The following is a 57,671-nucleotide window of genomic DNA, read 5'->3' on the forward strand; positions in this document are numbered from 1 at the left end:
TGGGTCAGCTCGGTGGAGGAAGCCATCGGCAGCGTCAGGTTGGCCGGCGAGTACTCAAGGACATCGATCTGCCCGAATCGCTGCTTGACCGCCGCGAGGCCGGAGACGATCGACGGCCGGTCCAGGACGTCGGCCGCGAAGGCCGCCGCTTCGACGCCTTGGCCGGTCAGTTCGGCCACGACCGCCTCCAGGTTGGCCGGGGTACGCGACAGCAGCGCGACCTGGTGGCCTTGGCTGCCGAAGGTCTGGGCGATGGCGAGCCCCATTCCGGGACCGGCACCCATGATGGCGATGGTCGGCATGACTTCTCCTTCGATGACAACAGCGTTGTGGACAGCGGGTTCGGTCGGGGCCGAGTGCCGCTGGGAGTTGATGAGGCGCAAGAGGAGCAGGCGGGGCACCGCGTACCACTGGCCGATGTCAGTCGCTGATTCGCAGCTCCTGCCGCGCGTATCGCAGGTCCTCGGTCTGAGCGAGGATGAACTGCGCGAGATCGGCCCGGGCGATGCGCGAGCCGACCCGGTCCCCGGATCCGGTCCTGGTGCGCACCTTGACCCTGCCCGATCCCGGCTGGTCGTTGGGTGCGGTGACGACCACGATGGCCCAGTCCGAATCCGAGCCACGAACGGCCTCACCCACCTGAACCGTCTCGTTGACCATGGAGCGGGTAGCGGGCAGCAGCCCGAACAGGGCGAAGCTCGCGCTGCGCAACGCCCGCAGCAGGGGATTGCGGGGAATCACGATGCTCGGCCCCCAGTTGTAGACGAGCCTGAGGGCCCGGTGTGCGCGCATCGCGGCCAGGATAGTGCCCGTTCCCGACGCGAGAGGCACCTCCCGTGGCCCGCCGAGGATCTTGGGGCTGAGGGAGGCGAGGACGGCGTCAGCGCCGCGGGCGGCGTCGGCGACGACCACCTCGTTGGTCAACTCGCCCTGCGCGACCCGCAGCCGGTCGTGGCGCAGGGCGAGCTTCGCCGGATTGCGCATCAATGCCACCATATCGGGCCAGACCGCGAGCGCCTGCTCGACCAGATGCACGCCGGTGTGGCCGCTCGCGCCGAAGATGGCCAGTTTCATCAAATCTCCCCAAGCCTGGTCCGCGCCGAGTCGCGACACAGCGTGACAAAATGAGGCCGCCCTCATGTTGAGCTTAGCACGAAAGTCGAGGTACCCCTCAAATTGATAGACTGTGGGGTATGCCCCCTGACCGTGCACCAGCCGCGACCCCGGTCTCCGCGCCCGCCCGCCCGCTGCGCCGCGATGCCCAGCGCAATCGCGAGTCGCTACTGGCCGCCGCCCGGGCCACGTTCGCCGAGCAGGGGATGCAGGCGTCGCTGGAGCAGGTCGCCAAGCGTGCAGGGGTGGCCATCGGCACCCTCTACAACCACTTCCCCGCCCGGCTGGACCTGGTGCAAGAGGTATTCGCCGGCAAACTCGCGACCTGGATCGCCGCAGCCGAACAAGCCCTGAGCATGGACGACGCGTGGGAAGGGCTCCGCCTGTTCCTGGAAACCATGTGCGAACTGCAGGCCCGCGACCGCGGCTTCAACGACTTCGCCTCGATCCGGCTGCCAGAGGATGCCTGCCTGGCCGGCCAGCAGACCCGCGTCCACGACCTCGGTGTACGCATCGTCGAACGGGCGCGAGAACAGGGCCGCCTACGAGCCGACCTGGTACCCGAGGACCTCGCCTTCGTCATCTGGTCCCACAGCCGGATCATCGAGGCGACCGACGGGATCGCCCCGCACGCCTGGCGCCGCCACCTGTACCTGATGCTCGACGGGTTCCGCGCTGAGCGCGCCCGCCCGCTCCCCGAACCGCCCCTGACTCCCGGACAGCTCTACCGCGCCATGCTGCGCCTCGGCGGCGGCGACAACAGCACCGACTGACTGCCCGGGACGCCGAGCTGGCGTGTCCCCGTGCAGCTACGCCGCCGGCATGTCCCCTGTCCGGCAACTACATCGCCGGCGACGCCGCTGACCAGCAGCCCGAACGGCTCCACCGACGGTGCCGGTTCCGCGTCGACCATGGCGAACTCCGCTGTGGCCGGCAGGTAGCCGGCAAGGACCACCTGCTGCCCGCCGGTCGTCGAGCGTAGCCGTACGGCGGTCGCGTCAGAATCCGAGTGCTTACCGCCGTGTGTATCACGGCATCGACGACCACATGGCCAAGGTGCGGCAACAGCACACCCAGGCCGGCCGCCGCGTTGATCAGAGTCCACAGCCAGCCAAACGATCACGACCAACTGCTAGTGCCTTGACCACGAACGTTCACGGTGTTGGTTGACACGCCGTCCGGCCTGCTGGTCGGGCGGCGTCGTGGGGGTCAGGCTGTGGCGGTGGCAGATCCTGTACGCGTGCGGCGGCTGAGTGACCTGGAGGGTCAGCAGCTGCTCAGAATCACCCGCCGGGGCACCGGTTCACCGATCCGACTGCGGCGAGCGATGGTCGTGCTCGCGTCCGCTGGTGGGAACACGGTGCCGGCGATCGCCCGTCTCGTGCAAGCCGATGAGGACACGATCCGGCAGGTCGTCCACCGGTTCAACGAGATGGGGATGGCCAGCCTGGACCCTCAGTGGGCGGGTGGCCGTCCCCGCCAGATCAGTCCTGACGAAGAGCAGTTCATCGTCGAGACGGCCAACACCCGCCCCGAGAAGCTGGGGCGACCGTTCACCCGTTGGAGCATCCGCAAGCTCGCCGATCACCTGCGCGTCCACTCCGCTCGACGGGTCCGGATCGAGCGGGAACGGCTGCGGCAGATCCTGCACCGACACCGGATCACCTTCCAACGGACCAAGACGTGGAAGGAGTCCATCGATCCGCACCGGGACGCCAAACTGGCCCGGATCGAGTACGTGAGTACCTGTTTCCCGCAGCGGGTGTTCGCGTTCGACGAGTTCGGGCCCCTGGTGATCCGTCCGCAGGCCGGCGCAGGTTGGGCACCGGCGGGGCACCCGCACCGGTTGCCCGCGAACTACCACAAGCTGCACGGCGTCCGGCAGTTCCACGGCTGCTACTCAGTCGGTGACGACCAGCTCTGGGGTGTCGTCCGGCGGCGAAAGAGCGCCGGCAACACCCTGGCGGCGCTCAAGTCGATCCGGGCCTCTCGACCCGACGGGGCACCGATCTACGTGATCCTGGACAACCTGTCCGCGCACAAAGGGCTCAAGATCCGCAGGTGGGCCGCCCGGAGCAAGGTCGAACTCTGCTTCACCCCGACCTACGCCTCCTGGGCCAACCCGATCGAAGCCCAGTTCGGGCCGCTACGCACCTTCGTCATCGCCGGCTCGAACCACCCCAACCACACCGTCCTGGCGCGTCGGCTACAGACCTACCTGCGGTGGCGCAACGCCAACGCCCGCCACCCCGACGTTCTCGCCGCCCAACGCCGCGAACGCGCCCGAATCCGCAGCGAACGACAACGACGATGGGGCCAACCCACCACCCACGCAGCCTGACCCCAACACCCTGAACGTTCGTGGTCACGGCACTAGCGGGTGGGGTTGGCCGGTGAGGGCGACCAGGGCGGTGGCGACGGCGTGGAGGTCGGCTTTGATGTAGGTGGTGGTGGCGGGTCCGCGGCTGTCGGTGTGGCCGGCGTAGGCGCGGGCTATCCCGTAGCCGAAGCGCCGTTCGACCCAGGTGAGGGTGGTGTGGCGTAGCCAGTGGGTGGAGATGCCCTGCGCGGCGACCCACGGGAGCTGACGCCCGATGCGTTTCCACAGCAGGTCGTAGCGGCGGTAGCTGGCGGGTTGGCCGTTGCGGTAGCGCAGGAGCTTGTCGGTGGGCGCGACGGCGCCGCGGGCGTTGGCGTGATCGAGGAGGCGTTCGGCGAGCATCGGGGTGATGGGTTGCCACCGTTGGGTGCCGCCCTTTTCGGTGAGCCGGATCAGGGCGTGGTCGGTATCGAGGTCGATCAGGCGCAGCGCCAAGGCACCTCCGCGGCGGCAGGCGGTTTCGGTGTGCAGGCGCAGCAGCAGGGCGTCGAGGATGATGTCGTTGCCGCCGCTGCGGGCGGCGCGGTTGATCTCCTCCAGTTCTATCGGGGTGAGGGCGCGGCGGGTGTTGGGCAGCCGGCGGGGCTTGCGCACCCGGTGGGCGGGGCTGTCTACGGCCGTGATGTAGCCGTCGGCGATAGCCCGGGTGTAGAAGGCGCGGGCGGCGGCGACGAAATGCTCGCCGGCGTGCCGACCGTGACGGGAGTTGCGGCGGGAGCGGGCGCCGGCGGTGGCCTGGCGCATGAGGGCTTCGATGTCGCTTGCGGTGACCGTATCGAGGCGGCGGTCGCCGAGGGTCGCGGCCATGCGGTTCCAGTAGCTTCGGTAGCCGCGCCGGGTGCCGGGGCTCGCCGCCGCTTCGACGCGGGGCAGGTATTCGGCGATTGTCGGCACCGCGCGGCTGGTGGTGTCGGTGAGGTCGGCGGCGGTGAGGCCGAGATGGTCGAGCCGCGCTCGGGCGATGGTGATGCGGTCGGGGTCAGCGCTCATCGAGTGCTCCGAGGATGTGGGCGTGCAGGTCGGCCAGGAGCGTGGTGATGGTGTTTGAGGGGTGCACGACGATCAGGTCTCGGCCGCGGAAGGCGGCCAGGAGCACCGGTTGACCGGGAGTGATGCCGCACAGGTGGCGGGCGGCGGCCGGCAGGGGAAGCTCTTCACGGGCGCCCACGACGTGCTCCCCGTCAACGGCAGGGGCGATGAGCAGCGCGGCGTGCACGACGTCGACGCGCAGGGCGAGGCCAGGCGTCCAACCCAGGGCGCGCAGCAGCGGGCGGGCGGTCACCCGACCCGCGGAATCGGGGCGGGCGACGTCGAACAACACCCCGCCGGAGGTCTGGTCAGCGGGCGGCGGCAGGGTCGGCATGGGTGCCGGCTGCGGCGGCGCGACCGGCAGTGGGGTGGGCACGAGCGCCTCGACGAGCTGCTCGTCGTGCCAGCGGGGAGGGAGCGGTCGGCGGCTCACGGCCGTTCCCGCCAATGTGGCCGCGCCAGTGTCAGCGCAGGCGGGGGCGTCCCCCGAGGTTCGTCATGAGCATGGATGCTGCTGGTGGTGATCCGCTGCCCCGCCGTTGCCGGTCGATCTTGCGCGAATCTCCACGAAAACTGGTGTCCGAGGGGGGATGAGCCCCCACGCGAAGCATCCCTGCACACGGTAGGTGTGCATGCAGCAAAGGCTACCGGTCGTATACCCCATGACGGAACCCCTCGGTTCCAGCACGCGCTTCCGCGATGCGGAGGATCCCGAGGTCACACAGCCTGGTCGGCGCGGCCACTAAAGGACGTCTCGTAACTCGGTGAAGGCTTTGCCCGGCACCGGTGCTGGGTCACCCCGTGAGGATGATGTTGTGGAAAGGTCTTCATGCGGGCCAGGGCGTGTTCGACCTGGGCGCGGACGGTGCGGTGTTGCCTGTTCAGCTCCTTCTGCCAATCGGGTAGCTCGCTGCCGTCGGCGGGCTTGCGGTACGGGATGATCACCTCCGGGTTGCCGCGGTAGGCGCCGTCGGCCATGACCGGCCTTCCGGTCAGTTTCTGGTTGATGCCGGAGGTGCGGTAGACGATGGTGTCGTTGCGGTTGCCGGGTTGTGGATCGCCGAGAGCCACGACGAGGCGGGTGTGGGCGTCGATAGCGACCTGCAGGTTCGTGCTGTAGCGGTAGTTCTTGCTCGGGGCGGCCAGACGGTGGTCCCGGGTCGGGACGAGGGTGCCGTCGACGATGGTGATCTGCTCGACCCGACGCCGCCGCCCCGGAGTGAGAGCGAGCAGAGGGCCGAGGGTGTCGATGACCCGGTGCGCGGCGGAGTGCGACACCCCGAACAGCGGACCGATCTGCCGCATCGTCAGGTTCGTGCGCCAGTATGCGGCCACCAGCAACACCCGGTCGGCGAGGTCGAGAGACCACTGCCGGCCCGGCCGACCATCAGCGATCGCATCACCACCACGCTCGGCGACCAACCTGACCAGTCTGCGGAACTGGGCGGGCTGCAGCCCCGTGAACGGGAAGATCCACTCCTGGCGGGCCGCTGAGATTACCTGCACCCCAACATGATCCACCATGGACCGAACGCCGAGTTACGAGACGTCCTTTAGGGCCGCTTCGCGCAGCAGAGCGACAAGGACTAACCCCACGGAAGGCAGGGACCGGAGCCTGCACAACAAGAGGTTCGCCACTGCGACATGCACCCGCGGCCGGCGTGACCAGGGACGCGCTCGGACGCAGCAACGGGCCGTCGGACAGGACCGGACGTGAGGGATGCTCGTCGCACGAGCACCCACCGAGCACCCAACCGACCACAAGGGACGGAAAAGCGAAGGGGCCTGACTGCCATTTCGGCAGGTCAGACCCCTTATAATCTTGTGCGCCCGAAGGGACTCGAACCCCTAACCTTCTGATCCGTAGCCGCCGGAGGCGAGAGGTTCCCGGGTGGCACCTCGGGCGAACCGGTTCAGACCAGGTCACGGTGTTCAGGCGCGCAGGTAGGCGAGGACGGCGAGCACGCGACGGTGCCCGTCGGTGGCGACCGGGAGTTCGAGTTTGTTGAAGATGCCGCCGATGTGCTTGTTCACCGCGGCATCGCTGACGCGCAGCTTCGCCCCGATGTAGGCGTTCGAGCGGCCCTCCGCCATGAGGGCCAGAACCTCCTGCTCACGGGGGCTGAGCCGCTCAAGCGGATCCTGCCGGCGGCGGATGAGCTGGCGGACCACGGCCGGGTCGACCACCGTCTCGCCGGCCGCCACCTGGTCCACCGCACTCATGAAGTCGGCGACCGCGCCGACCCGGTCCTTGAGCAGGTACCCCACCCCGGCCCCGTCGCCGGAGTCGAGCAGTTTGGCGGCGTACGACTGCTCCACGTATTGGCTGAGCACCAGCACCGGCAGGCCGGGCAAGGCATCGCGGAGCGCCACAGCAGCACGCAATCCGTCATCGGAGTGGTGCGGCGGCATCCGCACGTCGGTGATCAACAGGTCGGGTTGGTCCGCGTGCACCGCCTCCACCACGGCATCGGCGTCAGCGACCGCCGCGATGGTCTCGTGACCGAAACGGCTCAGTATGCCGACGAGGCCTTCCCGCAGCAGAGACGAGTCCTCGGCGACGACTATACGAAGGGGCACGGTATCTCCACGTGGATGATGGTGGGGCCGCCAGGCGGGCTGGAGACGCGCATGCGGCCGTCGAGGACGCCGACCCGGTCGGCGAGACCGGTCATTCCGGTTCCGCCACCCTGGTAGGCGCCACCGACGCCGTTGTCGGTGATCTGTAGGGTCAGCACGTCGGCATGGTGCCGCCCGGTGATCCGGGCCTTGGTCGCGCCGCTGTGCTTGGCGATGTTAGTCATCGCCTCGGTGACCACGTAGTACGCGGCCAGCTCGACGGATTGCGGCAGCCGGGCCGGCAGCTGCACGTCGACGGTCACCGGAATCGTGAACCGGCTGGTATTTTCCTCGATCGCGGCGACCAGGCCGTTGTCCGCGAGCACCTGCGGGTTGAGCCCGTGCACCAGGTCGCGCAGCTCCGCCAGGGCAATCGACAGCTGCTCCTGCGCCTCGCCGATCCGCCGGTGCAACGGGGAGTCCGGCTCGGTGTCCAGCTGCATCACCCCGAGCCGCATGCTGAGCGACACGAGCCGTTGCTGGGCGCCGTCATGCAGATCGCGCTCGATGCGGGCACGTTCCGCCTCGAACGCGCCGACCAGCCGGGCCCGGGACCGACTCACCTCGGTGAGCTGCTCACCGAGCTCCTGGTCGCGCGGCGACAGGATGATCCGGGTGAGCGCGGCGCGCGCGCCGGCCCACGCGGTGATGGAGTACGGCCACGCCGACAGCAGCAGTACACCGATGATCGCCCACGGCCACACCGCCGGATCCTGAACCGCGGCCTGGATGCAGATCCACGGCAGCGCGAACGCGAACGCCAGCACCACAAGGTCCAGCCAGCACAGGGCGGTGGTGGAGATGACGGTGAAAGCGAGCTCGCGCCACGTCGCCGGCTCGGTCAGCCGGGTCCGCAGCCAGGCTCGGAAACCGGGGGCGGCCGGCGCCTGGTGAGGGTCGTCGGTGCGGTCCATGTCCACCAGCCGCATCCGCCAGCGCTCCAGGCGGGCCACGGCGAGGCCGGACAGGGCGGTCGCGAGCAACAGCACCAGCCCGACCAGGATGACGAGAGAGATCACGCCGGCCGCGATCAACACGGCCAGGATCCCGAGAGTCACCGCACCGAGCAGGACACCGGAGATCAGGTACGCGAGAGCGCGCCACGGCCAGGAGGTGAACAGGAATCCGAATGGGCGCTGGGCCATCGCTTGCCACGCTGTCCGGGTTTGCACTCCACGACCGTAGGACATCCCGCATGGGCCGCACAGTAGAGCGGACTCTACCTGCAGAACTACAGTCCGGGTCAATGTGCGGGAGCCGGTCGGTGGGGTCTGATGATTGGCATGACGACGACGCATATGACCTCCGTTACGACGGCGGTTGAACTCAACTCCGTCCGCAAGGTCTACGGATCCGGCAACCAGGCCGTGACTGCGCTCGACGACGTCTCCATCGCCTTCCCCCGTGGCACCTTCACTGCTGTCATGGGCCCCTCCGGCTCGGGCAAGTCCACGCTGCTGCAGTGCGCGGCGGGGCTCGACCAGCCGACCTCCGGGCAGATCCTGGTAGCCGGGCAAGACGTCGGCGCGATGGACGAGAATCGCCGCACGATCCTGCGCCGCGACCACATCGGCTTCGTCTTCCAGGCCTTCAACCTGGTCGCCTCGCTGACGGCCGCGCAGAACGTGGAGCTGCCGATGCGTTTCGCCGGCAAGCGGCCCGACCCGGCCGCGGTGCGCGCCGCGCTGACCCAGGTCGGCCTCGGCGAGCGCACCGGGCACAAGCCCAGCCAGCTCTCCGGGGGGCAGCAGCAGCGGGTGGCCCTGGCCCGCGCGCTGATCACCCGCCCCGACGTGCTCTTTGCCGACGAGCCGACCGGCGCTCTCGACACCACCACCTCCGGTGAGGTGCTGACCCTGCTCCGCACGCTCGTCGACAACGAACAGCAGACCACGATCATGGTGACCCACGATCCGGTCGCCGCCTCGTACGCCGATGTCGTGGTCTTCCTCAAGGACGGGCGGATCGCCGATCGGGTGACGCTGCGCCGGGGCGACCCGGCCAACCCCCAGCTCATCGCCGCCCATATGACCCGGCTGGAGAACTGATCATGCTCGCACTCGCCAACATCCGCGAACGCTGGCGCTCCTTCGTCGCCGCCTTCCTCGCGGTCGCCTTCGGTGTCGCCCTCATCGGCGTCACACTAATCGTCTACGACTCGGCACGCCCGCAGGTCCAGTCACGCTATGGGGCGGCGCCGGTGCTGGTCATCCCCCACCAGGCCGCGAACGAGAGCGGCACCCCCAAGGATCCGATCCCGTGGAGCGAAACGGACGCGGCGGCCCTCGCCGGCAGGCTCGGCGGGATCGCTGGAGTCCACGGAACCGTGATCGACCGGTCCTTCTACTCCCAGGCGTTCCGCAACGGACAGCCGGTCCACGACGACGCGGCCGAGGACGCCGGGCACGGCTGGTCCAGCACTCTGCTAGCACCGTACAAGCTGGTGGCCGGCACCGCGCCGCAGACTGCCGACCAGGTCGCGGTGGACGCGTCACTGAACGTCGAGCCCGGCGACAAACTCCAGGTCAACCTGGCCTCCGGGCTGCGAGAGCTGACCGTGTCGGGCACGGTCGACGGGCCCGGCTTCTTCTACACAGACACGGCCGCCGCGCAGCTCGATCCGGGTGTGCGGGCGATCGCCCCGCTGCTGGACGACCCAGGTAGGGCCGGCGTCGTGGCGAACCAGGCCGGCACCGTGACCGGCGACGCGGGCACGGTCCTCACCGGTGACGCCCGGTCCGCGCTGGAGCCGCAGTTCGTGGCGCACAAGCGCTTCCTCGGCACCCAACTGATCGCGGCGATGGCCCTCCTCGGCCTGTTCGTGACGGTGTTCGTGGTGGCCGCCACCCTGGCGCTGGCGACCGCTCAGCGGCGGCGTGAGATCGGCCTGCTGCGCACCATCGGCGCCCAGCCCAAGCAGATCCGCCGGATGATCCTCGGCGAGGCGGCCGGGGTCGGCCTGGCCGGCTCGCTGGCCGGCTCGGTGCTGGCGGTGGCGGCCGCGCCGCTGATGAAGGCGATCCTGGTGAGCCTGGACGTGACCGCTCCCGGCTTCGCGATCTCGGTGTCCGCCTGGCCGCTGCTGACCGCGACGCTGATCGGCGTCGGGGTGGCCGTGGTCGGTTCCTGGGCGGCGAGCCGACTGGCCGCGAAGGTGGCTCCGCTTGAGGCGCTCCTGGACGCCCAGTCCGAGAAGCGCGCGATGACGCCGGCCCGGTGGCTCACCGGAGCCGGGACGCTGGGCCTCGGCGCGCTGCTGGCGGTGATGACCGCGGTCTCCGGTGCGGACGACCGGATCAACATGGCGATGGGCGCGGCGATGTGCTTCATCGTGGCGGCGGCGCTGCTCGCTCCGGTCCTCATCGGCCCGGTGGTCCGGCTGGTCACCGCGCCGCTGACCCGGCGGTCCGCCTCGGCCGGCCCGATGTTGATCCGTTCCGAGCTGCTCAACGCGACCCGCCGGGCGGCCTCGACGGCGGCGCCGATCATCGCGGCAGTCGGGTTCGCGGTGCTGATCAGCGGCATGGTGGAGACGATGCGGATGGCGTACCCGGCCGGGGAGACGAAGAAGCTGGCCGGCCAGGTCCTGATAGCACCGGAAGGCACACCGGGTCTGAGCGACCAGGTGGTGACGCAGAACCCGGTGGGCAAGGCGGCACTGCCGACCCGGATCTTCCTGGACCGTCCGGGCAAGGGCCCGACCGTGATCGACGGGCTCGGCTCACGGGACCCCCTCTGGGACAAGCCGGGCGAGGCCGTGCTGGGTGAGAGCACCGCGAAGATGTTCGGCGTTACCGCCGGCCAGACGGTCACCGTCCGCTTCGTCGACGGCCTGAGCGAGACGGTCAAGGTCTCCCGGGTGCTTCCGGACGATCCGGGTCGCGGCGCCTTCGTGATGTCCCGGGCGCTGGTCCGGCAGCACGACCGCGCGGCGCTCACCGACACCATCTTCATCCCGCAGGCCGACGCTCCGCAGACGGTGGCCGCCGGAGCCGCGCTGCACGACGCGCAGAGCTACGCCCTGGCCGACTACAACACCGACGCCCGCCTCACCACCAGCCTCGCGATGATGCTGATCGTGGTGGCGGTCGGCTACAGCGGCCTGGCGGTGGCGAACAACATGGCGATGGCGGCGTACGGACGCAAGGACGACTTCGCGGTGATGAAGTCGGCCGGTGGCACCATGCGGCAGCTGATGAGGTTCGTGGTCGGCGAGACCACGCTGATCTCCGGGATCGGCATCGCGCTGGGCCTGCTGGTGACGCTCCCGCCGCTGGCCGGCATGGCCTCAGGCCTGTCCCAGGTGACCGGCACGGACGTCACGATCCAGCTCAGCGGAGGCGTGGTCACCGCCGCGATCATCGGCTCGCTGATCATGGCGATCGGCGCGAGCGTCGCGGTCACGTGGCGAGTGCTCCGGCCCCGGGTGGCGGCCGGCTGAGCCGGGATGGGGTCCCGTGGCCAGACCCCCATCCCGAGGAGCCCGAGGACGGCGGACCCCCGCCGCTGTCCTCGGGCTCCGTCGTGTCCACCCATCCGCCTAGACGGATCGACGCTTATAGAAAGCAGGTAGCCCCCGGCGATTCGCTACGGCTTCCACCTATCCGATGGGAGGCGATCAGCATGGTCGTCCGGGGGAGCCAGACGTCCGCGCGATGGCTGCGGCCGTGCAACGACGTCGTGTACCCGACCAGCCACCTCGTATGCCTGCCGCACGCGGGAGGCACCGCTCAGGCGTACCGCAGCTGGCCGGGCCGGCTGCCGGCCGACGTGGCGGTGCACTCCGTCCAGTACCCGGGCCGGCAGGACCGGCTGCGTGAGCCAGCCGCCGAGGCGCTGACCGATCTGGTCGGCCCGATCGCCGACGAGCTGACCGCGCTGCTCGGCTCGCCGTTGACCCTGTTCGGGCACAGCATGGGCGCGATCGTCGCCTACGAGGTGACGCTGGAGCTCCAGCGGCGCCACGGCGCGGTCGTCGACCTGCTGGCCGTCTCCGGCTCCCGGGCCCCAGACCAGCGCGAGCCGGGTGACAAGCACAAGCTCACCGACGCCGCGCTGATCGCGGAGATCAGCCGGGTGAACAGCACGTTCGGTGATCTGCTGGCCGCCCCGGAACTGCTCGAGCTGGTGCTGCCCACGATCCGCGCCGACTACCAGCTGATCGGCGGCTACGACCGTACGGCGGTGGTGCCGGTGCGAGCGCCGATGCTGGCCATGGGTGGTGACGCCGACCCGGACGTCAGCCGCGCCGACCTGCTGCAGTGGTCCCGGTTCAGCAGCGCCGGCTTCGACTCGGCCGTCTTCCCGGGCGGCCACTTCTATCTCGTCGCCGACGAGGCGAGCGTCCTGCGCCGGCTGGCCTGCTCTCTGCCGTCCGGCGCCACCCGCCGGCACCAACGGGTCGCCGTCCAACAGCCGTCGAACAGCTAGGGGTCCGTAACCATGCCCGAATCCCGTACAGTCTCCGCAGTCTTCCGCCAGATAGTCGAGCGCAGGAGCGACCGTCACGCCGTCGCCTACGTCGGCGACCCGTTGGACGACGCCACCATCCGCTGGTGGACTTACGCCGATGTGGATCGCCAGGCCCGGAGCATCGCCGGCTGGCTGACCCAGCAGGCCCCGCCCGGCTCCCGCGTGCTGCTGCTCTACCCGGCCGGTGGTGACTTCGTCACGGCCCTGCTCGGCTGCTTCTACGCCGGCATGGTGGCGGTGCCCTCGTCGATGCCCGGCCGGTACATGCACGACCAGCGCCGGGTGCTCAACATCGCCCGGGACGCCCAGATATCCGGCGTGCTCACCGTCGACGCTGAGCTGGACTCGGTGCGTTCCTGGGCCGAGCAGACCGACCTGGACGCGGCGATCCTGGCCACCGACACGTCCGAGCTGTTCCCGCTCGCGGCGGAGGCGATCCATCCGGTACGGCCGGACAGCGTGGCCGTCCTGCAGTACACCTCCGGGTCCACGTCGGACCCAAAGGGCGTGGTCATCACCCACGAGAACCTGCTGCTCAACGCGGCTTCGGTGCACGAGGGCCTGAACACCGACGAGACCAGTCGGTTCGGCGGCTGGATCCCGAACTACCACGACATGGGCCTGATGGGGCACATCCTGCCGCCCCTTGTGGTCGGCGGTCAGGTCGTGCTGATGAGCCCGGCGACGTTCCTGCGCCGGCCGGTCACCTGGCTGCAGCTGGTCGACCGGTTCGACCTGAAGCTCTCGGCCGGCCCCAGCTTCGCGTACGAGCTGTGCCTCAACCGGGTCACCGACGAGGAGATCGCCGAGCTTGACCTGTCCGGCTGGCAGAACGCCGCCAACGGCTCCGAGCCGGTCAACCCGACGGTGCTGCGCGCCTTCACCGAGCGGTTCGCGGCCGCCGGTTTCCGCGCGGAGAACTTCTCGCCCTGCTACGGCATGGCCGAGGCGACCCTGGTGGTGTCGGCGTTCGCCACCGGCGACCCGGTGGTGCGGCGCTGCGACGCGGCCGCCCTGGCCGAGAACCGGATCGTGCCGGCCGCCGTCGACGGCGAGCACCGCGACCTGGTCAGCTGCGGTGCGCCGGTCGGCATCGACCTGCGGATCGTGGACCCGGCGACCGGAGTGGAACTGCCCGAGGGCCGGGTCGGCGAGATCTGGCTGAACGGTCCCAGCGTCGCGCAGGGCTACTGGCAGAATCCGGCCGCCACCGCGGCGGCCTTCGGCCATCGGGTCGGCGACACCGACGACTTCCTGCGCACCGGCGACCTGGGCACGTTGCTCGACGGCGAGGTCTATGTCACCGGCCGGATCAAAGACATGATCATCGTACGGGGCCGCAACATCTACCCGCACGACGTGGAGCAGGAGCTGCGTCTGCACCACCCGGAGTTGCGCGACCGGGTCGGCGCGGTCTTCACCGTCCCGGCCGGGGACGGCAGCCCCGACGGCCGGCTCATCGTCACGCACGAGGTGCAGAAGTTGCCCGCAGGCCGGGACGCGGCCGACCTGATCGCCGGCATCCGCCAGACGGTGTCCCGGGAGTTCGGCGTCCGGGCGTACGCGGTGCTGCTGATGCGCCGCGGCGCGGTCCGGCGCACCACCAGCGGCAAAATCCAGCGCTCCGCGATGCGCGCACTCTTCCAGACCGGCGAGCTGCAGCCCCTGCACGCCGACGGCTACTCGGCCGAGCGCACCCTGGCCACGATCGGCGGCCTGCGGTGACGCTGGAGAGCCTGGGCCTGGACGAGGTCTCGGCGTTCCCGATCGCCGCCTGCGCCGCGTTGGACGAGGCGGGACTGCCGGCGCACTACGTGCCGGTCCCGCTCGGCGGCCGGCTGGACGGCCTCAGCACCCTGATCGCCCGGTTGCGCGAGACGGCCGCGACCGACCTGACGGTGGCGGTGGCGCACGGCAAGACGTTCCTCGGGGCGGTCTCGGTGTGGCTGGCCGGTGACCCCGCCCAGGCCACCCGGCTGGCCCGGCACGTGCTGGCCGGCGAGGCGGTGGCGTGGGGGCTGACCGAGGAGGGCACCGGCAGCGATCTACTGGCCGGGACGGTGTCGGCCACCCGCACTGCGGAGGGCTGGCGCCTGGACGGCCGGAAGTGGCCGATCAACAACGCCACCCGCGGCCGCTTCATGTGCGTGCTCGCCCGTACCTCCGAGGCCGGCGGCCCGCGCGGCTTCAGTCTCTTCCTGGTCGACAAGCGCGTCATGCCGCCCGGCGCCACCGCACCGATAGCGAAGGTGTCGACCCACGGCATCCGCGGCGCCGACATCAGCGGGCTGGAGTTCACCGCCGCCCCGCTGCCGGCCGACGCTCTGGTGGGCCCGGTCGGGGGCGGCCTGGAGACGGTACTCAAGGCGTTGCAGTGGACCCGGACCGCGTGCAGCGCGCTGTCGCTGGGCGCGGCCGACCACGGCCTTGCCCTGGCCCGGCGCTACCTGTCCGAACGGCGGCTCTACGACCGGCGGCTCGGCGACCTGCCACACGCCCGCGCCGGCGCCGGGGAGGGGGTGGCCCGGCTGTTTCTGGCCGAGGTGGTCGCCACCACCACGGCCCGGGCCGCGCAGGCCGCGCCGGGCGAGCTGAGCGTGCTGGCCGCCATCGCGAAGGCGTTCGTGCCGAGCGTCGTCCACGAGCAGTTGCGGCAGCTCGGCGACCTGCTCGGGGCCCGTGGGTTCCTGATCGGCGTCGAGGGCTACGGCGAGTTCGCCAAACTCGAGCGCGACCACCAGATCGTCGGCATCTTCGACGGCAGCACCTGGGTCAACCGCCGTGCGCTGGTCACCAGCCTGCCGGCGGTGAGCCGGATCCTGGAGCGCGGCGCCGGTCCCGTCGGGCCGCCCGGATGGCTGGACCTGGACACGCCGCTGCCCGCCCTGGACCCGTCGGTGCTGCGACTGACACCGGCCGACGAGTCGATCGTGCGGGCGCTGCCCGGGGTGGTCGCCGGCCTGGAGCGGGACGGCAGCCTGCCGCCGGATGTGCTGGCGGAAGCGCATCGGCTGGTGGCGGCGGCCCGGGCGGTCCAGGACGAACTGCGGACGATCCGGCCCAGCGCCGGGTTGCCGCCGACCGCTGTGATGCGCCTGGCCGAGCGGTACGAGTGGTGCTTCGCGGGCGCCGCCGCGGTGAGCCTGTGGGCGGCCAACCCGCAGCGGCACGCCCTGCCGTGGTGGCAGTCGGGCCTGTGGCTACAGGGTGTCCTGTCGCTGGTGCTCGCGCAGCTCACCGGAGCCCCGGTGGACTATTTCGACCTGCTGGCGGATAGGTTGCTCAGCCCGGACGGGGCGGCGCCCACGCTGCTGACCCGAGGATCGGGGGTGGTCTGATGGCCGCGGACGTCTTCTTGGCTCCGGACATCGACGAGCGGATCGGCGCGCTGGAGAACCTGCTCGGGGATCCGCGCGATCCGGCCAACCCGGTCGGGCACGCGGCGATCCTGGGCGCCGACGAGCGGGCCGAGCTGCTGCCCGCCGGCGAGGAATTGCTCGACGAGTTCGGGCTCAAGGCCGAGATGGTGCCGGCCGAGCTGGGCGGACGCTTCACCCGAGCGGACGACCTGGTGGAGTTGATGCGCTCGCTCTACCGGCGCGATCCGTGCCTGGGCCTGGGCTATGCCTCCAGCACCCTGCTGGGCGCGGTGAACGTGTGGACGGCGGGCTCGGCCGGGCAGCGGGCCGACTTGGCCGAGCTGCTGCTGGCCAACGGGCGGGTGGCAGCGGCATACCACGAGCTGGCGCACGGCAACGACATCGGCGCAATGGAGTTCTCGGCGCTGCCCGGGCCGGCGGGCGGGCTGCTGCTCAACGGGCGCAAGGAGGTCGTGTCGAACCTGCGGCGCGCGGACGCGGTGGTGTTCTTCGCCCGCACCGATCCCGGACCGGGGCGGCGCAGCCACTCGCAGGTCTACGTGCGCAAGTCCGATCTGGATCCGCGCCGCTACACGTATCTGCCCCGCTTCCGCTCGGTCGGGATGCGCGGGGTGGATCTGGGCGGCATCGAGATCCGGGACTGCCCGATCGACGCCGGCTCGGTACTCGGGCCGCCCGGCCGGGGCATGGAGGTGACCACCCGCGCCTACCAGCTGACCCGGACCGCGCTGCCGGCGATGTGCACCGCGCTGCTGGACACCGGTCTGCGCACCGCGCTCGACCACGTCCGATCGCGCACCCTTTACGGTCGCACCGCCGACACCATCCCGATGGTGCGCACCACCCTGGTCAACGCTTTCGTGGATCAGCTGGTCTGCGAGGCGCTGGCGCTGGCGGCGACCCGGGCGCTGCACCTGGCCCCACGGGCCGGCAGCGTCTACGCCCCGGCGGTCAAGTATCTGCTCTCCGGCCTGCTGCTGGACGCCATGCAGCAGCTGGTGCTGGTGATGGGCTCGGAGTTCTATCGGCGCGACGGCGTGAACGCGATCTTCGAGAAGATTGCGCGGGATCTCAAGCCGGTCGGGTTCGGGCACGTCGCCCGGGCGGCCTGCCTGACCAGCCTCATCCCGCAGCTGCCGTTGCTGGCCCGGCGGGGCTGGTGGGCCGCCGAGCCGGCCCCGGACGGCCTGTTCGCCCCGATCGCGGATCTGCCGCCGCTGGACTTCGCCGGGCTGACGATCACTTCCGGCGGCCACGACCCGCTCGCCGGGTCACTGGCCACCGCGTCCGACCGGCTCGGCCCGGACGCGCCGGCCACGCTGCGCCGGCTGGTCGAGCGGCAGGCCGGTGAGCTGGCGACGCTGACCGCACAGTGCGCGGCCCTCGCGCCCGCGGACCTGAGCATCGTCGCGACCGCACGGACCCGGCAGCTGGCGGCCGCGTACGTGACGGCGCTGGCCGCCTCGGCCTGCATCGAGCTTCATCTGCGGCACCGCGCCACCAGCGGTTTCCTCGGTGGCTCCGACTGGCTGGTCGCAGCGCTCACCCGGCTCTCCGCCGCACATTTGCCGGTCACCCGGGACGTGCCCGTCGAGGTGGAGGACGCGCTCCTGACCGAGCTGCGGCGACGGCACGACCAGGGCGCCGGCTTCGGGATCTCGGCCCGTCAACTGCGCTGACAGGTCATCGCACTCACTGTGAAGGGAAATCTCTGATGGACAGCATCACCGGAACGACCTCGGTCGACGGCGCCGTCGCCACGCTGCGCGACTGGCTGCTGGAGCGGGTCGCGGCGTATCTGCCCGACGTCGAGGAGCCGATCAGCCCGCGTAACCCGCTCGGCGAGTACGGCCTCGACTCGATCGTCGTGCTAGCCCTGGCCGCCGACATCGAGGACCATCTCGCGATCAGCCTGGACCCGACCGCTTTGTGGGACTACTCCACGGTCGACCAGCTCACCGTCTTTCTGCTGGACGAGTGCGTCCGGCAGAAGTCACAGATATAAGGGGGAATCATGCGTTCTTTCAAGATCACGGCGGGTCTGCTCGCCGTAGCGGTGGCGCTCGTGGCGCCGCTCCCGGCCGAGGCGGCCGCTCCCGTCCGGGCGGCGACCATCGACTGGCCGATCCAGGAGATGGAACGGCTCGACCCGCTGGAGGGGGTCTGGAACTGCACCGGACTCAACTACTCCCGCCCGGGGGCCACGCCGATCGCCGCGACCGGTTCGGCCGCCGTCAAGTTCTCGCAGGGACAGCGCTGGCTGCAATGGGACGTGACGACCACGCTGGCCAACGGCTACGTCGGCACCGAGTTCGCCGTCTGGGGCTGGGACGCGGTCACCAAGACCTACTCCCTCGACACGTACGGCGAGGGGTACCGGGCGATCCTGCGCAGCCCGGGCTGGCAGGGCAACACGATCATGGCGTACGGCATCACCACCACAGCGTCAGCGGACATCGTCAAGTCACGCGTGTCGATGACCATCGAGGGGTCGGAGGCGGTGAGCCTGCAGCGTGAGTACGAGGTGAACGGCGCGTTCTACGTGGCCGTGCAGCAGAGCTGCCGACGCAGCTCGTAGGGCGCAACGACTTTGGGGCGCCCCGATTGCGGGGCGCCCCAAAGTCGTCTGCGGGTCCGGTCAGAACACGAGGACCAGGTTGTCGTGGCGCAGCAGCCGATCGTCGCAGTGCCACTCGATCGCCCGAGACAACACGGTGCGTTCGACGTCGGCGCCCAGCCGGACCAGGTCCGCGGTGTCGTGCCGATGCGAGGCCCGCACCACGTCCTGCTCGATGATCGGGCCCTCGTCGAGATCCTCGGTGACGTAGTGAGCGGTCGCGCCGATCAGCTTGACGCCCCGCTGCCGGGCCCGTTCGTACGGCCCGGCCCCGGCGAACGCCGGCAGGAACGAGTGATGAATGTTGATCACCGGCACCCGTACCTTCTCCAGGAACGCACCGGAGAGGATCTGCATGTACCGGGCCAGGACGATCACGTCGCACTCACCAGCGAGCACGTCGGCGAGCGCCCCCTCGGCCTGCGCCTTGCCGCCGGGCGGCACCGGCACATGGTGGAAGGTCAGGCCGAACGACTCCACGGTGTCCCGCAGGTCGGGGTGGTTCGAGGCGACCAGGACCAGTTCGCCGGCCAGTTCACCGCGGCGCCAGCGCCACAGCAGATCCAGCAGGCAGTGATCGGTCCGGGAGACCAGGACCGCGATCCGCTTGGGCCGACCGGCGTCGGCGAAGTGCCAGGCCATGTCGTACGGCGTGGCGACCTCCGCGGCGAACTCCCCGACCAGGGCCGGCCGGTCCACGGCGTCGACCGCGAGCTCCATCCGCAGGTGGAACGTGCCTCCCTCCGGGCTGGTCGTGTACTGGTCGGCCTGGCGGACGCTCGCACCACGGTCGTGCAGGAACTGCGTGACCGCGCGGATGATGCCCGGACGGTCCGGGCACGAGACGAGCAGGCGCAGCTTGTCGACGGGCATGGTTCCTCCAACACAGGCTCGGATCACCCGAATGTCGCGCAGTGATCTATGCCGGAACTCTGTGTCGGCGCCCTCAGCTCAACCAGCGCAGCTCCTGTGCGCGAACCCCGCCCTGGAAACGGCTCTGCGCCCCGAGCGCGTCCATCAACTCGCGGATGAGCCGGCTCAACGTACGTGGGGAGACGCCCAGGTTGCGGGCGATCTTCTCGTCCTTGAGACCGGTGGCCAGCATCTGCAGCAGCGCGGCGTGCTGCGGCGCGAGCTGGTCGAGCGGTGGGCGGGGCAGCTCATCGTCGTGCGGCAGCGCGGTGCCCGGATTCCACGCCAGGTCGTACAGGTGGGCGATCGGTTGCACGATGGCCCCGCCCCGCAGCGCCAGCACTGGTGACTCTTCCTGATCACCAACTGCGGCTAGCAGCGCCAGCGTGTTGTCGCAGATGATCATCCGCGTTGGTACGACCGGACTGGTGCGTACGTCGGCGCCGATGTTGCGCAGCGAGTTCAAATACTGCCGGGCATAACCGACCCGCAGGTACTGCTCCTGATAGAGCGCGCGCATACGGATGCCCCGGCGCAACATGATCTCGTCACGTTGGAGACCGCTCCGCAACACCTCCTCGGGCGGCGGCGGGCCGGGGTGCACGGAGATCACCTCGTTGACCGCACGGTCGGTGATCTCGGTCAGTAGGCCCCGGATCCGTCCGCTGTCACGGACAAGTTCGACCCGGATGTCGTCGGACGGAACGATGTCTATCGGCAGGAACCCCTGAACCAGGGTGGCCACTGCGGCCTGGGTCTCCGCAACCCGCTGGGCGGCCACGTCCAAGGTGTCCATCTCGTCGCTGAGTAGTCGGCGTAGCGCCGCGTCCGGGGTGAGCAGGGCGTCGGACTGCTGGATCCCCTCGCCATCCAGTAGCCGCAACGCCGACAGCACCTCCACGGCACGTTCCCGCTTGGCGCCGTTGAGATCGAGAGCCTCGGCGGCGTTGTTCACGTCCGAACACCCGGCACGAAACATGTGTTCGTAGAGTCTTAATGCCAGATCGACATCAGGCTTATCGAAAGCAGGCATACGCACTTCCCCCGTGCTAGTCCACCACGCGGCATGGTCGCACGATTGTCAGACCAGGACGAGGCCAGCCCAGGAGTGATCCGAATCACTTTTCAGGGCGGAAAGACGGTATCAACCTACCCCCATAGGCCTGGTACCGCCGCTTCGGCCGTCCCGGGCCGGCCGGGACGCGTAACGCACCCGGGCCGCCAGACACCCGGCCAGCACCTCGCCTGCTACCTGGCTCCGACCGGCCACCGGGACCCGGCGCACCGCATCGGCGGCCAAGCCGAACCGGTCGGCCTCGGCCACCGCCGACTGGGTGTACAGCAGATGGACGTCGACGGGAAGGCTCTGATAAACGAGCCGGGCCCAGGCCCGCGAGCCGTCGCCGGCGGCGGCCGGCGCCTCCAACGCCGAATGCGCCAGCGGGCAGCCCAGCTCCAGGGCGAGCAGCGCGGCGAAGATCAGCGACTCGGTGCCCCAGGCGAGCACCACGTCGATCTTCGGTTCGACGGCGCGGGCGCGCAACGCACCACACGCCGCGGCGACGGCCGCGCGGGTCAGCTCCCCGCTGACCACGACGTCGGCCCGGTGACCGAGCCGCTCCAGCTCGACACGCAGGGGATCGAAGTCGGCAGTCGCCGCACTGAAGACGCACGTGAGTATGCGCATCGGCGCACACCTCCTAATCGCAACCGATCCCGAGACCGCCCAGTGTCCGGAGCGCCGTGCGTCATCGGCGCTCGATCGCGTCAGGTTGGCAGCTTGCTGCCAGGTTGGCGACCGTCGGCATGCCCACCGGCCGGGCGATGCCGCAGCCCGCCGCACCACCAGTAACCAACAGTGAGACAGTGGCGACTCTCCGCCACTGCGAGTTGCCGCCTTTACCAAGCCTTCCAATAGCCCCGCTACATCGACATCCTGGTTTACAGAGCCGGACGGATCAACGGCCGAAACTCTCCCCATGAAAGGTCGATGTCATGCTGTCTGCCCTCATTCTCACCCTCACTACCACCGCCATCAACGTCTTCCCGGCGGCCGACATCACGATCTGGTGGCCGTGACGATGCACGTCAAAACCGTCACGGCTCGACAGATTCAACCAGTGCTGGGCGGCGCGGCGCACCACCTCACGCTGCTGGCTCCGGCCGCCGCGCTGACCGACGGCTGCCCGGACGTGGCGGCCGCGACCGCGGCCGTCCGGCGCGGCGTACGGGTCCGGGTGCATGTCGGCTCCGACCGTTGCGGCCTGTGCCCGGCGATGGCCGACCTGGCGGTGCTGCCGACCGTCACGGTCCCGTGCCGGATGGCGGTGATCGACGGAAAGATCCTGGTCGCAGCGCAGAATGGCTGGGACTACACGGCCGGTGGGGCGGTGCTAGCGAGCCCCGGACTGGCCTCGATGATCGAGCGGTCGATGTGGCGCGACGCGGTACCGCGGGCCGGCGAGGCGCACCGGTTGCCGTACGCCGAGCAGGCCGTGCTTAGTCAGCTCGCCCTCGGCCTGACGGACGACCTGGCGGCACGCAGCCTGGGTGTCGCGATTCGGTCCTATCGGCGCACCGTCGCGGCCCTGATGCAACGGTTCTCCGCCGACAGCAGATTCCAGGCCGGCTATCGCGCCGCCAAGGCGAATCTGCTTTGAACAGCTCGGTCCAGCTATACGGACTATCGGGGGAACGACAATGGAATTTTCAATTCTGGGTCCGGTGACGGCGCGCAAATGCGGTGCGGAGATTCCGCTGTCGGGATCGAAGATAAACACCGTGCTCTGTGCGCTGCTCGTGGCCCGGGGCAGAGCCCTGTCCTACACACAGCTCAGTGAGTACCTGTGGGGTTGGACGCCACCAGCGACGATGAGCGCGCAGATATACTCCTACGTCTACAAGCTCCGCAAACAGCTGGGCGACGAGGTGAGGCTGGAACGCCAGCACGCCGGGTACACACTCGACACGCTCGATGCGGAGCTCGACGTGGTGGCCTTCGACCGCCGGGTGGAGCAGGGCCGCCGCGCCCTCGCCGTACGCGATTACGGGACCGCCGCCGAGCAGCTGCGCGCCGCCCTGGCACTGTGGCGCGGACCCGCGCTGACCAATGTCACCGAGCACCTGGCCGAGGTCGAGCGGCCGCCGCTCGAGGAGGCCTGGGCCAACGCCACCGAGCAGCGCATCGAGGCGGACCTCGCGCTGCGTCAGGACACCGGGCTGACCCCGGAGCTGACCAGCCTGGTCGGCAAGTACCCGCTGCGCGAGCAGTTCCGTGCGCAGCTGGTACTGGCGCTGTGTCGCAGCGGTCGGCGTGCCGACGCCCTGCTCGCCTTCCACGAGGGCCGCCGGGTGCTCGCCGACCATCTCGGCGTGGATCCGGGACCGATGCTCGTCCGGGCCTATCAGGAGGCGCTGCACGACGAGGAGCCCGAGTACCCGCCGAAGCCGGGCGTCGTCGTCGCCCGGGAGCGCCGACGGCGGGCCAACTCCCCACTGCTACCACCCGACATCGGGCACTTCACCGGACGCCGCGCCGAGCTGGCCACGGTCCGCGGCGCCTGGGCCGCGACCGGCGGTCCCTGGGCCCGAACGGCACCGAGCCGTCTGCTGATCACGGGCGCGGTCGGCACGGGCAAGACCGCCCTGGCCATACGCATCGGGCACACCTCGGCCGAGCAGTTCCCGGACGGGGTTCTCTACGCTCCGCTGACCGAGTGGGACGGCACACCCCGGCCGGTCGCCGACATCCTCACCCAGCTACTGCACGGCATGGGCGAGGAACCGGCCCCCGGCACCGACGTGCGCGACCTCCTGCGTGACTACCGGATCGCGGGGCACGACCGTCGCATACTGGTGATCCTCGACGACGTCGTCGACGAGCGACGCCTGGACGACCTCATTCCAACCAGTCCCATGGCGGCCGCCATGGTCACCAGCCGTCAGTATCTCACCGGCTTCCCGCACCGGCACGTCATGGCACTGGACCCGCTGTCGGAGCGCGACGGGGTGAAGCTGCTGGCCGCGATCGCCGGCGAGTACCGGGTCTACAAGGAGCTCGCCGCCGCGCGGACGGTGGTGCGGCTATGCGACGGTCTGCCGCTGGCCCTGCACATCGCCGGCGCCCGGCTCGCATCCCATCCGCTGTGGACGGTTGAGCAACTGGCCACCCGCCTCGCCGATCCGGCCCGGCGGCTCGACGAGCTCTGCCACGCCCGGCAGACCGTACGCGGCCGGTTGATGACCGTGATGCAGCGGCTGCCCGCACCGGCCCGTGCACTGCTGCCGGCACTGGTCAGCGCGGATCCTGCGGGGTTCACCGCACGGTCCGTAACGTCGGCGGCCACGGCGTTGACCGAGACGGCCGACCGGCTGGAGGAACTGGCCGATCTGCACCTGGTCGCCCCGGCCGCAGTGGACGACGCCGGATTCACCAGGTTCCGGCTGACCGGGCTGAACCGCTTGCTCGCCGCCGAGCTGGCGGCCGGGGAGGACAGAAGTTGAGACACCGGAGGTGGGGGCGGATGGTCCGCCCCCCTTCCGGTGCGCGCGTGACGTCAGTCGGACATCGCCACCAGCGTGCGCCGGTCACCGGTGAACGACCGGCGACCGTGCCCGACCAGCACGTTGTCGATGAGCATCAGGTCGCCGGCCTGCCACGGGACGTCGACCGCGTTCTCCAGGCCACGGTCGCGGATCTGCTCGACGTACCGTCCGGGGATCGGGCTGCCGTCGGCGAACGTGACGTACTGCGGCAGCTCGTCGAGCGGCAGGATGTCGTAGAGCTCGGCCGCCGTCTGGTCGCCCAGCCCGGCCGGATGCCACTGGTCGGCCTGGTTGAACCAGACCTCCGCGCCGGTCACCGAGTGCCGGGTCGTGGCCGGGCGCACCTGGGTGACCCGCAGGCCCTCCGACCGCCACTCGAACTCGGCCTCCGCGTCGGTCAGGAACTTCTCCACCGCGGCCCGGTCGTCGGTCTCGAACGTGTCCTGCCAGCTCTTGCCGAGCCCGTAGCCGTCGTGCAGGTTCTGCACGTAGCGCACCCCGCCGGCGAACGCCTCGCGGACCTCGACGTCGAGCGAGGCCAACCAGAGCTCGCCGTCGACGATCGGCGTCCCGCCGCCGGTGAGCGCCGCGATCTGGCTGTAGAACGCCAGCCGGGCCGGCCAGCGCCGGGCATAGCAGAGCTCGTTGTGCTGGGAGATGGTGAACTCGGCCGGATACTCGGTCGAGGTGTAGACGTTGCCGCGCACCCGGGCACGCGGCGAGTTGCCGTGCACGTAGGGCAGGCGATTGGGCAGCAACCGGTCGAGCACGCCGTCGAGCTCCCCCGGCGTCACCCCGAAGTCGCGGAAGACCAGCGCCTTCTTCTCCACCAGCAGGGTCGACAGACCGTCGGGGCCGAGCTCGTCGAGCCATCCGGCGAGCCGGCGGACACCCGTGTCGGTCGCCCGGATCTCGTACGGCGTCCACGCGGTGGCGATGTCCGTCATGAATTCATCCTTCGTCCCGGCCGCGCCACCCGGCACGGCGCCGACGGGCGCGCCGGTCGGCGCGTCCGTTCCCGGGCCCGCGGCCTCAGGCGGTGACGCGGGCGTTGAGCTTGCCGAGCAGTTCGATGCCGGCCAGAACGGCGTCCGGGCGGACACCGAAGTCGATCAGGCAACCGATCTCGTCGATGCCGAGGCCGGCCACCCGGTCGATCAGCTCGGCGGCGTGGTCCACGCCGCCGAACAAGCCGCCGGTGGAGAAGTAGCGGTCGAAGGCGCGCGCCGAGAGGTACTCGATGTCGGCGGCGTTCAGGTCGGCCAGGTTCACGTCCTTACCGAGGAACGACTTCGCGGTCAGGTTCGCCGAGCTCTTCAGGTAGTTGGTGAACGGGGCCCGGACCACCTCGCGGACCTGGTCGAGGTCGTCGCCGAGCAGGGTGTGCAGCATCAGCACCACGTGCCCGGACCACCCGTGCCGCTCGGTGGCGACCCGGCGGTACTCGGCGATTTTCCCGGCCAGTTCACCGAGGTTTTGCCCGAGCAGATGGGTCAGCAGGCCGGCCCGCATCTCCCCGGCCGCCCGGAACGTCTCGACGCCGCCACCGGAGGTGACCCAGATCGGCAGCTCCGGCTGGACGGCCGGCGGGTACGGCCGCACCTCGACGGCCCGCCCCATACCGTCCACCCCGGTCGCCGTGCCGCCGCGCCACAACCGCCGTACCTCCTCGGCGGTCTGCCTCAACACGGTGCGACGGTTCTCGTAGTTACCCGGCGCGAGCGCGAAGTCGACGGCGTTCCACCCGGAGGCGAAGGCGATGCCGACCCGGCCGCCGGAGAGGTTGTCGACGACCGACCACTCCTCGGCGATGCGCAGGGGGTTGTGCAGGGGCGCGACGACGCTGCCGGCCCGGATGCCGATCCGGTCGGTGATCGTGGCGATGGCCGCGCCGAGCACCGACGGGTTCGGATAGGCGCCGCCGAACGGGTCGAAGTGCCGTTCCGGGGTCCACACCGCGGTGAGGCCGGCCCGGTCGGCGAGCTTGGCGCCCTCGATGAGCAGCTCGTAGCGGCCGCGCGCGCCGGGGGCGGTGCTGTCGTTGGCGAAGTAGAACAGGCTCAGATCCATGGTGGTCCCGTCAGGTCGTGGTTACGAGGTCGCCCGGCACCGGCTCCGGGGCCGGCAGCCGGGTCCGCCGGATCGCCGGGACGGTGAGCGCAGCCGCCGTAACGACGGCCATCCCGGCCGCCGCGATGAGCAGCCCGGTCGCGCCACCGGTCACGTCCAGCAGGTATCCGGCGCCGATCGCGCCGAGCCCGGCGGCGGCAGCTGCGGTGAATCCCGCGGTGGCCCCGACCCGCCCCTGCAGCTCGGCCGGAGTCGCGGTCATCTGGTAGATCGCCGAGGCGACGTTGAAGACGGCGCCGACGAAGCTCATCGCGGCGAACAGCACGCCCAGGCCCACCGGCGTGACGATGAACGCGCTACCCGCCATCAGGGCGCCCCAGGCCGCGAACCCGCCGATCACCACGGCCGGCAGCGGCAGCCGGCTCAGCCACCAGCGCGCGGTGAGCGCCCCGGCCACGCCGCCGCAGCCGCTGATGCCGAAGAGCAGACCGACCGCCGATGCCGGATGGCCCTGCTCCTGGACCAGGACGACCATCAGGGACAGCGAGACGAGCTGGAAGAACACGCCGCTGAGGGACACCAGGACGACGGCGGCGCGCAGGAAGGCGTGGCCTCGCAGCCAGGCGAGGCCGTCGAGCACGTCCCGGCCGACGTGCCGGTCACCGGCGACGGGCGCCGGACGGGTGTCGGCCCGCATCAGCCAGACGTTGGCGAATGCCACCAGGGCACCGACGGCGGCCAGCAGGAACGGGCTCCACCGGGTCCAGGTGAACAGCAGCGTGCCGAGCGGCGCGCCGACCAGCCCGGCCACCCGGCCCCGGGCCTCGTTCTGGCCCATCGCCGAGCCGAGCTGGGACGCCGGCACCACCTGACGCACGGTCACCCGCTCGGCGAGCCCGGAGAAGATCGCCAGGCTGGTGTCGACGAAGACCGCGGCGAGCAGCACGGTGAGGGTGAGCGTGCCGGTCAGCAGGGTGGCGGCCACCGCGCCGAGTGCCAGCGCCCGGCACCCGGCACAGAAGACCATCACCCGGCGGCGGTCCCACCGGTCCACAAGAGCTCCGGCCGGCAACTGGAAGACGACGCTCGGCAGGATAGCCGCCGCGGTCGCGAAACCGGCCGCCGCCGCCGACCCTCCGGAGATCCAGAGCGCCAGCAGGGGATAACAGACCGCGCTCATCCGGGAGCCGAGGAACGAGACCCAGTGGCCCGTCCAGAGCAGGACGAAGTCGCGGTTGCGGTGCAGCGGCACGATCTCGCGGGCAGTCATCACCGGCGCCTCTCTTTCGGTGCCTCGGCTCAGGCGGCGTCGCCGGCCATCTCGCGCACCAGGCTGAGCGGGCGCATGTCGGTCCAGTTCTGCTCGACGTATTCCAGGCACGCGGCGCGGGTGTCCTCGCCGTACACCCGCTCCCAACCGGCCGGCACCTCGGCGAAAGCCGGCCACAGCGAGTGCTGCCCCTCGTCGTTGACCAGGACCAGGTACGGCGCCTCGTCGTTCTCGAACGGGTTCGGCATGGTTGCTCCTCACATCGGATCGGTGTCGTCCGGTGACGACGAGTTCGACTCTCCGGCAGTGGTCTATCCGTTTCCTATGCCGTCGCGCCGAGGCGTTTGGCCAGCACACGGCCGATCTCGCTGACCGCCGCAGGCGTGGTGAACAGCTGCTCGTGCGTGGCGTCGACGGGATGCTCGGTGATCTGGCCACCGATGTGGGCCGCCCACGATGACGCGTCCTCGCGGACCTTGCCGCCCGGCGCCGAGGCGACGAAGAGCAGATCTCCGCCGTACGGATCGGGCTGGTGCGCCCGCATGATCAGCACGTTGCCGACGAAGGTCTCGATCATCCGCAGCAGCTGATCGTCCGGAAGATCGGCGATCGACGGGTTCTCGCCGCGCAGGAAGGTCAGGTAGGCGTCGACCGGCACGTCGTCGCCCTCGTGGGTGAACCCGGTCGCGCGCATCTGGTCGGCAATCACCTGCTGCCGGGTCGGCGGCACGGCGCCCGGTGGTTGCGGGTGCGCGTCCACCACGGCCAGCAGGTCGACCTCGGCGCCCGAGCGTTCCAGCAGCACCGCGACGGCCTGCGCCACGTGGCCGCCGAAGGACCAGCCCAGCAGCCGGTACGGGCCCTCCGGCCGCACCTCGCGGATCAGCCGCACGTAGCGTTCGGCCATCTCCCGCAGGGTGTCCGGCCGGTCGTCGCCGGTGAGGCCCTCGGCCTGCAGGGCGTAGACCGGCTGCTCCGGACTGAGGTGGCTGAGCAGCCCGGCGTAACACCAGCCGGCCCCGGAAGCCGGATGCACGCAGAATAGCGGTGGCTCGCCGCCCCGGGCCCGCAGCGGCAGCAGCGGCCCGAACGCCGGCCCACCGGCGTCGCCGGAGCCGAGCCGCGCGGCCAGAGCGGCCGGGGTCGGCGCCTCGAACAGCGTCCGGACGCCGATCTCGGCGCCGAGTACCGCCCGGATCCGGGCCACCAGGCCGGCCGCGAGCATCGAATGTCCGCCGACGGCGAAGAAATCGTCGTCCACGCCGACCGCCGGCACCCTGAGCACCTCGGCGAACAGGCCGCAGAGCAGCTCCTCCTGCGGGGTTCGCGGCGCCCGGCCGACCCGGGCGGTGTGAACCGGGGCCGGCAACGCACGCCGGTCCAGTTTGCCGGTGCCGGTCAGCGGCAGCGCGGCCAGCGGCACGACGGCGGACGGGATCATGTAGTCCGGCAGCCGCCGGGCCAGCGCAGCACACAGGGCGACCGAATCCGGCTCGTCACCCACCACGTAGGCGACGATCCGCCGGTCACCGGGCACGTCCTCGCGGACCAGCACCGCGGCCCGGCTCACCCCGGCCTGCTCGGTGAGGGCCTGCTCCACCTCGCCCAGCTCCACCCGGAAGCCGCGGATCTTGACCTGATCGTCGGCCCGGCCGAGGAAGACCAGATCACCGCCACCGGTCCACATCGCCAGGTCACCGGTCCGGTACATCCGCTCCCCCGGCGTACCGGACGGGTCAGCGACGAAACGCTGGGCGGTCAGCCCCGGATGGGCGTGGTAGCCCCGGGCCAGGCCGGCACCGGCGATGTAGAGCTCGCCGGGAACACCGGGCGCGACCGGGCGCAGCCGCTCGTCGAGCAGCCGCAGGTGGGCGTTGTCGACGGCACGGCCGATCCCGGCCGTCTCCGGCCAGCCGGCCACCGCGGCGGGCAGGGTGGTGGCGGTGACCACGTGGGTCTCGGCCGGCCCGTAATGGTTGTGCAGTCGGGCGTGCGGGTGGTCGGCGAAGAACCGGCGTACGTGCGGGCGCAGTGTCAGCGCCTCCCCGGCCTGGGCGACCGCGGTCAGTGCGGGCAGCCGGATCCCCTCCTGACCGGCCGCATCGAGGACGGCGTCGATCACGAGGTTCGGCGCCAGCAGGTGCTCGATCCCGGTGGCGGCGAGCCAGGCGGCCAGCCGTGGCGGGTCGCTGCGGATGTCGGCCGGGCACGGGACCAGGGTGTAGCCGTGCAGCAGGGCGCCCAGCAACTCCTGCACCGAGACGTCGAACCCGACCGCGGAGAACTGGGCGATCCGGCGGGTGCCGGTGGCCGGCAACGCGCGCTCGTGCCAGGCGAGCAGGCTGCGCATCGCCAGCTGGGTCATCACCACGCCCTTGGGGCGGCCGGTGGAACCGGAGGTGTAGATGACGTAGGCCGGATGCAGTGGACCGGCGACCGGCCAGACGTCCGGTTCCGGCGCGCCGCCGGGCGCGGTCACGTCGACGACCGGGCCGTCCCAGTCGAAGCCGCCCGCGCAGACCAGCACGGCCGGGGCCGTGTCGGCGAGCATCAGCGCGATCCGCCCGGCCGGCAGGGCCAGATCGACCGGCAGGTACGCAGCGCCGCACTTGAGGACCGCGACCAGGGCCACGGCCAGGTCAGCGGAGCGGGGCAGGGCCACCGCCACGTACCGCTCCGGGCCGGCGCCCTCGGCCAGCAGCCGCCGGGCCAGCCGGGTCGCCCAAGCGTCCAGCTCCCGGTAGGTGACCGGGACGTCGCCATCCAGCACCGCGACCGCGTCCGGGGTGCTCGCCACCACGGCGGCGAACCGGTCGGCCAGGCCCGCGCCGTCGTCCGGGAACACCGCGCCGACGCCGAAACCGGCCGGCACGGCGCCGAGGCTCAGCTCGGCCACCGGCTGGTCCGGGCTCTGCAGGACGGTCGCGAGCAGCTCGGTGAGCCGGACGGTTAGGCGCTCGGCGGTGTCCCGGTCGAACGCGTCCACGCCGAAGAGCAGGCGACCGGAGACCCCGGCCGGTGCGCCGGCTTCGTCCCGGCGGGCGTACAGGGCGAACGAGAGGTCCATCCGGGTCATGCCGGTCTCCGGCCGCTCCTCGGCCAGCCGTACGCCACCGGCCTCGGACACCGCGCGTACGCCCAGGCTCTGGTCCTGCCAGAGCAGCTCCACCTGGAACAGCGGGTGCCGGGCCATCGACCGGGCCGGGTTGACCACCTCGACCAGTCGCTCGAACGGCAGCTCCTGGTGTTCGAAGGCGGCCAGGTCGCTCTCCCGGACCCGGCGGACCACCTCGGCGAAAGTGGGTTCACCGGACAGGTCGGTGCGCAGCACCAGGGTGTTGACGAAGAAGCCGACCAGCCGGTCCAGCGCGTCGTCGGTACGCCCGGCGACCGGCGTGCCGATCGGGACGTCGTCGCCGGCGCCGAGCCGGTGCAGCAGCACCGCGAGCGCGGCCTGCACCACCATGAACGGAGTGGCGTGCCGGGCGGCGGCGAACGCGGCCAGGCCGGCGTGCACGTCGGCGCCGAGCTCGAACCGGACGGTCTCCCCACGGTTGGTCGGCTGGGCCGGTCGGGGCCGGCGGCCGGGCAGCGCCACCTCGTCGGGCAGCCCGGCCAGGGCGTCCTGCCAATACGCGAGTTGCGCGCTGATCAGGCTGTCCGGGTCGTCCTCGGAGCCGAGCAGGGCGCGCTGCCACAGGGTGTAGTCGGCGTACTGGACCCGCAGCGGCGCCCAGTCCGGCGCCGAGCCGCTACGCCGGGCGTCGTAGGCGGCCATCAGGTCCCGGCCCAGCACCGGCAGCGACCAGCCGTCGGCCGCGATGTGGTGCAGCACCAGCAGCACCACGTGCTCGTCCCCGCCGGGCTCGAAGAGCCAGGCCCGGATCGGGATCTCGGCGGACAGGTCGAAGGCGTACCGGGCGGCCTCGGACAGGTCGTCGCCGGCGACCACGGTCAGCTCCGGCCGGGCTTCCGGCAGAACCACCTGGTACGCGCCGTCGTCGTCGGTCGCGACCACGGTGCGCAGCGCCTCGTGGCGGGCGACCACGTCGGCCAGCGCGTCCCGCAGGGCGTCCACGTCGAGCGCGCCGGTCAGCCGCAAAGCGGTCGGGATGTTGTACGTCGGGTTCGGCCCGTCCAGCTCGTGCAGGAACCACAGCCGCTGCTGGGCGTAGGAGAGCGGCACCCGGGCCGGACGCGCTCCGGCGACCAGCGGGGTGCGGCTCCGCCCGGCGCCGTCCAGCCTGGCGCCGAGCCGGGCCGGCGTCGGGTGATCGAAGAGGTCGCGGATGCCCACCTCCGCGCCGAGCACGCCGCGGATCCGGCTGACCAGCGTGGTGGCCAGCAGGGAGTGGCCGCCGCAGCCGAAGAAGTCGTCGTCCAGGTGGACCACCGGCCGGTGCAGCAGCTCGGCGAAGAGGCCGCAGAGGATCTCCTCCCGCGGGGTGCGCGGCTCGCGGCCGGCGTCGTCGAGCCGGTACTCCGGCACCGGCAGTCCACGCTTGTCGACCTTGCCGTTGGGGGTGAGCGGGATCTTCGGCAGCGGCACGAGCATCGACGGGAACATGTAGTCGGGCAGGGCCAGGGCGGCGTGCGCGCGGACCGCGGCCAGGTCGATCCCGGGCTCGGCGGCCAGGTAGGCGACGAGCCGCCGGTCCCCGGGCCGGTCCTCGCGGATCAGCACGACCGCCCGCGCCACCTCGGGGTGGCCGGCCAGCACGGTCTCGATCTCGCCGAGCTCGATCCGGAAGCCGCGCAGCTTCACCTGGTCGTCGACCCGGCCCAGGTAGTCCAAGGCGCCGTCGGCACGCCGGCGGACCAGGTCGCCGGTGCGGTACATCCGCTGTCCCGGCCCGGCGAACGGGTCGGCGACGAAGCGTTGCGTGGTCAGGCCGGGCCGGCCGTGGTAGCCGCGGGCCACGCCGGCGCCGCCGACGTAGAGTTCGCCGGGCACTCCGGCCGGGACCGGGCGCAGGCCCGCGTCGAGCACGTACGCGGTGGTGTTGGCGACCGCCGGGCCGATGTCCGGCACGGTCTCCCCGTCGACCCAGGCCATCGTCGAATAGATGGCGGCCTCGGTCGGGCCGTAGCCGTTCGACAGCGACTCCGCGGTGGCCATCACGGTGGCGGCCAGGTCGATCGCCAGGGCTTCGCCACCGACCAGCAGGCGCAGACCGGCGAACGCCTCCGGGTCCTGTTCGGCCAGGGCCCGGAACAGGCTGGGCGTGGCCTGCACCATCAGGGTGCCGGCACGAGCCCGCTCGGCTCGCATCCGGGCGCCCAGGGCGATCTGGTCGCGGACCACGTCCACCGGGGCGATCACCAGCGTCGCGCCGGTGATCATCGGCAGGAAGAACTCGAGGCTGGCGATGTCGAAGCCGATCGTGGTGACGGCCAGCAGGCGGTCGCCGTGGGTGAGGCCGAACCGGCTCCGCACGGCGACGAGGGTGTTCTGGAAACCACCGCGGGTCACCACCACGCCCTTGGGACGGCCGGTCGATCCCGAGGTGTAGATCATGTAGCCGGCCGCGGTGGCCGGGGCGGCGACCCGTACCGGCTCGGATTGTCCCTGGGCCAGGTCGATCTCGTCCAGGAACAGCCGGCCGACCGCGGTGCCGGCGTCCGGGTCGGTGCCGTGGGTGGTGAGCAGCAGCGCCGGGGCCGCGTCGGTGAGCATGTAGTCGATCCGGTCGGCCGGATACGCCGGGTCGATCGGCACGTACGCGGCGCCGGCCTTCACGATCGCCAGGAGCGCGACCGCGAGGACGGCAGTGCGGGGCAACGTGACCGCGACGAACGACTCGGTCGTCACCCCGCGCGCCACCAGCAGCGCGGCGAGCCGGTCGGACCGGGCGTCGAGCTCGGCGTAGGTCAGCGGGCCGCCGTCACCATCCACGGCGACGGCGTCCGGCACGGCCGCCGCGGTGCTCGCCGCCCAGTCCGCCAGCCCGTCCGGGGGCACCGGCAAGTGCTCCCCGGCCCGGGTGAGTGCGCGCTCTTCGGTGGGGGTGGCGAGCGCGAACCGGCTCACCGGGCGGTCCGGGGCGGCGGTGACCGCCGTGAGCACCCGGACGAACCAGTCGGCCAGGCGGGTGGCCGTGGCCGTGTCGAACAGGTCGGTGCTGTACTCCAGGTGACCGGCCAGGCCGGCCGGGGTGTGCCCGGCCGGACGGGGCTTCTCGGCCAGCGAGAATCGCAGGTCGACCATGACCGAGCCGGTGGCGACCGGCTCCGCGGCGACGGTCAGGCCGGGCAGCTCCCGTACGCCGCCCATCTTCTCCACCTGATCGACGGTGTTGAGCGCGAGCATGGTCTGGAACAGCGGATGCCGGACCATCGAGCGGGGCGGGTTGAGCACCTCGACGAGCCGCTCGAACGGCACGTCCTGGTGGGCGAAGGCGGCCAGGTCGGTCTCCCGCACCCGGCCCAGCAGCTCGGTGAAGCTCGGATCGCCGGACAGGTCGGTCCGCAGCACCAGGGTGTTGACGAAGAAGCCGACCAGCCGGTCCAGCACGTCGTCGGTACGCCCGGCGACCGGCGTGCCGATCGGGACGTCGTCGCCGGCGCCGAGCCGGTGCAGCAGCACCGCGAGCGCGGCCTGCACCACCATGAAGACGCTGACCCGGGCCTGCGCCGCGAGTTCGACGATCCGCTGGTGGGCTGCGGCCGGGATCTCCAGCGGCACCTGGCCCCCGCGGTAGCTGGCGGTCACCGGGCGGGACCGGTCGGCCGGCAGGGTCAGCTCGTCCGGCAGCCCGGCCAGCGCCTCGGTCCAGTAGGCGATCTGACGGGCCAGCGCACTGTCCGGGTCGGACTCGTCGCCGAGCTCCGCGCGCTGCCAGAGGGTGTAGTCGGCGTACTGCACCGGCAGGGGCGCCCAGTCCGGCACCCCGCCGGCGGTGCGGGCGGCGTACGCCTCAGTGAGCTCGCCCATCAGCAGCGGGATGGACCAGCCGCCGTCGGCGGCGATGTGGTGCGCGACCACCAGCAGGATGCGCTCGTTGCCACCGGGCTCGAACAGCCAGGCCCGGATCGGGATCTCGGCCGACAGGTCGAACGGCCGCCGGATCGCGGACGCCAGATCGTCCCCGTCGACCACGGTCAGCACCGGCCGGGCATCCGGCCGCACCACTTGGTACGCACCGTCACCGTCCTCGGCGAAGACGGTCCGCAGCACCTCGTGCCGAGCGACGACGTCGGCCAACGCGTCGGCCAGAACGGCCGGGTCGACGTCACCGATGAGCCGGAGCGCGGCCGGCACGTGGTACGCGGGGTTCGGCCCTTCCATCTGGTGCAGGATCCACAGCCGTTGCTGGGCGAAGGAGAGTGGCAGGCGCTCGGGCCGGGGTACCGCGGTGAGGGATCGCCTCCCACGCCCAGCCCGTTCCATCGCCGCCGAGATCCCGGCGACGGTGGGCGCCTCGAACAGGACGCTGATCGGCAGATCGATGCCGAACACCGTCCGGATGCGGCCCATCAGGCTCATGGCCATCAGGGAATGCCCGCCCGAGCCGAAGAAGTCGTCGTCCACGCCCACCGACGGGCGACGCAGCACTTCGGCGAAGAGCCCGCAGAGGATCTCCTCCTGCGGAGTACGCGCGGCCCGGGCGGGGCTCGCGTTCGCGAACACGGGGGCCGGCAGGGCCTTCCGGTCGAGCTTGCCGTTCGGGGTCCGGGGGAACTCCGGCACGGTGACGAACGCCGAGGGCACCATGTAGTCGGGCAGGAGCCCGGTCAGGTGCCCGCGCACCGCCGCCAGGTCGGTCGACGGGTCGTTGACGTAGGCGACCAGGCGGGGCTCACCACCGGCGTCGGCCCGGACCGCGACTGCGGCCCGGCGCACCCCCGGCGCGGCCGCGAGCACGGCTTCGATCTCGCCGAGCTCGATCCGGAATCCGCGGATTTTGACCTGGTCGTCGACCCGGGACAAGAACTCCAATCCTTCCGGCGTACGGCGGACCAGGTCCCCGGTGCGGTACATCCGCTCGCCGGGCCGGCCGTACGGGCAGGCGACGAACCGCCCGGCGGTGAGCCCGGCGCGGCCGTGGTAGCCGCGGGCCAGCCCGTCACCACCGAGGTACAGCTCGCCGGGGACACCGGTCGGCACCGGGCGCAGGCCGGCGTCGAGTACGAGCACGTCGGTGTTCCGGATCGCCGTTCCGATTCGCACGGCACGGCCGGCGGTGACGTCGCCGACCGTCGACCAGACGGTGGTCTCGGTCGGGCCGTACATGTTGTGTACCGCCGCGGCCGGGCCGAACGCCTCGATCAAGTCGGGTGGCAGCGGTTCGCCGCCGACTAGGACCCGGACGCCGGCCACCGCGTCGGGCTCGTCGCTCACCAGCGCCCGCCACAGCGTGGGCGTGGCCTGCATGACCGACGCGGTGCGCAGCAGGGCGGCTATGCGGGCGGTGTCCCGGACCGTCTCCCGCGGCGCGATCACCACGGTCGCGCCGGTTGTCAGGGGCAGGAACAGTTCCAGGCCGGCGATGTCGAAGCCGACGGTGGTGACGGCCAGCAGACGCTCGCCGGGGTCGAGGCCGATCCGCTCGCGCATGGCGGCCAGGAAGTTGTCGAACGCGGACCGGGGGATGACGACGCCCTTGGGGCGGCCGGTGGAACCGGAGGTGTAGATGGTGTACGCCGCCGCGGTTCCCGGCACTGGAAGCGCCGGCAGTGACGTCTCACCCGGGGCGAACGTGTCCAGCAACAGCCGTTCGGCGTCGCTCGGCAGCAGCGCCGAGGTGGCCGTGTCGGTGATGGCCAGCACCGGCGCGCAGTCCTCGATCAGGTAGGCGACCCGGTCGGCCGGGTACTCGATGTCGACCGGCAGGTAGGCGGCGCCGCAGCGGAGCACCGCCAGCAGCGCCACCAGCAGGTCGACCGAGCGGGGCAGCGCCACCGCGACGAACCGGTCGGGGCCGGCACCGCGGCCGGCCAGTTCGGCGGCGAGCAGGCCGGCCCGCTCGTCCAGCTCGCGATAGCTGAGCCGGATCGGACCGCACTCCACCGCGACCACGTCCGGCGCGGCGGCCAGCCACCGGTCGAAGGCGGCGGCAAGGGATGCCGCGGGCTCGTCGGCGCGGTTGCCCCCGAAGTCGGCCCGCTCGTCGTCGAGCAGCACGTCGACCGCGGACACCCGGATGTCCGGCGTGGTGGCGAACGCGGTCAGCACCCGGGTGAGGCGGGTCGCGAGCCGCTCGGCGGTGCCTTCGTCGAACAGGTCGGCCGACGCGGTGAGCGAGCCGCAGAGACCGGCCCCGCCGGGTTGCTCCTCCACACTTACCGACAGGTCGAACCGGGCCGTGCCGGCCTCGGCCGGCTCCACCCGCACGGTCAGCCCGCGCAGCGCGGCGACGCTTTCCCGGGCGGCCCGCTCGTCCAGCGTGTTCCAGGTCAGCAGGGTCTGGAAAAGTGGGTTGCGGGACCGGGATCGGGCTGGGTTGAGCGCCTCGACCAGCCGCTCGAACGGCAGGTCCTGGTGATCCTGTGCGGTCATCACCAGCTCGGCGGTACGACCGACCAGCTCCTCGACGGCAGGGTCGCCGCTGAGGTCGTTGCGCAGCACCAGCGTGTTGACGAAGAGCCCGACCAGCTCGTGCAACGCCTCGTCAGGGCGACCGGCGACCGGCGTGCCGATCGGCAGGTCGTCGCCGGCTCCCAGCCGATGCAGCAGGGTAGCCAGGGCCGCCTGCACCACCGCGAAGACGGTGGTGCGCTGCCGCTTGGCCAGCGCGGTTAGGCCGGCACGCACCTCGGCCGGGACGGTGAACGGCACGGAGTGACCCCGGTGCCCGGCCACCGGCGGACGCGGCCGGTCGACCGGGAGTTGGAGCTCCTCCGGCAGCCCGGCCAGAGTGCTCGTCCAGTGGGTGAGCTGACGGGCGGCCAGACTGGCCGGGTCCGTCTCCTCGCCGAGCAGCTCACGCTGCCAGAGCGCGTAGTCGGCGTACTGCACCGGTAGTTCCGGCTGCTCCGGCGCACGTCCCTCGGCCCGGGCGGCGTACGCCGTCATCAGGTCGCGCACCAGCAGCGAGCGGGACCAGCCGTCCGCGACGATGTGGTGCACCAGCAACAGGAGGACGTGCTCGTCGCCGCCGAGGTCGAAGAGGCTGGCCCGCAGTTGCGGCACGTCCCGCAGGTCGAAGGCGTGGCGCTGGGCCTCCGCCAGCCGCGCCGGCAGCTCCGCGGGAGTCACCCGAACCGTCTCCAGGCCGGGCCGGTGATCCGCTCCGAGGATGATCTGCTGCTCCCCGTCGAAGACCGTGCGCAGGCTCTCGTGCCGCAGCACCAGGTCATGCAGTGCGGCGTGCAGGGCCGGCCCGTCGAGTCGGCCGGTGATCCGCAGTGCGGTGGCGATGTTCCAGGTGGCGGTCGGGCCCTCGAGCTCGTGGAGAAACCAGAGCCGCTGCTGGGCGTATGACAACGGGATCATCGGGTGGTCCTCCTGCGCAGGGCCGGGCGGGCCGGGGCCGCGGCCGGGGAGTCGCCGGCCGCGGCGAGGCGGCCGGCGAGGTCGGCGACGGTCGGGCATTCGAAGAGGGTGCGGACGGTCAGGTCGGCGCCGAGGACGGTCCGGATGCGGGCGATGGCCTTCATGGCCAGCACCGAGTGACCGCCGAACTCGAAGAAGTCGTCGTCGATCGAGACCCGGGGTAGTCCGAGCACGTCGGCGAAGACGCAACAGAGGTTCTCCTCGCGCGGGTCGCGCGGCGGCCGTCCGGTCGGTCCGGTGTCGTACCGGGGTGCCGGGAGCGCCCGGCGGTCCACCTTGCCGTTCGGGGTGAGCGGAACGGCGTCCATCGTCACGATCACCCGCGGCATCATGTAGTCGGGCAGTGTCTGCCCGGCGTGCCGGCGCAGCTCCGCCGAGTCCAGGGCGAAGCCGGGCTCGGCGACGACGTATCCGGCCAGCCGCCGGTCCCCGGGCTGGTCCTCGCGGACGATGACCACCGCGCGGGCCACCCCGGGGTGCTGCTGGAGCACCGTCTCGATCTCGCCGAGCTCGATCCGGAAGCCGCGCAGCTTGACCTGCGCGTCGACCCGGCCGAGGTAGTCGAGACGGCCGTCAGGCCGCCAGCGGACCAGGTCACCGGTGCGGTACATCCGCTCGCCGGGCCCGCCGAATGGATCGGCGACGAACCGTTCCGCGGTCAGCGCCGGACGGCCGTGGTAGCCGAGGGCCAGCCCGGCACCCCCGATCCAGAGCTCGCCGGGCACACCGGCCGGGGTCCGGCGCAGCCCCGGGTCGAGCACGTGCAGTGTGGTGGCGCGGACCGGTCCGCCGATGTGCGGGCTGCCGTCGACCACGGATGCGGTCGACCAGACCGTGGTCTCGGTGGGTCCGTACATGTTGAGGACCTGCGCGGCCCGCGCGGTCAGAGCGGTGGCCAGCGCCGGCGGCAGGGCCTCCCCGCCGACCAGGACGCGCAGCCCGTCGATCGCCGCCGGGTCCTCGTCGAGCAGCGCCTGCCACAGGCTCGGCGTGGCCTGCATCAGCAGGTCACCGACGGCGGAGCGGTGGGCGTGCACGAGCGCGGCCAGCCGCGCCGGGTCTCCGACGACGTCGCGTGCGGCCAGCACCACCGTCGCGCCGACGGTCAGCGGCAGGAAGATCTCCAGCACCGAGATGTCGAACCCGACCGTGGTGACCGCGACCAGGCGATCGCCGGCGCTAAGGTCGCACCGCTGCTCCATCGCGGCCAGGAAGTTGTCCATGGCGGCGCGCGGGACGACCACGCCCTTGGGCCGGCCGGTCGAGCCGGAGGTGTAGATCGTGTAGGCCGGCGCCATGCCCGGCACCGTCTCGTCCGGGATCCGGTCGGGCCCGGTGACGTCGCCGATCAGCAGCACCGGCACACCGGCGTCCACGGCGGTGTCGGTCACCAGCACCGACGGGGCGGCGTCGGTGAGCATCCAGGCCACCCGCTCGGCCGGGAAGTCCCGGTCGACCGGCAGGTACTGGGCGCCCCGGCGCAGCACCGCCAGTAGGGCGGCGACCAGGTCGGCGTCGCGCGGCAGGGCCACCGCCACGGTCGATCCGGGGGTCACGCCCCGGGCGGCCAGGGCGGCGGCGATCGCGGCGGCCCGGCGGTCCAGCTCGGCGTAGGTGACGAAGACGCCTCCGGCGTCCACGGCGACCGCGTCCGGCGTACGCGCGACCGCCGCCGCGAACCTGTCGAGCAGCTCCGGGGGCGTCCCCGCGGGTTCGCCGGAACCGGCGACGACCAGCTCGGCGACCTCGGCCGGGGTGGTGAGCGGGAACCGACTCACCGGGGCGTCCGGGTCCGTCACCACCGCCTCGACGACGCGCCCGAGCCAGTCGGCCAGCCGTTCGGCGGTGGACCGGTCGAACAGGTCGGTGGCGTACTCCAGGGCGCCGGTCACCCCGTCTGGGGAGCCGTCCGCTGCCCGCCGTTCGGCCAGGTTGAGGGTCAGGTCGACCTTGGTGGTCACCGCCGGGGTGGGCAGCGCCCGGGCGACCAGGTCACCGAGCGGCAGTTCCCGGTCGCCCAGGCTCTCGTTGTTGTTCCACATCAACAGGGTCTGGAACAGCGGGTGACGGGCGGTGGACCGGGCCGGGTTGAGCACCTCGACGAGCCGCTCGAACGGCACGTCCTGGTGGGCGAAGGCGGCCAGGTCGGCCTCCCGGACCCGGGCCAACAGCTCGGTGAAGCTCGGATCGCCGGACACGTCGGTCCGCAGCACCAGCGTGTTGATGAACAGGCCGACGAGGTCCTCGACCGCGTCGTCGGTGCGACCGGCGACCGGTGTGCCGATCGGGATGTCGTCGCCGGCGCCGAGCCGGTGCAGCAGCACCGCGAGCGCGGCCTGCACCACCATGAAGACACTGACCTGCGTACGGGCGGCCAGCGCGGCCAGCCGCCGGTGCGCCTCGGCCGGGATCTCCAGCGGCACCTGGCCACCGCGGTAGGAGGCGGTGACCGGACGGGACCGGTCGACCGGCAGGGTCAGCTCGTCCGGCAGGCCGGCCAACGCCCCGGTCCAGTGGCAGAGCTGGCGGCTCAACTCGCCGCCCTCGTCGAGGACCCGCTGCTGCCACAGGGTGTGGTCGGCGTACTGCACCGGCAGCGGCGCCCAGCCGGGCGCGCGGCCGGCGCTGCGGGCGGCGTACGCGACGGCCAGGTCACGCACCAGCACCGGCATCGACCAGCCGTCCCCGGCGATGTGGTGGAGCACAACCACCAGGGCGTACTCGTCGGAACCGAGGTCGAACAGGACCGTACGCAGGGGCGGCTCGGTGGCCAGGTCGAAGCCGAGCCGGGCCTCGGCGGCCACCGCACGCTCCAGCTTGTCCGGCGAGCAGCTGATCACCCGCAGGCCGGGCCGCGACTCCGGCCGTACCACCTGGTAGGCGCCATCGTCGTCCTCGGCGAAGATGGTGCGCAGGCTCTCGTGCCGGCCCGCCACGTCGGCGAACGCCGTGGCCAGCGCGCCGGGGTCCAGGGCGCCGCTGATCCGCAGCGCGGTGGTGAGGTTCCAGGTGGCGCTCGGTCCTTCCATCTGGTGCAGGAACCAGAGACGCTGCTGGGCGAAGGAGAGCGGCAGCCGTTCCGGGCGCTCGGCCGCGGTGACCCCGGCCCGGGCTCCGGCGGCGCCGGCCAGCGCCCGGCTGAGACCGGCCACCGTCGGCGTCTCGAACACCTGCCGAACCGACAGCTCGACGCCGAGCATCGTGCGGATCCGGCTGGTCAGCCGGGTGGCGAGCAGCGAGTGACCACCGGCGGTGAAGAAGTCGTCGTCGATGCTCACCACCGGCACCCGCAGCACCTCGGCGAACAGCCCGCAGAGCAGTTCCTCGCGCGGCGAACGCGACGCCCGGCCCTCGGTCGCCCGGGTGTAGCGCGGCGCGGGCAGCGCCCGGCGGTCGAGTTTGCCGTTGTGGGTCAGGGGCAGCCGGTCCATCGGCACCAGCGCCGACGGGAGCATGAAGTCCGGCAGCGAGGCGGCCAGGTTACGGCGCAGCGCGTCCGCGTCGAAGGTCCAACCCGGCTCCGGTACGACGTAGCCGACCAGCCGCTTGTCGCCGGGCCCCTCCTCGCGGACCACGACGGCGGCCCGCAGGACGCCGGGCGCCCGACTGAGCACGGTCTCGATCTCGCCCAGCTCGATCCGGTAGCCGCGCAGTTTGACCTGGTCGTCGGCGCGGCTGACGTACTCCAGGACACCGTTGCGCCAGCGGGCGAGGTCGCCGGAGCGGTACATCCGGCGGCCGGGCGCACCGAACGGGTCGGGCAGGAAGCGCTCGGCCGTCATGCCGGTTCGGCGCAGGTAGCCGCGGGCCAGGTTGTCGCCGGCGATGTAGAGCTCGCCGGTGACGCCGGGCGGGACCGGCAGCAGCGCGCTGTCGAGCACGTAGACCCGGGTGTTGCTGATCGGGGCGCCGATCGGCGGGCTGTCCGGCCACTCCGCCACGTCGGCGGGCAACGTCCACGCGGTGACCACGTGGGTCTCCGCCGGACCGTAGTGGTTGTGCAGCCGGTGACCGGGGTGCGCGGCGTAGAAGTCGCGGACCCCGCGGCGCAGGGTGAGCGCCTCGCCGGCCTGGACCACGCGCCGCAGGTGGCCCAGCCCGGCGTCACCGCGCTCCTCGAAAAGGCCGTCGACGACCAGATTGGGCGCGTAGAGCTCGGCGACACCGTGCCGGTCGAGCCACCGCGCCAGCGCACGCGGGTCCCGGCGGACGTCCTCCGGGCAGACCGCGAGGGTACGGCCGTGCAGCAGCGCGGAGAGGAACTCCTGCACCGAGACGTCGAAGCTGACCGCGGTGAACTGGGCGACCACCGCGCCGTCGGGGCTCGGCATCGCCTGTTCGTGCCAGGCCATCAGGTTGGTCATCGCCCGCCCCGGCATCACGATGCCCTTGGGGCGGCCGGTGGATCCGGAGCTGAAGATGACGTACGCGGGATGGTCCGGCCGGATGTCCGGCGCGGGACCAAAGCTCCGCTCCGGCAGCGTGGCCGTGTCGAGCAGGAGCCGCGGCGTGTCCGCCGGCAGCAGCGTCCCGGGGATCGCCGCAGTGCTGATCACCAGCGCCGGGCGGGCGTCGGCCAGCATCGCCTGGATCCGCTCGGCCGGATACTCCAGGTCGAACGGAACGTAGGCCGCGCCGGTCTTGAGGACGGCGACCACCGCGACCGCCAGGTCAGCGCCGCGCGGCAGGGCCACCGCGACGAACTCCTCGGGGGCGGCGCCACGGCGGGCCAGCTCGGCGGCGAGCCGGTCGGCGGCGGCGTCCAGTGCGGCGTAGGTGAGCTCCCGGCCGTCCTCGACGATCGCCACGGCTTCCGGCGTACGGGCGACCTGAGCGCTGAACTGCTCGGCCAGCGACGCGTCGGTGCGCGACGCCGTCGTCGCGTCGTTGATCCGGTCCAGGGCGGCCCGCTCGGTGTCGTCGACGATGTCGATGCGGTGCACCGGCCGGTCCGGCGCGGCGGTGACCGCGGTGAGTACCCGGACGAAACGGTCGGCGATCCGCGCGGCGGTGGCGGTGTCGAACATGTCGGTGCTGAACTCCAGCCGCCCGGCGAGCCCGGCCGCCGCCCCGCGTTCTCCGCGCCGGTCCTGGATCGCGAGCAGCAGGTCGAACGTCGCCACGTCGGTGCCCAGCTCGAGCTGGCCGACCGACAGGCCGGGCAGGCTGAGGGTGTCGGCGGCGCCGGCCTGCGACCGCGCGGTGTTCCAGGTGATCATGGTCTGGAACAGCGGGTGCCGGGCCATCGACCGGCCCGGGTTCAGCTCCTCGACGAGCCGCTCGAACGGCACGTCCTGGTGGCTGTAGGCGTCCAGCGCGGTGGCCCTGGTCCGGGCGATTACCTCGGCGAACGTCGGGTCGCCGGACAGGTCCGTACGCAGGACCAGGGTGTTGACGAAGAACCCGATCAGACCTTCCAGCGCGGCGTCGGTGCGGCCCGCGGTGGGTGTGCCGAGCGGAATGTCCTCACCCGCGCCGAGCCGGGACAGCAGCACCGCCAGCGCCGCCTGCACCACCATGAACGTGCTGGTGCGGTGCTCGCGGGCCAGGTCGTCGAGGCGGGCGTGCAGAGCGGCGGGCACGGTGAACGCGACGGTCGCGCCGCGGTGGGTGGCGGTCAGCGGCCGGCCGCGGTCCACCGGCAGGGACAGTTCCTCGGGCAGCCCCGCCAGCTTGGTTCGCCAGTAGTCGAGCTGCCGAGCCATCTCGCTGCCGGTGTCCTCGGCCTCCCCGAGCACGTCACGCTGCCACAGGGTGTAGTCGGCGTACTGGACCGGCAGGGCGGCCCAGGCGGGCGGGGCGCCGGCCGTACGGGCGGTGTAGGCGACCGTCAGGTCCTTGATCAACAACGGCATCGACCACCCGCCGTCACCGGCGATGTGGTGCATGACCAGCAGCAGCACGTGCTCGTCGGCGGCGACCCGGAACAGGTGGGCCCGCAGCGGGATCTCGGCGCCCAGGTCGAAGCCGACCCGGGCCGCGCGGGTCAGTGCCGCGTCCAGGTCGTCCGGGGCCACGGTCCGCGACGACAGGCGGAACTCGGCCGGGGGCAGGATCCGCTGGTGGACGCCCTCGGTGTCCTCCTCGAAGAGAGTGCGCAGCGTCTCGTGCCGGGCCACCACGTCGCCGAGGGCCGCGGCCAGCACGGCGTCGTCAAGGTCGCCGGTGAGCCTCAGCGCGGCCGGCACGTTGTAGATGGCGCTCGGTCCCTCCAATTGATTGAGGAACCAGAGCCGCTGCTGGGCGTAGGAGACCGGCAGCCGCCGCGGCCGGTCGCCGGCGATCAGCGGGGGCCGGGCGGTGCCGTTCGTGGTGAGCAGCGCGGCCAGCCCGGCCACGGTCGGCGTCTCGAACAGCGCGCTGATCGGGATGTCCTGGTCGAAGACCGCCCGGACCCGGCTGAGCAGGCGCATCGCGGCCAGCGAGTGGCCGCCGGAGGCGAAGAAGTCCTCGTCGATGAAGACCTGCGGGCGGTTCAGGATCTCGGCGAACAGCCCGCAGAGGATGTCCTCCTGCGGCGAGCGCGGCATCCGGCCGGCCGCGTCGGTCACGACCTCGGCCGGCTCCGGCAGCGCAGCCCGGTCGATCTTGCCGTTAGCGGTCAGCGGCAGCTCGTCGAGCAGGACGAACACCGACGGCACCATGTAGTCCGGCACCGCGGTGGCCAGATGTTTGCGCAGGACGCCGACGTCCACCGCGCCACGGGTCACGGCGTAACCGATCAGGCGGCTCTCGCCGCGCGAGTCGGGCCGCACCGCGGCGACCGCGGCGGTCACGTCCGGGTGCCCGGCCAGGACGGCTTCGATCTCGCCCAGCTCGATCCGGAAGCCGCGCAGCTTCACCTGGCTGTCCACGCGGGTGAAGAACTCCAGCTCGCCGGCGGCGGTCCAGCGGACCAGGTCGCCGGTGCGGTACATCCGCTCGCCCGGCTCGCCGTACGGATCGGCGACGAACCGCTGCGCGGTCAGCCCGGCCCGCCGCAGGTAGCCGCGGGCCACGCCGAAGCCGGCGATGTACAGTTCGCCGGCCACGCCCACCGGCACCGGTCGCAGCGCGTCGTCCAGCACGTAGACGCGGGTGTTGGCGATCGGGGCGCCGATGGTCGGCGGCGCGCCGGTGACCGCCGCGGCGGTCGACCACACGGTGGTCTCGGTCGGGCCGTACACGTTGGTGACCGAGGCGGCGTGCCCGGCCAGGGTGGCCGCCAGGGCCGGCGGCAGCGCCTCGCCACCGACCAGGACGTCCACGCCGCCGAGGACCTCCGGCTGCTCGGCGGTAAGCACCTGCCACAGCGTCGGGGTGGCCTGCATGGCGGTGATCCGGTCACCGGCCAGCAGGTCGCGCAGGGCGGCCGGGTCGCGCACCGTGTCCCGTTCCGCGACCACCACTGTCGCGCCGGCGAACAGCGGCAGGTAAAGCTCCAGGCCGGCGATGTCGAAGCCGACCGTGGTCACCGCCAGCAGCCGGTCGCCCTCGGTCAGGCCGAGCCGGTCGCGCATGGCGAGCAGGAAGTTGTCCAGCGCGCCCCGGGAGACGACCACGCCCTTGGGCACCCCGGTGGAGCCGGAGGTGTAGATGACGTAGGCGGCCGTGCTGTCCGGGACCATCCGGCGGCTGAACTCCCGGGCCGGCTCGGCGACGTCCAGCAGGACCGGCGCCGCCGGGGTCGCCGGCAGGCCGGGCAGCAGGGCAGTGGACGTTAGCAGGGCGACCGGCGCGGCGTCGGCGAGCATCAACCGGATCCGCTCGGCCGGGTACTCGGTGTCGATCGGCAGGTACGCGGCCCCGGTGCGCTGCACCGCGAGCAGCGCCACGACCAGGTCGGCGGAGCGCGGCAGGGCCACCGCGACGAACGTCTCCGGCGCCGAGCCACGGGCGGCGAGACGGCCGGCGAGGGCGTCGGCGCGGGCGTCCAGCTCGGCGTAGGTCAGCCGCACACCGGCGCACTCGACGGCGATCGCGTCCGGCTGGTCGGCGGCGAACCGGTCGATGCGGTCGAGCAGGGAGCCGCCGGTCAGCTCGGCGCCGGTGTCGTTCCAGTCGTCGAGCAGCAGCCGGCGCTCGACGGCGGTCAGCACGTCGGCGGCGCCGGCCCGCAACGCCGGGTCGGCGGCGAACTGCGCGAGCAGGGCGGCGAACCGGTCGGCGAGCTGTTCCACGGTGGCCCGGTCGAACAGGTCGGCGGAGAACTCGATGATGCCGGTCAGCCCGTCGACGCCGGGCTGCTCGGCCAGGTTGACTGCGAGGTCGAACTTGGCCACGCCGCCGTCCACGCCGTGGCTGCGGATGCGCAGGTCGCCGAGGGAGGCGAGCGCCTCGGTCTTACCGCCCTGATCGTTGTTGTTGAACGAGAGCAGCACCTGGAACAGCGGCGACCGGGAACGGGACCGGACCGGGTTGAGCACCTCGACGAGCCGCTCGAACGGCACGTCCTGGTGGGCGAAGGCGGCCAGGTCGGTCTCCCGGACCCGGGCCAGCAGCTCGGTGAAGGTCGGGTCGCCGGACACGTCGGTCCGCAGCACCAGCGTGTTGACGAAGAGGCCGACGAGCTCCTCAAGGGAGTCGTCCGGTCGGCCGGCGACCGGGACGCCGATCGGGATGTCGTGGCCGGAACCGAGGCGGGACAACAGCACGGCCAGGGCCGCCTGTACCGCCATGAAGACGGTCACCTGCTGGTCGCGGGCCAGCTCACGCAGCGCGCGGTGCACCCCGGCCGGGACATGCAGGGGCACCGTGCCACCCCGGTAGGAGGCGACCGCGGGCCGGGGACGGTCGACCGGCAGCGGCAACTCCTCCGGCAGCCCGGTCAGGTGACTCGTCCAGTAGCCGAGCTGGCGGACCACCGGCGAGTCCGGGTCGTCCTCGGAGCCGAGCAGCTCACGCTGCCAGAGGGCGAAGTCGGCGTACTGGACCGGCAGCGGCGTCCAGGTGGGAGGGGCTCCACCGGCCCGGGCGGTGTAGGCACGGGTCAGGTCACGGGAGAGCAGCGGCGTGGACCAGCCGTCCCCGGCGATGTGGTGCAGCAGCACGAACAGCACGTGCCGGTCGGCGTCCAGGCGGAACAGCCACAGCTTCAGCGGGTTCTCCCGCGACAGGTCGAAGGCGTAGCGGGAGCACTCGGCGAGCCGCTGCGGCAGGGCCGCCTCGGAGCAGTCGACGACCGGCAGGTCGAACTCCGGCTCGTCCACGATGATCTGGTACGCGCCCTCGGCGTCCTCGGCGAAGACGGTCCGCAGGCTCTCGTGCCGTGCCAGCACGTCCCCGTAGGCGGCACGCAGCGCGGCCACGTCGATCGGGCCGGTCAGCTCCAGCGCCGAGCCGAGGTTGTAGACCGGGCTGGGACCCTCCAGGCGGTGCAGGAACCACAGGCGCTGCTGGGCGAAGGAGAGCGGGAGCCGCTCCGGGCGCGGGCCCGCGGTCAGCGGCGGGCGGGCGGTGCCGGCCGAGCTCAGGGACCGGGCCAGCTTGGCCACCGTCGGATTCTGGAAGAGCTGCCGTACGGACAGCTCCGCGCCCAGGGCGGCCCGGACCCGGCTGACCAGGCGGATGGCGAGCAGGGAGTGCCCGCCGACGGCGAAGAAGTCCTCGTCGACGCCGACCGACGGCCGGCCCAGGACCGCCGCGAACAGGTCGCACAGCAGCTCCTCGCGGGGGTCGCGAGGGCCGCGGGCAGCCGCGGCGCCGTCCGCCCAGTCCGGCGCCGGCAGGGCCGCGCGGTCTACCTTGCCGTGCGCGTTGAGCGGCAGGTCGGCCAGCGGCACGATCGCGGCCGGCACCATGTACTCGGGCAGGGCGGCGGCGAGGTGCTCGCGCAGCGCGGGGATCGCCGGGTCGGTGCCGACGACGTAGAGGACCAGGCGCCGGTCGCCGGACTCCTCGCGGACCACGGCGACGGCGCGGGTCACCGCCGGGTGGGCGGCCGCAGTGGCGGCGATCTCGCCGAGCTCGATCCGAAAACCACGGATCTTGACCTGGTCGTCGGCGCGGCCGACGTACTCCAGCGCGCCGCCGACCCGGCGGCGGACCACATCGCCGGTACGGTACATCCGGGCGCCGGGCGGGCCGAACGGATCGGCCGGGAACCGTTCCGCGGTCAGGCCGGGGCGGCCGAGGTAACCACGGGCCAGCACGACGCCGGCCACGTAGAGCTCCCCGGTGACCCCGTCGGCGACCGGGCGCAGGGCCGAGTCCAGCACGTACGCCCGGGTGTTCCAGAACGGGGTGCCGATCGGCACCGGGCCGTCCGGGAGCGGCTCACCGGCCGGGATGCGGTGCTCCAGGCAGTTCACGGTCGCCTCGGTCGGGCCGTACGCGTTGATGATCTGAACCTCGGGGTGAGCGGCCCGCCAGGCGCGCAGGGCCTCACCGCGCAGCGCCTCACCGCCGAGGATGAGCGTGCCGCTCGGGCTGACCGTCTCCGACATGGTGTCGAGCAGCGGCAGGTGGCTCGGGGTGCCCTTGAGGAAGGTCGGCCGGGGCCCGTCGACCGCGTCCGGCAGCTCGGCGACGTGCACCTGACCACCGGAGACCAGCGGGGACCACAGCCCGGTGACGGTCAGGTCGAAGGCGACCGAGGAGTGCGCCAGCGCGATGCCGGCCGCGTCCGGGTAGACCACCCGGGCCCGGCTCAGGTAGGCGCCGACCGAGCGGTGCTCGACCACGACGCCCTTCGGGCGGCCGGTGGAACCGGAGGTGAAGATGACGTAGACCGGGTCGTGCGGTCGGACCCGCACGGTGAACGGCTCGGACTCATGCTCCCCCAAGGTGACAGTCCGCAGGCCCTCCGGCAGGGCGGTCCCGGCCGTGGTGACCGCGAGAACCGGGTCGGCGTCGCCCAGGATCACCGCGATCCGGTCGGCCGGATAGTCCGGGTCGATCGGCGCATAGGCCCCGCCGGCCTTGGTCACCGCGAGCAGCGCCACCACCAGCTCGACCGAGCGGGGCAGCAGCACCGCGACCAGCCGGCCCGGGCCCACCCCGCGGGAGGCCAGTTCCCGGGCGAGGTGGCTGGCCCGGGCGTCCAGCTGACGGTAGGTCAGGGTCCGGCCGCCGGCTAGCACGGCCGGCGCGTCCGGGGTCCGGCGGACCTGCTCGTCGAAGAGCTGCGGCAGGCTGGCCGGAGCGACCTCGCGGGCGGTGTCGTTCGCTAGGGCGAACTCCCGCTCGGCCGGCGTGAGCAGGCTGATCCGGCCGATCGGCCGGTCCGGGTGCTCGACGAGCGCGTCGAGCACCCACCGGAACCGGTCGACGATCGCCGCGACGGCCGCGTCGTCGAACAGGTCCGGCTGGTGGAACAGCTTGAACCGCAGACAGTCCTGCGGCATGCCGACCAGGCTGAGTGGGAAGTGGTTGGCCGAGTGGCTGCGGGCACCGACGACGCGCAGCTCGTCGTTGTCCGGCGCGGGGGCCGGGGCGTCGTCGAACGGGAAGTTCTCGAACACCACCGAGGTGTCGAAGAGCGCGCCCAGCCCGGCCCGCCGCTGGATCTCGCCCAGGCCGACGTGCTGGTTCGCGACCAGGCGCAGCTGCTGGTCCTGCACCCGGGCGAGCAGGTCGCCGACGGTCTGGCCGGGATCGAGGCGTACCCGCAGCGGAAGGGTGTTGATGAACAGGCCGACCATCGACTCGACGCCGGGCAGCTCAGCCGGACGGCCGTTGACGGTGACCCCGAAAACGACGTCGTCGCGGCCGGTGAGCCCGGCCAGCACCAGCGACCAGGCCGCCTGGACGACCGTGTTGACGGTGACGCCGGAGGACCGGGCCAGCGCGGTGACCGCCCGGGTGCGCTCGGCAGTCAGCCCGAACTCGGTGCGGCCGGGATCCTGCGGGGCGCGGTCAGCCGGCACCGTGATCACCCGGGTGGGCGCGTCCAGCCCGGCGAGCGTCTCGTCCCAGGCGGCGCGGGCCGCGTCCTGGTCCTGGGCGGAGAGCCAGGCCAGGTAGTCCCGGTACGGCGCGACCGGGGGCAGCATGCTCGCGTCGCCGCCGGCGAGGTAGAGGGCGTGGAACTCCTTGAGCAGCGTCGGGAACGACCAGCCGTCCAGAACCGTGTGGTGAATGGTCAGCACCAGGCGGTGGTCCCGCTCGCCGAGCCGGATCAGCAGGAACCGGATCAGCGGCGGCCGACTGATGTCGAACCGGGTGGCCCGGTCCGCGAGAACGGCCTGCCGGGCCTGCTCCTCGGCGTCCGCGCCCGACCCGGCCAGGTCCAGGACGGTGAACGGCACCGTCACCCGCGCCGCGATGAGCTGCGCCCAGTCCCCGTTGCCCCGATGCCGGAACGCCGCCCGCAGATTGGCGTGCCGCCGCACCAGCGCGTCCGCGGCCGCCCGGGCCCGCTCCTCATCGAGCGTCCCGGCCAGGTGGAAGGTGGACTGCACGGTGTAGATGTCCGGCGTCGTCTCGTCGAAGACGCTGTGGAAGAGCAGGCCACCCTGCAGGGGTGACAGCGGCAGGATGTCTTCGATGGTCCCCCGACGAGTCACGTCACTACTCCAAATCCGAGTCGAATGCTGATTCGAACTCTTCGATCTCGTTCTGTGTCAGGCCTATAAGGCCCACGTCATGCGGGGTGAGACCGCCGGCGTCGGGCCGCTGCGCCCAGGCCGCGAGACCGCCCAGAGCGCTGATCCAGAGGTCGGCGAGCGCGGCCGTCTCCGCTTCGGTGAGCAAATCGCCGGCCCAGGTGAAGGTGACGCTCAGGACCGACCCGTCCGCGGTCTCCGAGGTGCCCGCGTTGAGCTCGAGCACGTGCGGCAGCGGAGTGGACGGGTCCTCGCCCGGCGGACGGGGCAGACCATCGGCCACCGCCCAGTCGACGGTCTCGGCGGTGACGAAGCGGCCCAGGTAATTGAAGCCGAGGTCGGCCTCGCCGAGCCCGGCCAGCGCGCTGCGGGTGGCCGGGTTCAGGTGGCGCAGCAGGCCGTAGCCGATGCCCTTGTCGGGGACCGCCAGCAGCTGTTCCTTGACCGCCTTGAGCAGGGCGCCCGCGGCGGGTCCGCCGGCCAGCGCGGCGGCGGTGTCGAAGCCGCGCGGGTCCAGGGCGACCGGGTGCATCGCGGTCAGCCAGCCGATGGTCCGGGACAAGTCGATGCCGCCGCCCGGGCCGCCGGTGCGGCCGTGCCCCTCCAGGTCGATCACCACCGGGCCGTCCCCGCGCCACCGCGCCACCGCCACCGTGAGCGCGGTGAGCAGCACGTCGTCCACGCCCGCGCCGACCGCGGCCGGCACGGTGGTGAGCAGGGTCCGGGTGAGCTCCGAGGGGACGGTACGGGTCAGCCGCCCGGCCGTGGCGTAGGTGTCGGCCCGGCTCAGCGGACGCCGGCCGATTCCGCGCCGGTCGCCGGAGAGCACCCCGGTCCAGTGCGTGAGCTCGGCGGTCCGGGACGGACTGATGGCCTCCGCGGCCAGCGCGTGCGACCAGCGGCGCAGCGAGGCCGGCACCGGGGCCAGCGACACCTCCCGACCGGCCTGCACGGCCTGCCACGCCTCCAGCAGGTCGGGCATCAGGATCCGCCAGGAGACGCCGTCCACGGCGAGGTGGTTCACCGCCAGGACCAGCACGCCGGGCCGGTCAGCCCGGTCCAGCCAGGCAACCTGCAGCATCACCCCGTCGGCGGGGCGCAGCCTGCCGACCGCGGCACGGCCCTCCCGGTCGACGGCGGCGGACAGCTCGTCGTCGTCCAGGCCGGAGGCGTCGACGCGGTGTACGCACCCCTCGGCCCGCACCGAGCCCGGATCGGGCACCTCGCAGCGCCAGGTGGTGGCGTCCCCCGGATCGACGGCGTCCACCCGCATCCGCAGGCTGTCGTGCCGGTCCAGGACCGCCTGCAGCAGAGCGTGCAGGGTGGCCAGGTCGAGTCCGGCCGGCGACCGCACCAGCGTGGACTGGTTGAACGCCTCCAGCGGCGCGGCCCGGTCGGCGAGCCAGTGCATCATCGGCGACGGCACGACGTCGCCGACGCCGACATCCGGGGTGTCCGGCTCGCCGTCGTCCGTGCCGGCCACCGTGGCCAGATCGGCGACAGTGCGATGCCGGAACACGTCGGCCGCGGTGATCCGCAGCCCGGCCCGGGTGGCCCGGCTGACCAGCTGGATGGCCATGATGCTGTCGCCACCGAGGTCGAAGAACGCGTCGTCGGGGCCGACCTCGGGGAGCCGGAGCACCTCGGCGAAGAGCTCGGTGAGGATCCGCTCGACCGAGGAGCGCGGCGCCCGGGCCGTCTCGCCGGTGGTGAACACCGGTGCCGGCAGTGCCCGCCGGTCGACCTTACCGAGCCCGGTGAGCGGCAGTTCCGGCAACTCGACCAGGACCGGTACGGCGTAGTCGGGCAGGACCGCGCGCAGGTGCTCCCGGGCCCGTTCGGTGTCGTAGCCGTCGACCGGGACGACGTACGCGACCAGGCGCTTCTCTCCCGGCCGGTCCTCGCGCAGCAGGACGGTCGAGGTGCCGACACCACCGGCACCGGCCACCGCGGCCTCCACCTCACCCAGCTCGATCCGGAACCCGCGCAGCTTCACCTGGTCGTCGATGCGGCCGACGAAGTCGATCTGTTCGTCGCGGGTCCATCGGGCCAGGTCGCCGGTGCGGTACATCCGGGCGCCGGGCGCGCCGTACGGGTCGACCACGAACCGTTCCGCGGTGAAACCGGGCCGGTCCCAGTAACCGCGGGCCAGGCCGTCCCCGGCAAGGTAGAGCTCACCGGTGGTGCCGGGCGGCACCAGCCGCAGGCGGTCGTCGAGCACGTAGTGGCGCAGGTTGTCCAGGGACCGGCCGATCGGCACGGTGGTCGCCCACTCCCGCTCGGTCTCCGGATCGGCCCGGTAGACCAGCGCGAACACGGTCGTCTCGGTCGGGCCGTAGCCGTTGACGACGCGGCAGCCGGGCGCGTGCTTGTGTAGCTGCCGGACCGAGCCCGGGGTGGTCACGTCGCCGCCGGCGCTGAGCTGGCGGACCCGGCGGAACGCCTCCGGCGCCTCCTGCGCCATGACGCGGACCAGTCCGGACGTCATGAACAGCGAGGTGATGTCGTTGCCCTCGATCAGCTCGCGCAGGGCCGCGACGTCCAGGTCACCGGGCGGGGCGACGACCACGCAGCCGCCGCGCAGCAGCGGCACCCAGAGTTCCAGGACCGAGCCGTCCCAGGCGTGTGGCGAGTGCAGCGGCACCCGGTCCAGCACGTCGTCCCAGAGCCGGTCACCGGCCAGGGTGGCGACATCGCACTGCTGGACGGCCACCCCCTTGGGCTCCCCGGTCGAGCCGGAGGTGAACATGACGTACGCCAGCTGCAGCGGCGCCACCACCACACCGGTCGGGCTCGCGTCGCCACCGGTCCAGCCGGTCTCGTCGATCGTCATCACCGCCGCCGCGACGCCCAGGCTCTCCGCCCGGGCCCGGCCGGGCCGGTCGGTGACCAGGAACGGGGCCTCCACCTGCCGGTCGAGCAGCGCGGCGAGCCGGTCGTCCGGGTAGGTGGGGCTGAGCGGCACGTAGACGCCACCGGCCTTGAGGATCGCCAGCAGGGTCACGATCAGGTCGAGGGAGCGTTCCATCAGCACACCGACCCGGGTCTCCGTGGTCACGCCGCAGGCGATCAGGCGGTGGGCGAGGCGATTCGTGGCGGCGTCGAGCTCGGCGTACGTGAGGACCCGCTCGCCGAACCGCACGGCGGGCATCGCCGGCGTGGCCCGGACCTGTGCGGCGAAGAGGTCCGGGATCGACCCGCTCAAGGTCGGCTGCCCGGTGTCCAGCAGGCCGACCAGCAACCGGTCGCGCTCGCCGCCGACAAGCGTCTCCAGGCCGGAGATCGCCGCGTCGGGCCGGCGGGTCGCCTGCTCGAGGACACCGAGGAAGCGCTGCGTCAGCGTCTCGACGGTCGTGACGTCGAAGAGGTCGGCGCTGTACTCGACCGCACCGGTCTCACCGACCAGGGTGACCATCAGGTCGAACTTGACGTGCTGCGGCCCGACGTGATCGGTGGTGACGACGAGGCCGGGCAGCTCGGCGACCGCTTCGGCGGCCTCGGCTCCCGCGGTGTCCACCGTCAGAACGGTCTGGACGAGCGGGTGGCGTCCGGTGACCCGGGCCGGGCGCAGCGCCTCGACGAGCCGCTCGAACGGGACGTCCTGATGCTCGTACGCGGCAAGATCGGTCTCCCGGACCCGGCCGACCAACTCGGCGAAACTCGGATCACCGGAGACGTCGGTCCGCAACACCAACGTGTTGACGAAGAACCCGACCACCTCGGCCAGCGCCTCGTCCACCCGACCGGCCACCGGCGTACCGATCGGCACGTCAGCCCCGGCTCCCAGCCGCGACAACGTCACCGCCAGCGCCGCCTGCACCACCATGAACGGCGTGGCGCCGAGCCGGGCGGCCAGGCCGGCGATCCGGTCGTGCACCCCGGCCGGCAGGGTGAACGTGCTCCTTCCGGCCCGCTGCGGCCCGTCGAGCGGCCGGGATCGGTCGACCGGCAGGGCCAGCTCGTCCGGCAGCCCGGCCAGCGCCGACCGCCAGTAGTCGAGCTGCTCCTCCTCGTCGCCGGCGACCGCTCGCTGCCAGAGCGCGTAGTCGGCGTACTGCACCGTCAGCGCCGCCCACCCGGGCGCCCGGCCGGCCAGCCGCGCGGTGTACGCGGTCACCAGGTCCCGGGCCAGCACCGGCATGGACGCGCCGTCGCCGGCGATGTGGTGCACCACCACGAGCAGCTGGTGGTCGCGCTCCCCAGCCCGCCCCAACCGGGCCCGGATCGGCAGGTCGGTGGTCAGGTCGAACGGCTCGGCCGCCGCCTCCCGCAGGGCCGCGACGGGCACCACTGGCAGCGCGGGCCGGGCCGCTTCGGCCGGCACCACCACCTGGTAGGCGTCGTCGCCGGAGCCGGCCACCAGGGTGCGCAGGCTCTCGTGGCGGGACACCACGTCGGCGAGGGCCGCGGTCAGGGCGGCGACGTCGAGGTCGCCGCCCAGGCGCAGCAGCACCGGAATGTTATAGGTGGCGTCCGGGCCGCCCAGCTCGTGCATCAGCCACAGCCGCCGCTGCGCGGCGGAGAGCGGCAGCCGGTCCGGGCGCTCGGCCGGGGTGACCGGCGGCCGGGTGGTCCGGGCCGCGCCGCCCAGCACGGCGTCCAGGCCGGCCACGGTCGGCTCCTCGAACAGTTGCCGCACGCTGACCTCGACGCCGAGGACGGCCCGGATCCGGGCGACCAGGCGGGTGGCCGACAGCGAGTGCCCGCCGAGGGCGAAGAAGTCGTCCTCGGCCCCGACCGAGGGCACGCCGAGGATCTCGGCGAACGCCTCGGCGAGCAGCCGCTCGCGCGGCGTGCGGGGTTCGCGGCGGGTCGCGGTGGAGACGTGCACCGGCGCCGGCAGCGCCCGCCGGTCGAGCTTGCCGTTGGAGGTGAGCGGGATGGCGCTCAGCTCCACGAAGGCGGAGGGGACCATGTAGTCCGGCAGCGCCTCGCCGAGAGCGTGCCGCAGCTGGTCCGTGTCGCACTCGCCGACCAGGTAGGCGACCAGGCGCTGGTCGCCGGGCTGGTCCTCGCGGACGACGACTACGGCTTGGGCGACACCGGGCTGGGCGGCCAGCACCGTCTGGATCTCGCCGAGCTCGATCCGGAAACCGCGGATCTTCACCTGGTCGTCGATCCGGCCGAGATACTCCAGCGTGCCGTCGGCCCGCCAGCGGGCCAGGTCGCCGGTGCGGTACATCCGGGTGCCGGGGGCACCGAACGGGTCGGCGACGAACCGGATCGCGGACAGGCCCGGGCGGTTGAGGTATCCGCGGGCCAGGCCGGCGCCGGAGACGTACATCTCGCCGGCGACCCCGGCCGGCACCGGCTGCAGTCCCTCGTCGAGGACGTACATGCCGAGGTCCGGGATGCCGACGCCGATCAGGCTGGCCGCCTGCTCGGCCGCGGTGCGCTCGGTCAGCGGCTGGTAGGTCACGTGGACCGTGGTCTCCGTGATGCCGTACATGTTGACCAGTACCGGCGCGTCGTCCGCGTGCCGTTCGTACCAGCCGGAGAGACGGCCGAGGTCGAGCGCCTCCCCACCGAAGATCACGTAGCGCAGCGCGAGATCGGCGCCGCCGACCTCCCGGTCAGCCTGCATCAGCTGGTAGAAGGCGGACGGGGTCTGGTTGAGCACGGTGACCCGTTCCCGGCTGAGCAGGTCGAGGAAGTCCGCCGGGCTCCGGCTGGTGTCGTACGGAACCACGACGAGGCGGCCGCCGTGCAGCAGCGGGCCCCACAGCTCCCAGACCGAGAAGTCGAACGCGTACGAGTGGAACAGCGTCCAGGTGTGCGTCTCGTCGAAGCCGAACCAGTGCGCGGTCTGCCGGAACAGCCGCAGCACGTTGGCGTGGGTGACCGCCACGCCCTTGGGGGTGCCGGTGGAGCCGGAGGTGTAGATGACGTACGCCGGGTGTTCGGCGGCCGGCTCAGTCACCGGCGGGGTGTCCGGCAGCCCGGTCAGGTCCACGTCGTCGAGCAGCACCCACCGCACGTCCCCGGCGTCGATGCGGGACCGAACGCCGGCGGTGCCGACGATCAGCGCCGGCTGCGCGTCGGCCAGCATGAACGCAATGCGGTCGGCCGGGTAACCGGGGTCGATCGGCAGGTAGGCGGCGCCGGACTTGAGCACCGCCAGGATGGCGACGACCAGCTCGGTACGGCGCGGCAGGGCCAGCGCGACAAAGCGCTCGGGGCCGGCCCCGTGCCGGGCGAACAGGTGGGCCAGCCGGTTCGCGGCGGCGTCCAGTTCCGCGTACGTCAACTCGCCGTCCTCGCCGGTCACCGCGACCGCGTCCGGGTGCCGTCGCGCCGCCGCCTCGAACTCGCGCACCAGGTTCCGCTGGGCGCCGGCCGGGACCGGCTGTTCCGGGGCGGGCCGGCTCCACGATCCGAGGATGCAAGCACGCTCCTGCGCGTCGAGCAGGTCGATGCGGCTGATCGGCTCCTCGGGGCGGGTCAGGGCCGCGTCCAAGACCCGGATCAGCCGGGCGGCGAGCCGGGCGGCGGTGTCCGGGTCGAACATCTCGGCGCTGTACTCCAGGACCCCGGCCACCTCCCCGGCGTCGCCTGCGGTGAGGTGGAAGACCAGGTCGAACTTGGCGGTCCGCAGATCGACGGTCACCGGCGTGACGGCCAGGCCGGGCATCGCGCCGAGGGCGGCGAGCGCGGCCGGCTGCCCGTCACTCCAGTCGAGAACGGTCTGGACGAGCGGGTGGCGTCCGGTGACCCGGGCCGGGCGCAGCGCCTCGACGAGCCGCTCGAACGGGACGTCCTGATGCTCGTACGCGGCAAGATCGGTCTCCCGGACCCGGCCGACCAACTCGGCGAAACTCGGATCACCGGAGACGTCGGTCCGCAACACCAACGTGTTGACGAAGAACCCGACCACCTCGGCTAGCGCCTCGTCCACCCGACCGGCCACCGGCGTACCGATCGGCACGTCAGCCCCGGCTCCCAGCCGCGACAACGTCACCGCCAGCGCCGCCTGCACCACCATGAACGGCGTGGCCCGCAGCGCCCGTGCGGCGCCACGCAGCCGCTCGTGCAGGTCGGCGGGGAGGGTGAACTCGGCCCGGCCACCTCGGCCGGCGCTGCCGGACGGGCGCGGCCGGTCGACCGGCAGGGCCAGCTCGTCTGGCAGCCCGGCCAGCGCCGACCGCCAGTAGTCAAGCTGGTCGTCGGCTTCACTGGTCATCTCCAGCTGCCAGAGCACGTAGTCGGCGTACTGGACCGGCAGCGGCGCCCAGTCTGGCTCACCGC

The 57,671-nt window shown here is 72.2% G+C and carries 28 protein-coding genes and 1 pseudogene (2 of these 29 cut by a window edge); 12 read left to right on the forward strand and 17 right to left on the reverse strand.

What is annotated here, in order from left to right; all coding sequences use genetic code 11:
• Positions 1-302, reverse strand: the 5' portion of a protein-coding gene (locus tag AB0C22_RS26195) for an SDR family NAD(P)-dependent oxidoreductase (RefSeq protein WP_219463516.1). It extends 382 nt beyond the left edge of the window; the window shows 302 of its 684 coding nt (coding positions 1-302); it begins with the start codon at positions 300-302; its stop codon lies off the left edge, out of view.
• A 118-nt stretch (positions 303-420) separates the two neighbouring features.
• Positions 421-1,074: an NAD(P)H-binding protein gene (locus tag AB0C22_RS26200; protein ID WP_219463518.1), complete on the reverse strand. Its 654-nt coding sequence runs from the start codon at positions 1,072-1,074 to the stop codon at positions 421-423.
• Positions 1,075-1,193: 119 nt separating this feature from the next.
• On the opposite strand from AB0C22_RS26200, the gene AB0C22_RS26205 reads away from it, so the two are divergent.
• Entirely contained in the window at positions 1,194-1,886 is a 693-nt protein-coding gene (locus tag AB0C22_RS26205; RefSeq protein WP_255597649.1) for a TetR/AcrR family transcriptional regulator, read from the forward strand.
• Between the two features lie 449 nt (positions 1,887-2,335).
• Positions 2,336-3,454 (forward strand): IS630 family transposase, encoded by a 1,119-nt coding sequence (locus tag AB0C22_RS26210; RefSeq protein ID WP_357537626.1) that lies wholly within the window; start codon positions 2,336-2,338, stop codon positions 3,452-3,454.
• Between the two features lie 24 nt (positions 3,455-3,478).
• On the opposite strand, the gene AB0C22_RS26215 is transcribed toward AB0C22_RS26210, so the two are convergent.
• The 5 genes and pseudogenes from AB0C22_RS26215 to AB0C22_RS26235 form a co-directional block, all read right to left on the reverse strand.
• Positions 3,479-4,483 carry a site-specific integrase gene (locus AB0C22_RS26215; RefSeq protein ID WP_219463522.1) on the reverse strand — a complete coding sequence of 335 codons (1,005 nt, stop codon included), beginning with the start codon at positions 4,481-4,483 and terminating at the stop codon, positions 3,479-3,481.
• Positions 4,473-4,955: a hypothetical protein gene (locus AB0C22_RS26220; RefSeq protein WP_219463524.1), complete on the reverse strand. Its 483-nt coding sequence runs from the start codon at positions 4,953-4,955 to the stop codon at positions 4,473-4,475. The genes AB0C22_RS26215 and AB0C22_RS26220 overlap by 11 nt, the downstream gene beginning before the upstream one ends.
• A gap of 386 nt (positions 4,956-5,341) precedes the next feature.
• Positions 5,342-6,028 (reverse strand): annotated as a pseudogene (locus AB0C22_RS26225) (transposase family protein); the annotation flags it as partial.
• Between the two features lie 426 nt (positions 6,029-6,454).
• Entirely contained in the window at positions 6,455-7,090 is a 636-nt protein-coding gene (locus AB0C22_RS26230; protein WP_219470164.1) for a response regulator transcription factor, read from the reverse strand.
• Positions 7,087-8,286 carry a sensor histidine kinase gene (locus AB0C22_RS26235; RefSeq protein WP_255597650.1) on the reverse strand — a complete coding sequence of 400 codons (1,200 nt, stop codon included), beginning with the start codon at positions 8,284-8,286 and terminating at the stop codon, positions 7,087-7,089. The genes AB0C22_RS26230 and AB0C22_RS26235 overlap by 4 nt, the downstream gene beginning before the upstream one ends.
• A gap of 153 nt (positions 8,287-8,439) precedes the next feature.
• Here AB0C22_RS26235 and AB0C22_RS26240 point away from each other — a divergent pair, with 153 nt between their 5' ends.
• The 8 genes from AB0C22_RS26240 (at position 8,440) to AB0C22_RS26275 (ending at position 18,571) form a co-directional block, all read left to right on the forward strand.
• Entirely contained in the window at positions 8,440-9,189 is a 750-nt protein-coding gene (locus AB0C22_RS26240) for an ABC transporter ATP-binding protein (protein WP_219470168.1), read from the forward strand.
• 2 nt (positions 9,190-9,191) lie between these two features.
• On the forward strand, positions 9,192-11,582 hold the full coding sequence (locus tag AB0C22_RS26245) for an FtsX-like permease family protein (protein ID WP_219463526.1): 2,391 nt from the start codon (positions 9,192-9,194) through the stop codon (positions 11,580-11,582).
• Positions 11,583-11,821: 239 nt separating this feature from the next.
• The gene (locus AB0C22_RS26250; protein WP_357537630.1) at positions 11,822-12,571 is read left to right on the forward strand and encodes an alpha/beta fold hydrolase; all 750 of its coding nucleotides are present in this window, start codon (positions 11,822-11,824) and stop codon (positions 12,569-12,571) included.
• A 12-nt stretch (positions 12,572-12,583) separates the two neighbouring features.
• Positions 12,584-14,338: a fatty acyl-AMP ligase gene (locus tag AB0C22_RS26255; RefSeq protein WP_219463530.1), complete on the forward strand. Its 1,755-nt coding sequence runs from the start codon at positions 12,584-12,586 to the stop codon at positions 14,336-14,338.
• Positions 14,335-15,951 carry an acyl-CoA dehydrogenase gene (locus AB0C22_RS26260; protein WP_219463531.1) on the forward strand — a complete coding sequence of 539 codons (1,617 nt, stop codon included), beginning with the start codon at positions 14,335-14,337 and terminating at the stop codon, positions 15,949-15,951. The genes AB0C22_RS26255 and AB0C22_RS26260 overlap by 4 nt, the downstream gene beginning before the upstream one ends.
• Positions 15,951-17,672, forward strand: coding sequence for an acyl-CoA dehydrogenase (locus AB0C22_RS26265; protein WP_357537633.1), 1,722 nt, complete (start codon positions 15,951-15,953; stop codon positions 17,670-17,672). The genes AB0C22_RS26260 and AB0C22_RS26265 overlap by 1 nt, the downstream gene beginning before the upstream one ends.
• Positions 17,673-17,707: 35 nt before the next feature.
• The gene (locus AB0C22_RS26270; RefSeq protein ID WP_357537635.1) at positions 17,708-17,998 is read left to right on the forward strand and encodes an acyl carrier protein; all 291 of its coding nucleotides are present in this window, start codon (positions 17,708-17,710) and stop codon (positions 17,996-17,998) included.
• Between the two features lie 9 nt (positions 17,999-18,007).
• Entirely contained in the window at positions 18,008-18,571 is a 564-nt protein-coding gene (locus tag AB0C22_RS26275; RefSeq protein WP_219463536.1) for a DUF1579 family protein, read from the forward strand.
• Positions 18,572-18,631: 60 nt separating this feature from the next.
• Here the strand turns inward: AB0C22_RS26275 and purU are convergent, their stop codons facing one another.
• From purU to AB0C22_RS26290, 3 genes are all read right to left on the reverse strand, one after another.
• Positions 18,632-19,483: a formyltetrahydrofolate deformylase gene (gene purU, locus AB0C22_RS26280; protein WP_219463538.1), complete on the reverse strand. Its 852-nt coding sequence runs from the start codon at positions 19,481-19,483 to the stop codon at positions 18,632-18,634.
• A 73-nt stretch (positions 19,484-19,556) separates the two neighbouring features.
• Positions 19,557-20,477 carry a LuxR C-terminal-related transcriptional regulator gene (locus tag AB0C22_RS26285; protein ID WP_219463541.1) on the reverse strand — a complete coding sequence of 307 codons (921 nt, stop codon included), beginning with the start codon at positions 20,475-20,477 and terminating at the stop codon, positions 19,557-19,559.
• A 189-nt stretch (positions 20,478-20,666) separates the two neighbouring features.
• Positions 20,667-21,209 carry a hypothetical protein gene (locus AB0C22_RS26290; RefSeq protein ID WP_219463542.1) on the reverse strand — a complete coding sequence of 181 codons (543 nt, stop codon included), beginning with the start codon at positions 21,207-21,209 and terminating at the stop codon, positions 20,667-20,669.
• Positions 21,210-21,591: 382 nt separating this feature from the next.
• Between AB0C22_RS26290 and AB0C22_RS26295 the strand changes: the two genes are divergently transcribed.
• Both AB0C22_RS26295 and AB0C22_RS26300 read left to right on the forward strand, forming a co-directional pair.
• Positions 21,592-22,182: a hypothetical protein gene (locus tag AB0C22_RS26295; protein WP_219463543.1), complete on the forward strand. Its 591-nt coding sequence runs from the start codon at positions 21,592-21,594 to the stop codon at positions 22,180-22,182.
• 64 nt (positions 22,183-22,246) lie between these two features.
• A complete protein-coding gene (locus tag AB0C22_RS26300; protein ID WP_219463545.1) occupies positions 22,247-24,025 on the forward strand; it encodes an AfsR/SARP family transcriptional regulator in 1,779 nt (592 codons plus the stop codon).
• A 53-nt stretch (positions 24,026-24,078) separates the two neighbouring features.
• Here the strand turns inward: AB0C22_RS26300 and AB0C22_RS26305 are convergent, their stop codons facing one another.
• The 7 genes from AB0C22_RS26305 to AB0C22_RS26335 all read right to left on the reverse strand — a co-directional run.
• Positions 24,079-25,014: a TauD/TfdA family dioxygenase gene (locus AB0C22_RS26305; RefSeq protein WP_219463548.1), complete on the reverse strand. Its 936-nt coding sequence runs from the start codon at positions 25,012-25,014 to the stop codon at positions 24,079-24,081.
• An 85-nt stretch (positions 25,015-25,099) separates the two neighbouring features.
• Positions 25,100-26,137, reverse strand: coding sequence for a MupA/Atu3671 family FMN-dependent luciferase-like monooxygenase (locus AB0C22_RS26310; RefSeq protein WP_219463550.1), 1,038 nt, complete (start codon positions 26,135-26,137; stop codon positions 25,100-25,102).
• A 10-nt stretch (positions 26,138-26,147) separates the two neighbouring features.
• On the reverse strand, positions 26,148-27,407 hold the full coding sequence (locus tag AB0C22_RS26315) for an MFS transporter (protein WP_357537640.1): 1,260 nt from the start codon (positions 27,405-27,407) through the stop codon (positions 26,148-26,150).
• 29 nt (positions 27,408-27,436) lie between these two features.
• Positions 27,437-27,655 (reverse strand): MbtH family protein, encoded by a 219-nt coding sequence (locus AB0C22_RS26320; RefSeq protein ID WP_219463556.1) that lies wholly within the window; start codon positions 27,653-27,655, stop codon positions 27,437-27,439.
• Between the two features lie 74 nt (positions 27,656-27,729).
• Positions 27,730-37,842, reverse strand: a complete 10,113-nt coding sequence (locus AB0C22_RS26325; protein WP_219463558.1) for a non-ribosomal peptide synthetase — start codon at positions 37,840-37,842, stop codon at positions 27,730-27,732.
• Positions 37,839-50,387: an amino acid adenylation domain-containing protein gene (locus AB0C22_RS26330; RefSeq protein WP_357537643.1), complete on the reverse strand. Its 12,549-nt coding sequence runs from the start codon at positions 50,385-50,387 to the stop codon at positions 37,839-37,841. Before AB0C22_RS26330 ends, AB0C22_RS26325 begins: the two co-directional genes overlap by 4 nt.
• A 4-nt stretch (positions 50,388-50,391) precedes the next feature.
• On the reverse strand, positions 50,392-57,671 hold the final stretch of the coding sequence (locus AB0C22_RS26335; protein WP_357537645.1) for a non-ribosomal peptide synthase/polyketide synthase. Its footprint extends 13,921 nt past the window's final position; the window shows 7,280 of its 21,201 coding nt (coding positions 13,922-21,201); its start codon lies beyond the right edge, outside the window; its stop codon occupies positions 50,392-50,394.

Source organism: Micromonospora sp. NPDC048894 (assembly GCF_040649765.1).
Classification (GTDB): domain Bacteria; phylum Actinomycetota; class Actinomycetes; order Mycobacteriales; family Micromonosporaceae; genus Micromonospora; species Micromonospora antibiotica.

Excerpts from the sequence above, each read along its gene's own strand:
- AB0C22_RS26310 (WP_219463550.1), bottom strand. The coding sequence starts at position 26,137 with ATGGATCTGAGCCTGTTCTACTTCGCCAACGACAGCACCGCCCCCGGC.
- AB0C22_RS26325 (WP_219463558.1), bottom strand. The coding sequence starts at position 37,842 with ATGATCCCGTTGTCATACGCCCAGCAGCGGCTCTGGTTTCTCCACGAG.
- AB0C22_RS26265 (WP_357537633.1), top strand. The coding sequence starts at position 15,951 with ATGGCCGCGGACGTCTTCTTGGCTCCGGACATCGACGAGCGGATCGGC.
- AB0C22_RS26235 (WP_255597650.1), bottom strand. The coding sequence starts at position 8,286 with ATGGCCCAGCGCCCATTCGGATTCCTGTTCACCTCCTGGCCGTGGCGC.
- purU (WP_219463538.1), bottom strand. The coding sequence starts at position 19,483 with ATGCCCGTCGACAAGCTGCGCCTGCTCGTCTCGTGCCCGGACCGTCCG.
- AB0C22_RS26200 (WP_219463518.1), bottom strand. The coding sequence starts at position 1,074 with ATGAAACTGGCCATCTTCGGCGCGAGCGGCCACACCGGCGTGCATCTG.
- AB0C22_RS26245 (WP_219463526.1), top strand. The coding sequence starts at position 9,192 with ATGCTCGCACTCGCCAACATCCGCGAACGCTGGCGCTCCTTCGTCGCC.
- AB0C22_RS26305 (WP_219463548.1), bottom strand. The coding sequence starts at position 25,014 with ATGACGGACATCGCCACCGCGTGGACGCCGTACGAGATCCGGGCGACC.
- AB0C22_RS26255 (WP_219463530.1), top strand. The coding sequence starts at position 12,584 with ATGCCCGAATCCCGTACAGTCTCCGCAGTCTTCCGCCAGATAGTCGAG.
- AB0C22_RS26215 (WP_219463522.1), bottom strand. The coding sequence starts at position 4,483 with ATGAGCGCTGACCCCGACCGCATCACCATCGCCCGAGCGCGGCTCGAC.
- AB0C22_RS26275 (WP_219463536.1), top strand. The coding sequence starts at position 18,008 with ATGCGTTCTTTCAAGATCACGGCGGGTCTGCTCGCCGTAGCGGTGGCG.
- AB0C22_RS26205 (WP_255597649.1), top strand. The coding sequence starts at position 1,194 with ATGCCCCCTGACCGTGCACCAGCCGCGACCCCGGTCTCCGCGCCCGCC.
- AB0C22_RS26315 (WP_357537640.1), bottom strand. The coding sequence starts at position 27,407 with ATGACTGCCCGCGAGATCGTGCCGCTGCACCGCAACCGCGACTTCGTC.
- AB0C22_RS26270 (WP_357537635.1), top strand. The coding sequence starts at position 17,708 with ATGGACAGCATCACCGGAACGACCTCGGTCGACGGCGCCGTCGCCACG.
- AB0C22_RS26240 (WP_219470168.1), top strand. The coding sequence starts at position 8,440 with ATGACCTCCGTTACGACGGCGGTTGAACTCAACTCCGTCCGCAAGGTC.
- AB0C22_RS26320 (WP_219463556.1), bottom strand. The coding sequence starts at position 27,655 with ATGCCGAACCCGTTCGAGAACGACGAGGCGCCGTACCTGGTCCTGGTC.
- AB0C22_RS26290 (WP_219463542.1), bottom strand. The coding sequence starts at position 21,209 with ATGCGCATACTCACGTGCGTCTTCAGTGCGGCGACTGCCGACTTCGAT.